This window comes from Holzapfeliella floricola DSM 23037 = JCM 16512 (assembly GCF_001436605.1).
Classification (GTDB): Bacteria; Bacillota; Bacilli; order Lactobacillales; family Lactobacillaceae; genus Holzapfeliella; species Holzapfeliella floricola.
This window is the reverse complement of the sequence record NZ_AYZL01000016.1, coordinates 173,015-213,391: the sequence shown is the minus strand read 5'-3', so window position 1 is coordinate 213,391 and position 40,377 is coordinate 173,015. Positions and strand designations below refer to the sequence as shown.

General features: G+C 34.6%; 37 protein-coding genes, 2 tRNA genes, 1 pseudogene and 1 riboswitch (1 of these 41 running past the window's edge). Of the genes and pseudogenes, 29 read left to right on the top strand and 11 right to left on the bottom strand.

Features of this window, described 5'->3' with window-relative positions:
• The 4 genes and pseudogenes from glnQ to FC86_RS03490 all read left to right on the top strand — a co-directional run.
• Positions 1–103: pseudogene (glnQ, locus tag FC86_RS06605) on the top strand (glutamine ABC transporter ATP-binding protein GlnQ); the annotation flags it as partial.
• Between the two features lie 207 nt (positions 104–310).
• Positions 311–1,711, top strand: coding sequence for an MFS transporter (locus FC86_RS03500; protein WP_056974681.1), 1,401 nt, complete (start codon positions 311–313; stop codon positions 1,709–1,711).
• An 83-nt stretch (positions 1,712–1,794) separates the two neighbouring features.
• Positions 1,795–2,481 carry a 2,3-diphosphoglycerate-dependent phosphoglycerate mutase gene (locus tag FC86_RS03495; protein ID WP_056974679.1) on the top strand — a complete coding sequence of 229 codons (687 nt, stop codon included), beginning with the start codon at positions 1,795–1,797 and terminating at the stop codon, positions 2,479–2,481.
• Positions 2,482–2,578: 97 nt separating this feature from the next.
• Positions 2,579–2,971 (top strand): DUF1093 domain-containing protein, encoded by a 393-nt coding sequence (locus tag FC86_RS03490; protein ID WP_056974678.1) that lies wholly within the window; start codon positions 2,579–2,581, stop codon positions 2,969–2,971.
• Positions 2,972–3,019: 48 nt separating this feature from the next.
• Here FC86_RS03490 and FC86_RS03485 read toward each other — a convergent pair whose 3' ends face one another.
• The 4 genes from FC86_RS03485 to FC86_RS03470 form a co-directional block, all read right to left on the bottom strand.
• On the bottom strand, positions 3,020–3,766 hold the full coding sequence (locus FC86_RS03485; RefSeq protein WP_056974676.1) for a WxL domain-containing protein: 747 nt from the start codon (positions 3,764–3,766) through the stop codon (positions 3,020–3,022).
• Positions 3,750–4,811, bottom strand: coding sequence for a WxLIP family cell surface protein (locus tag FC86_RS03480; RefSeq protein ID WP_056974674.1), 1,062 nt, complete (start codon positions 4,809–4,811; stop codon positions 3,750–3,752). Before FC86_RS03480 ends, FC86_RS03485 begins: the two co-directional genes overlap by 17 nt.
• Before the next feature lie 644 nt (positions 4,812–5,455).
• Positions 5,456–6,466: an NAD(P)-dependent oxidoreductase gene (locus tag FC86_RS03475; RefSeq protein ID WP_056974672.1), complete on the bottom strand. Its 1,011-nt coding sequence runs from the start codon at positions 6,464–6,466 to the stop codon at positions 5,456–5,458.
• Positions 6,467–6,483: 17 nt separating this feature from the next.
• The gene (locus tag FC86_RS03470; RefSeq protein ID WP_056974671.1) at positions 6,484–7,539 is read right to left on the bottom strand and encodes an AEC family transporter; all 1,056 of its coding nucleotides are present in this window, start codon (positions 7,537–7,539) and stop codon (positions 6,484–6,486) included.
• A 307-nt stretch (positions 7,540–7,846) separates the two neighbouring features.
• On the opposite strand from FC86_RS03470, the gene udk reads away from it, so the two are divergent.
• From udk to FC86_RS03450, 4 genes are all read left to right on the top strand, one after another.
• The gene (gene udk / locus FC86_RS03465) at positions 7,847–8,482 is read left to right on the top strand and encodes a uridine kinase (RefSeq protein ID WP_056974669.1); all 636 of its coding nucleotides are present in this window, start codon (positions 7,847–7,849) and stop codon (positions 8,480–8,482) included.
• 8 nt (positions 8,483–8,490) lie between these two features.
• The gene (pcp, locus tag FC86_RS03460; RefSeq protein WP_056974667.1) at positions 8,491–9,099 is read left to right on the top strand and encodes a pyroglutamyl-peptidase I; all 609 of its coding nucleotides are present in this window, start codon (positions 8,491–8,493) and stop codon (positions 9,097–9,099) included.
• Positions 9,100–9,173: 74 nt separating this feature from the next.
• Complete coding sequence (locus FC86_RS03455; RefSeq protein ID WP_056974664.1) at positions 9,174–10,307, top strand: LCP family protein; 1,134 nt, start codon at positions 9,174–9,176, stop codon at positions 10,305–10,307.
• 54 nt (positions 10,308–10,361) lie between these two features.
• Positions 10,362–11,003: a glycerol-3-phosphate acyltransferase gene (locus tag FC86_RS03450; RefSeq protein WP_056974662.1), complete on the top strand. Its 642-nt coding sequence runs from the start codon at positions 10,362–10,364 to the stop codon at positions 11,001–11,003.
• Between the two features lie 15 nt (positions 11,004–11,018).
• On the opposite strand, the gene FC86_RS03445 is transcribed toward FC86_RS03450, so the two are convergent.
• Positions 11,019–11,948, bottom strand: a complete 930-nt coding sequence (locus tag FC86_RS03445) for a glycosyltransferase family 2 protein (RefSeq protein WP_056974660.1) — start codon at positions 11,946–11,948, stop codon at positions 11,019–11,021.
• A 364-nt stretch (positions 11,949–12,312) separates the two neighbouring features.
• Here FC86_RS03445 and tyrS point away from each other — a divergent pair, with 364 nt between their 5' ends.
• The 3 genes from tyrS to FC86_RS03430 all read left to right on the top strand — a co-directional run bounded on the left by tyrS (position 12,313) and on the right by FC86_RS03430 (position 15,328).
• Entirely contained in the window at positions 12,313–13,575 is a 1,263-nt protein-coding gene (gene tyrS / locus FC86_RS03440) for a tyrosine--tRNA ligase (RefSeq protein ID WP_056974658.1), read from the top strand.
• Between the two features lie 13 nt (positions 13,576–13,588).
• A complete protein-coding gene (locus tag FC86_RS03435) occupies positions 13,589–14,422 on the top strand; it encodes a DUF975 family protein (RefSeq protein WP_056974656.1) in 834 nt (277 codons plus the stop codon).
• Between the two features lie 75 nt (positions 14,423–14,497).
• The gene (locus tag FC86_RS03430; protein WP_056974653.1) at positions 14,498–15,328 is read left to right on the top strand and encodes a DUF975 family protein; all 831 of its coding nucleotides are present in this window, start codon (positions 14,498–14,500) and stop codon (positions 15,326–15,328) included.
• Positions 15,329–15,358: 30 nt separating this feature from the next.
• Here FC86_RS03430 and FC86_RS03425 read toward each other — a convergent pair whose 3' ends face one another.
• From FC86_RS03425 to FC86_RS03415, 3 genes are all read right to left on the bottom strand, one after another.
• The gene (locus FC86_RS03425; RefSeq protein ID WP_056974651.1) at positions 15,359–16,216 is read right to left on the bottom strand and encodes a phytoene/squalene synthase family protein; all 858 of its coding nucleotides are present in this window, start codon (positions 16,214–16,216) and stop codon (positions 15,359–15,361) included.
• Positions 16,209–17,711 (bottom strand): phytoene desaturase family protein, encoded by a 1,503-nt coding sequence (locus FC86_RS03420; RefSeq protein ID WP_056974649.1) that lies wholly within the window; start codon positions 17,709–17,711, stop codon positions 16,209–16,211. The genes FC86_RS03425 and FC86_RS03420 overlap by 8 nt, the downstream gene beginning before the upstream one ends.
• Before the next feature lie 124 nt (positions 17,712–17,835).
• Positions 17,836–18,519: a metal-dependent transcriptional regulator gene (locus FC86_RS03415; RefSeq protein ID WP_236692282.1), complete on the bottom strand. Its 684-nt coding sequence runs from the start codon at positions 18,517–18,519 to the stop codon at positions 17,836–17,838.
• Positions 18,520–18,620: 101 nt separating this feature from the next.
• Here FC86_RS03415 and FC86_RS03410 point away from each other — a divergent pair.
• From FC86_RS03410 to FC86_RS03390, 5 genes are all read left to right on the top strand, one after another.
• Positions 18,621–18,692, top strand: a tRNA-Gly gene (locus tag FC86_RS03410).
• A 58-nt stretch (positions 18,693–18,750) separates the two neighbouring features.
• Positions 18,751–18,823 (top strand) — tRNA-Thr (locus FC86_RS03405).
• A 107-nt stretch (positions 18,824–18,930) separates the two neighbouring features.
• Positions 18,931–20,283, top strand: coding sequence for a glycoside hydrolase family 32 protein (locus FC86_RS03400; RefSeq protein ID WP_056974645.1), 1,353 nt, complete (start codon positions 18,931–18,933; stop codon positions 20,281–20,283).
• 68 nt (positions 20,284–20,351) lie between these two features.
• On the top strand, positions 20,352–20,876 hold the full coding sequence (locus tag FC86_RS03395) for a hypothetical protein (protein ID WP_056974643.1): 525 nt from the start codon (positions 20,352–20,354) through the stop codon (positions 20,874–20,876).
• 88 nt (positions 20,877–20,964) lie between these two features.
• Complete coding sequence (locus FC86_RS03390; RefSeq protein WP_056974641.1) at positions 20,965–21,627, top strand: CPBP family glutamic-type intramembrane protease; 663 nt, start codon at positions 20,965–20,967, stop codon at positions 21,625–21,627.
• 23 nt (positions 21,628–21,650) lie between these two features.
• Here the strand turns inward: FC86_RS03390 and helD are convergent, their stop codons facing one another.
• A complete protein-coding gene (helD, locus tag FC86_RS03385; protein WP_056974692.1) occupies positions 21,651–23,918 on the bottom strand; it encodes an RNA polymerase recycling motor HelD in 2,268 nt (755 codons plus the stop codon).
• A gap of 396 nt (positions 23,919–24,314) precedes the next feature.
• Between helD and trpS the strand changes: the two genes are divergently transcribed.
• The 13 genes from trpS to FC86_RS03320 all read left to right on the top strand — a co-directional run bounded on the left by trpS (position 24,315) and on the right by FC86_RS03320 (position 39,236).
• Complete coding sequence (trpS, locus tag FC86_RS03380) at positions 24,315–25,337, top strand: tryptophan--tRNA ligase (RefSeq protein WP_056974639.1); 1,023 nt, start codon at positions 24,315–24,317, stop codon at positions 25,335–25,337.
• A 157-nt stretch (positions 25,338–25,494) separates the two neighbouring features.
• Positions 25,495–26,142, top strand: a complete 648-nt coding sequence (locus FC86_RS03375) for a LemA family protein (RefSeq protein WP_056974638.1) — start codon at positions 25,495–25,497, stop codon at positions 26,140–26,142.
• A gap of 4 nt (positions 26,143–26,146) precedes the next feature.
• The gene (locus FC86_RS03370) at positions 26,147–26,971 is read left to right on the top strand and encodes a TPM domain-containing protein (RefSeq protein ID WP_156403333.1); all 825 of its coding nucleotides are present in this window, start codon (positions 26,147–26,149) and stop codon (positions 26,969–26,971) included.
• A 113-nt stretch (positions 26,972–27,084) separates the two neighbouring features.
• Positions 27,085–27,254: riboswitch (M-box (ykoK) riboswitch) on the top strand.
• A gap of 111 nt (positions 27,255–27,365) precedes the next feature.
• Entirely contained in the window at positions 27,366–30,041 is a 2,676-nt protein-coding gene (gene mgtA / locus FC86_RS03365) for a magnesium-translocating P-type ATPase (protein ID WP_082618836.1), read from the top strand.
• A 151-nt stretch (positions 30,042–30,192) separates the two neighbouring features.
• Positions 30,193–32,199, top strand: coding sequence for a methionine--tRNA ligase (metG, locus tag FC86_RS03360; protein ID WP_056974632.1), 2,007 nt, complete (start codon positions 30,193–30,195; stop codon positions 32,197–32,199).
• Positions 32,199–32,972, top strand: a complete 774-nt coding sequence (locus tag FC86_RS03355; protein ID WP_056974631.1) for a TatD family hydrolase — start codon at positions 32,199–32,201, stop codon at positions 32,970–32,972. The genes metG and FC86_RS03355 overlap by 1 nt, the downstream gene beginning before the upstream one ends.
• Positions 32,965–33,549 carry a ribonuclease M5 gene (gene rnmV, locus FC86_RS03350; protein WP_056974629.1) on the top strand — a complete coding sequence of 195 codons (585 nt, stop codon included), beginning with the start codon at positions 32,965–32,967 and terminating at the stop codon, positions 33,547–33,549. The genes FC86_RS03355 and rnmV overlap by 8 nt, the downstream gene beginning before the upstream one ends.
• Positions 33,527–34,405 (top strand): 16S rRNA (adenine(1518)-N(6)/adenine(1519)-N(6))-dimethyltransferase RsmA, encoded by an 879-nt coding sequence (rsmA, locus tag FC86_RS03345; protein ID WP_056974627.1) that lies wholly within the window; start codon positions 33,527–33,529, stop codon positions 34,403–34,405. Before rnmV ends, rsmA begins: the two co-directional genes overlap by 23 nt.
• Before the next feature lie 78 nt (positions 34,406–34,483).
• Complete coding sequence (locus FC86_RS03340) at positions 34,484–34,732, top strand: Veg family protein (protein WP_056974624.1); 249 nt, start codon at positions 34,484–34,486, stop codon at positions 34,730–34,732.
• Positions 34,733–34,829: 97 nt separating this feature from the next.
• Positions 34,830–35,657 carry a pur operon repressor gene (gene purR / locus FC86_RS03335; RefSeq protein ID WP_056974623.1) on the top strand — a complete coding sequence of 276 codons (828 nt, stop codon included), beginning with the start codon at positions 34,830–34,832 and terminating at the stop codon, positions 35,655–35,657.
• On the top strand, positions 35,658–36,794 hold the full coding sequence (locus tag FC86_RS03330) for a VanZ family protein (RefSeq protein ID WP_056974622.1): 1,137 nt from the start codon (positions 35,658–35,660) through the stop codon (positions 36,792–36,794).
• A 4-nt stretch (positions 36,795–36,798) separates the two neighbouring features.
• Complete coding sequence (gene glmU, locus FC86_RS03325; protein WP_056974620.1) at positions 36,799–38,187, top strand: bifunctional UDP-N-acetylglucosamine diphosphorylase/glucosamine-1-phosphate N-acetyltransferase GlmU; 1,389 nt, start codon at positions 36,799–36,801, stop codon at positions 38,185–38,187.
• 68 nt (positions 38,188–38,255) lie between these two features.
• Positions 38,256–39,236, top strand: a complete 981-nt coding sequence (locus FC86_RS03320; RefSeq protein WP_056974618.1) for a ribose-phosphate diphosphokinase — start codon at positions 38,256–38,258, stop codon at positions 39,234–39,236.
• A gap of 51 nt (positions 39,237–39,287) precedes the next feature.
• Here FC86_RS03320 and mscL read toward each other — a convergent pair whose 3' ends face one another.
• Both mscL and FC86_RS03310 read right to left on the bottom strand, forming a co-directional pair.
• Positions 39,288–39,668 (bottom strand): large-conductance mechanosensitive channel protein MscL, encoded by a 381-nt coding sequence (mscL, locus tag FC86_RS03315; protein ID WP_056974616.1) that lies wholly within the window; start codon positions 39,666–39,668, stop codon positions 39,288–39,290.
• Between the two features lie 2 nt (positions 39,669–39,670).
• Positions 39,671–40,377, bottom strand: partial view of an HD domain-containing protein gene (locus FC86_RS03310; protein WP_056974614.1) — the 3' portion only. Its footprint extends 652 nt past the window's final position; 707 of the gene's 1,359 nt are visible here — the last part of the coding sequence; the start codon falls outside the window, past its right edge — the gene reads right to left on this strand; it ends in the stop codon at positions 39,671–39,673.

Genomic DNA, 40,377 nt, shown 5'->3' with positions numbered 1-40,377 from the left:
ATTCTTTGATCAAGGACACATTATTGAACAGGGCACACCTGAACAAATCTTTGATCGTCCACAACATAAACGTACACAAGACTTTTTATCAAAAGTGCTATAAGCAAAAAAAGACAGTTGGAAAAATCAGCTGTCTTTTTTTATTTGAATCAATGTATTGCGAGGAATTTTAAATAATGTTAATCTTTTATTTATCTGAATCAATCGCGCTAAAACTAAATAAAAGGAGGGAATCTTGGCTGTAATGAACTGTCGTGAATGATTCTGTAAATAAATTAGATTTTTATAGGAGAAGAAATAATGATTATTAATGAATAAAAAATTATCTATTAATGTAATACTAGCTATTTTAGCTACAGGTGTAATGACGTTTAGTGGGGTAGTTGTGGAAACCTCGATGAGTATCACGTTTCCAACTTTAATCTCAGAATTTAATGTTGGAATTAGTACAGTACAGTGGATGACTACTATTTACTTACTAGTATTATCCAGTATTATCCCACTATCCAAATTTTTGAAAAACAAATTTAAAACACGCAATTTATTTGTGACTGCGAACGTGCTGTTCATTATTGGATTAGTACTTGATATTATTGCCCCAAACTTTTGGTTATTATTGATGGGACGATTTGTTCAAGGAATTGGAACAGGGGTCGCATTGCCCTTGATGTTTAACATTATTTTAGAAAATGTACCAAAAGAAAGACTAGGATTCATGATGGGAATCGGCTCATTAATTACCGCTTCAGCATCAGCTGTTGGTCCGACTTTTGGTGGTGTTGTTTTAAGTACGTTAGGTTGGCGTTATATTTTCGTCTTGCTAATTCCAGTTTTAGTGATTTCCCTTGTATTAGGGTTATCCACAATTGGCAAGTTGAACAATGTATCTGAACCTTCTGAAAGTTTTGATTTGCTAAGTTTTGTATTGATTGTACTGACCTTTGCGGGCTTAATTCTAGGAATTAGTGGCATTAGTCACAACAGTCTAGCAAGTTTGACCGTTATTTTACCTGTGGCAGTAGGTGTTGTCTCATTATTCTTTTTTGTTAGTCGACAAAACAGCCAAGTTTCGCCACTCTTAAACGTTAAAAGTTTAAAAAATACATCGTTTGCTAAGTATGTATTTAGCTTTTTTGTCACTCAATTCGTGACATTAGGGCTAGCTTTCATCGTTCCTAACTATGTTCAATTGGTTAATCATAGTAGTTCAACAGTAGCTGGATTGATTTTGCTACCGGGTGCTGTTTTAGGGGCAGTTATATCACCTATTTCAGGTATTTTACTTGATCGATTAGGTGCCAAAAAACCAATTATTACGGGTGTGATTTTGATAATCATACCGTTACTAGTTTTGAGTATTTTTACCTACAATTTAAGTGATAGGTTTATCACAATTTTATACACCATTATCATGCTAGGAGTAGGACTTTCATACGGCAACATTATGACTCAAGGATTAAGCTACTTACCTGGAGAAATGAAAGCCGATGGTAATGCTATTTTAACAACTGTGCAACAATTTTCTGGTGCTATTGCTACAGTTATTGTTTCAACTATTATTGATTCAACGATTCAAGCCAGTTCTAATAGTGAAACAGTTGCCACAACTCAAGGGTCAATGTATGCGCTAATGTTTTTATTAGTACTAACTCTAATCCAAGTTGTGATGATTTGGACAACTAATGCAAAAGTAAACGAACAATTAAATTAAAAACTGCCAGTAACTTTTGAAATCTAAGCGCTTTCAGTGTAAAATAAAGATGTAATAACACAAATGCGAAGGAGAAATCAATCATGGCAAAATTAGTATTTATCCGTCACGGACAAAGTGAATGGAACCTAAAAAACCTATTTACTGGTTGGGAAGATGTTAACCTATCAGAACAAGGTGTTGAAGAAGCTAAAGCAGCAGGACGTAAACTTAAAGAAGCAGGTATCGAATTCGATCAAGCTTATACATCAGTTTTAACTCGTGCTATCAAAACTTTACACTTTGCATTAGAAGAATCAGATCAACTTTGGGTACCAGAAGTTAAATCATGGCGCCTAAACGAACGTCACTATGGTGCGTTACAAGGTATGGACAAAAAAGAAACAGCTGACAAATACGGTGAAGACCAAGTTCACATCTGGCGTCGTTCATACGATACACTACCTCCACTATTGAGTGCAGATGATGAAGGTTCAGCAGCAAACGACCGTCGTTACGCTGACCTTGACCCACGTACTATCCCTGGTGGAGAAAACTTGAAAGTTACTTTAGAACGTGCAATTCCTTTCTGGGAAGACCACATTGCTAAAGACCTACGTGCAGGTAAAAACGTTATCGTTGCAGCTCACGGTAACTCACTACGTGCTTTAACAAAATACATTGAAAACATTTCAGATGAAGATATCATGGATGTTGAAATGGCTACAGGTCAACCAGTTGTTTATGACTTGGACCGTGATCTACAAATTACAAATAAAGTTAAACTTTAATTTTAATTATTTGTTAAAATCAATCAGTTTAGCTGACAAAAAACTCTTGATATCGTAAAATTATCAAGAGTTTTTTATTTGAAAGGAAAAAATAATAATGAAAAAAATCATTGGAATTATTATGTTGGTTGTTATTGTATTAGTTGGGGGATTTTCATTTAAGTATTACAGTGATACGTATAAGAGCCAAGATGCTTATGCTATCGTTAAACAAGCGCCAACAGTTGAAGCAGAAAAAGATAGTAACGGTCAATTAGTAGCCGATAGTAATAATAAACAAATTTATAGCTATAATTACAAAGAAACTTTTGTATTTGAAAATGGGACAAAACAAGATACTGAATTTTCAGTTAGAAGCATTAATAAAGATAATGTTCCATATGCTGTTGGTCAGTATGTGAAAGGTGAGCTATCAAAAACACGTGTGAATAACACAACGCTAGTCGAAAAATCACAAGTGCCACAGTCAGTTGTAAACCAATTAAAATAGTGTAATAAAAAAACCTTGAATTTATTTTCAAGGTTTTTTATTTTGCAATTAGTTTTGAGGACCATTAGCAATATTCCAACTGATAGTTGCATTGTAAGCTGTAGCATTAGCATTACCAGCTGGGATAAAGATTGTTGTTGCATCTGGATCGATTAAATCAAGCCAAGTACCTGCACCAGTACCAGAAGTAGCGCTCATAATACTTTGAGCTTGGTTAGTGTCAGAAAATTCGAAAGGTGTTTTGATAGTTGGCGCTGTATTTTTGTTTCCATATGCAGCAGTGGCTGTTGAAGCTTTAGAGCCAATAGTTAACTTAGCACCTTTTAAAGCTTGACTACTACCATCTGTGGCAACAAAATCAGTGATTTTAGCTGTCAGATTCCACCCAGTTTGTTTACCTCTATTATCAGTTACTTGAATAAAAGGTGTCTGCTCTACTTTGCCAGCTTTATCGGATAATTTATATGTTTCATCTTTATTTGAAATTGTTTTAGTACCAAAATCGAAGTTTGAAACATAGTCAATACTTAATGGCCCTGGAGCACCTGTACCTGGGTTTTTAGGATCATCAGGGTTTGCGGGTGTGTTCGGATCAACAGGTTTTGATGGATCTTTAGGGTTAACGATACTTGGTGTCTCTGTATTTTCATTGAATCCTACCGTAGCAGTTGAGTTAGCTCCAGTTTTTGCTGTAGGTGTTGCGGGTTCTTCTGCAGCATGTACGGTTGTTGTTAAAGCTAATCCAAGTAATGCGCTGGTGCTTAATAAAGTTAGAAGTTTAGTTGATTTTTTCATTATTTTTATCCTCTTTTTTTCTATTTTTAATAATTAAGAAAATAATTACGATAATCAATACGATAATCAGTAATAACAATAATAGTGACAAGTATAGCCAATAGTTAACTTTAGGCTTGATGATAGACTCATGATCAACGCTTTTGGAGTTGTCGTTTGTAACTTCAAATTCTTGATTCCAAGTCCACGATTGATTACCAGAAGTAGCAGTTCCAATTGCGTGATATTTTCCGGCGGGTAATGCGCCATTTGTAAGAGGAATTGCTAAATTGAAATCGCTATTTGGTGCAACTTGACCGTTGGTTGTTTTATAACTTTCAACAATTTTGCCAGAAGAATCTTGAATTGTGTTTTCAGTACTCATCTGTTTAATGATTGCTCTTGCAGAATTACTCAAGTTGACTTTTACGTAGGGATAAGCATTTGAAGTTGTCATTTCAGCTTTGTTTGCTATTAGTTTTGGGACAGCCGTTATTTCTTTAGATGTACGCAATTGAACGGCATTTGAATAAGTAAAGCGGTTGGTGATAGCAAAGCTACCATTATCTGATTGTTTATTTTGAGTATCTGAATCGTCTAAATAAACTGTGATACCTCCTAAAATAACGCCATCAAATTGTTGAGAGGGATATTTTAGGTTAAAAGTAACAGTTTGTGACGTATTAGCAGGTACTGTTATTTTTTGTTTACGATTGGCTATTAAATCACTAAACATAGGGCTCAAGAGGTTATTACGTTCGTGTTCATCATAAGTAACAGCAATACCATCTGATGTTGTTGCATTATTAGCTTCAACAACGAATGTACGAGCAGAATTATCAGAGTTTTGAACAACAAAAGATAAGTCTTGAGAAGTGTTAGGTGTAATCAGCAAATCATCATAGTCGTTAGCATTCAGCTGATTATCAGGGTGAATGGCTTGCAGTTGGAAAGGGATTTGGGATGTAGCAAAAACGGTCTGATTATTATGAGTAATACTAAGAAAGCTCATCAGAAATACCGCCACAAATAGTAAATAATAAAATTTAGCTTGAATAGTTTTCATAAAAAATACTTCTTTCTAAAAATTGAGTTAGGGACCAATGACGACAGACCACGTTGCTTGGCTAGAGTATTGTTCAGCATTCACCTGATTCAAATCAACATTTAAATTGAGTCCTTTTGAAGGTGTAAATGTAACTGAATATAGCTTATCTTCGATAGTTTGTTCATTATAAACTGTTATTGCATTAATAAGGTGTCCCCAAAAAAATATTGACTTGGTAATATTTCTTGGTTAGCTGTTTTTAGGGGGGATTTTGAAATTGAGTTGCCAAGGTGTGCGTCGAGTTTTTATTCCTTGTTTTTTTCAATTATTAGCTATAAAAGATTGAGTACAGAACAAACAAATAAAGCTTAATAAAATCGTAACAATTAGTAAGTTTAAGCAATGATGTCTTTTCAAATTAACTGCCTCCCTTTTCAAAGACAATTTTAAATCTAAAAGAAATTTTAAACAAAAAAAAGAACTTATTTTGAGCATGTTTTAGTCAGATATATCAATATTATGAAGTATCTGCATATTTAGTTTACTGTACCTCTCAATATTTAGCTTCAAAAAAATTATTTGCTTAATAGTTAATTAATTAATTAAAGTTAAATGAATAAAAAGAGCGGAAACTTATTAAAGTTTCCGCTCTTTTTATTCATTTATTTTTTCAGAACCTCATTTGGATAGCTATTTTCAGTTAAAGCTAAATGGAAATTTTCATAACTTGTTGTAATCATACCTTCAAGAGCAGGTTTTGTTAAAGACCCCATGTGAGGTGTGATAATAGCTTTAGGGTATAAATTAGTTAATTCTGTAATGGTTTCGTTAGGTAACTTCTCAGAAGGATCAAAGTTGTGACCAAATACTTGGCTTTCATCAACTAACACATCTGCAGCAAATCCGCCTAAACGATTTTCTTTCAAAGCATCAATCACAGCGCTGTGATCAACTAGTTCACCACGAGCAGTATTGATTAAGACACCATTTGGTTTCATTTGATTGATAATATCACGACTAATCATTTGCTCATTTTTACCTCGTACATAAGGCGCGTGAATAGAGATGATATCACACTCTTGTGCGAGTTCTTCAAGACTGACAAACTTTTCAACGGTATCAAGTGAGAATTCTTTGACGCTTAGGTCATAAGCTAAAACACGTGCACCCAGTGCTTTCCACATTTTAGCTTCAGCATATCCGATGTTACCCATGCCGATAATCCCAACCGTACTTTCGTGGATTTCAGGACTAAAAAATTCAGGTGTTACTTTGAATTGCTTTTGAGAAGTGCGAGTTGTTGCTAAAGCAGTATGGCGGAAAAGCATCATCGCTTGTGTAAAAGCAAGTTCAGCAACAGAGCGAGGTGAGTATCCTGGAACACGCGTTACTTTCATACCAAATTCTGCAGCAGCATCTAAGTCAATGTGATCAAATCCAACTGTTCTCGTGAATACTAATTTGATGCCATATTCTGCCATTTTACTTAGGTTTTGGCGGTCAGCAATACAGTTTCCTCGAAGCAACACAGCATCGCAATCTTCGATTAAATCAATATTATCGTGAGTTAAAAACTCCGGTAATAATTTTAAATCGTAATGATATTTATTTAAATTTTCAAAGTAAGGGGCTTCATAAGAATGAACGCCATAACAACCGATTCTAAAAGTCATCTCAAAAATCCTGCTTTCTAGTTAAAAATAGGGGTTTGGGCAATTAAATTCAAAATCACAATCCAAATTGGAATTGCAATTACGGCACTAAAGGTCGAAATAAGTGAGGCATTTGACGTTAGCAAAGCATCACGGTCAAAACCAATGGCATAAGCTGCAGCAACTGTAGCAGTTGGTGTTGCCATCATTACAATCACAGTAGCAAGTGCCACGTTATCCACAGGTAAGATGTGGGTAAGTGTTAGCAATGCTAGTAAAGCTAAGTTCAATAGGGGAACTAAAACAACTTTGTTGAATGAGTAGTACCAAGATAGCTTATCACTGGCAGCTTCTTTAAATGGAATTGAACCAAGTGTGATACCAATTGCTAACCATGCTAGTGGTGAAGCTAAGTTAGCTAGGTAAGTTAGTGGTTTGTAAATCCAAGGTGCAGTTAGATCAATTCGATAAAACGCAACATCAACGGTTTGTTTAGTTGAACTCTGTAAAACAGAGATGTGAGGAACTAAATCTTGAGCTAACCATAAGAAAAGTCCCAGGAATGTTGCAATTACAACCGGATTTAAAAACATTTGTTTAATATTTTTCATTTCTAGTTTTAAGCCAGATAATTTAATGTAGGCATAAGAGTATAGAAAGATACGATAACCAATGTTGAAAATCGAACTATACATGACACCTTTAGCACCCCAAACGGCTCCAACAATTGGGATACCGAAGAAAGTAGTTGAACCAAAAGTGGTTAAAACAGCTAAAACTTCTTCTTTGTCTTTAGGAAGTTTCTTATAAAGAAAAGGTGAAGCAAGGATTAATAATATGTAAATTAAAATTCCCCATATAAGTACATTCATACCTTGACTTAATGTTTTACCATCAATATTTTGCATAAATGAGTTGAACGCAAGCGCAGGTAAAGCAACAGTCAAAACGACTTTTGATAATGTTTTACCGACTTGGTCTGTTAGAATATTCTTTCGGCGCAAGAAGAATCCTAGCATAATGATAAATAGGGTTGATGAAACGGCACTGATAACGTTCATGTTAGTTAGTGTTTCAGATAAAGATTTCCACATTGTGAAAATAGCCTCCAATAATTTTTTTGTTAATGACAAGCGGTATTATAGCAACTAAAATCTGTAATTGTCGTTAATTATCTGTTAAAACAACTAAAAAAATGCGTTTTAAGGTTGTTTTTTAACTTAAATCACATTTTTGGTCTGCATTTCAAGGGTCCAATTATAAAAGTGGTTCCTACCACTTAGAAATTAAATTCTTAAAAATTTTATGTTATAATTATAAAAATAGTTTTTAACTTATGCTTATTGTCATAGCGTTGATAATAAGCGGTTAAAACGAAATTTAATTGAGAAGGTTGTCGAAATGAATAAAAAGCCCATACTTATTGGTGTTACCGGTGGATCAGGTAGCGGTAAAACAAGCGTTAGTCGTGCGATTTATGATAGTTTTTCAGATCATGCGATTACAATGTTAGAACAAGATTCTTATTATAAAGATCAAGGTCATTTGCCTTTTGACGAACGTATGGACATTAACTATGACCATCCATTAGCTTTTGATACGGATTTGTTAATTGATCATTTGAAGCGTTTAATGAATTATGAATCAGTTGAAAAACCTGTTTATGATTACGTATCTCATACACGAAGTAGCGAAACTATTCTTCAAGAACCTAAAGAAGTTATCATATTAGAGGGTATTTTAATTTTAGATGATCCAAGACTGCGCGATTTAATGGATATCAAAATTTATGTGGATACTGATGATGATATTCGTATTATTCGCCGTATTAAACGTGATATGCAAGAGCGTGGTCGAACACTTGATTCTGTAATTGATCAGTATTTATCAGCCGTGAAGCCAATGTATCATCAATTCATTGAGCCAACGAAGCGCTACTCAGATTTAATTGTGCCAGAAGGTGGCGAAAACTTTGTGGCTATTGATTTGATTAAAACAAAAGTTCGCAGTATTTTATCTCGTGAAGGAAAACTATAGGATAACTTATGAAAATTTTGGTTACAGCTTTTGAATCATTTGGTGAAAATACAATTAATGCATCAGCTGAAGCTTTAAAAAATTTACCTTCTCAAATTGGAAATAACAAAATCGAAAAGGTGACACTGCCAACCGTATTTAAAAAAGCTACTGATGTATTGGTAACTTTTTTAAATCGATATCAACCAGATGTTGTTGTTTCGATTGGAGAAGCTGGTGGACGTTCTGAAATAACTGTTGAACGTGTTGCAATTAATATTGATGATGCGCGTTTGCCAGATAACGATAATCAAGTACCGATTCAAAAATTAATTCGAGAAGATGGTGATGATGGTTATTTTTCAACCCTACCACTTAAGGATATTGTCGAAGCAGTACGGATGACTAAAATCCCCGCAAGTATTTCAAACACAGCAGGGACTTATGTTTGTAATCATGTTATGTATGAAGCCCTGTACTGGTCAAAACGCCAATCTAAAAATGTCCAGTCAGGTTTTATTCACGTTCCTTATTTACCTTTAGAAGTCGTTCAAAGTGGCCGAAATTTACCATCATTATCTCTTGATTTAATAACCTGTGCAATTGAAACGGCTATTAAAACAATAATAAAGAATTAAAATAATTACTTACAGTTTACTTATTTTGTTACTATGTTATATTATTTTCAAAAAGATTTGAGGTTTTTGCCCATATGAATGACCATAATAATGAACTCCTAACACGTTCACAATCGAATCATTTACGTAAAACAAATCAAAAAAAGCGTCGACGTAAGCGAATTCGCCGCTTTATTTTGTTGGTATTTACGTTAGCGATTGTGCTGTCTGGATTATACGTGTGGTACTTAGTTGCACAGTCTAAATCAGCCATTGATCAGTCTTATCAACCAACTAGTAAAGATATTCAAAATCCTAAAACAACAGATGATTTTAATGGTGAAAAATCATTTTCAATGTTGCTACTAGGGACAGATACAGGTGCTGAAGGTCGAGAAGAGTTGAATGGAAACAGTGATACGATTATGGTTGCAACTGTTAATCCTAAAACACAAAAGACGACTTTAACTAGTATTCCACGAGATACAATGGCAGAAATGGTTTCAAGCAAGAACTTTAATATTCAAAAAATTAATGCTGCTTACAATATTGGTGGTGCAGATATGGCTCTGTCAAGTGCTTCAGAGTTATTAAATATACCAATTAATTATTATATGACCATTAATATGGGCGGACTTGAACAAGTGATTGATGCCGTTGGTGGTGTTGATGTTGATGTGCCATTTGATTTTAGTTATGGTTGGACCAATTTCAAAAAAGGCAAAATGCACTTAACTGGACATGGTGCACTCGACTATACTAGAATGAGATATGATGATCCAGAGGGTGACTATGGTAGGCAAAAACGCCAAAGACAGGTTATTGAAGCTATCTTGAAAAACGCAATATCATTTAATTCACTGCAAAACTTTCAGTCAATATTAAATTCTGTTTCCAAAAATATCCGAACTAATGTCACATTTGATGATATGATTTCGATTTTTATGCATTATCGTTCTTCTGCTAATCAAATTGAGTCTGATTATCTACACGGTATGAGCGCTTATATAGGAGGAGCCTCTTATCAAGTGATGTCAACGGATGAATTGCAGCGAGTTTCTGATAAGTTAAGATCTGAAGTAAGCTTACCTACTGAAAAAATCAAAAATAATGAAACACGTCAAAATCAGTTAAATACATCATTTTCATTTGAAGATTATACAACTGATCAGACTTATTACCTTTATTCTAAAAATAATGATAATCTACTTTGGGATGGCGCAAATTAGCAGGGTTTCCTGCTTTTTTGATTTAAAGAATGAAAATTAATTAAGGGGATTTAAATGTTTAGTCACATGGATTTAAAGTTAACAATTTTATTTATTGGATTTGTATTTGGGAATTTTGTTACAGCGTTTTTTGTTTCAAAATTATATACCGATAAAAAGCCAACTGAATTTGGTTCTAAAAATGCAGGAACAGCTAACGTGGGCGCTGTACTAGGGAAGAAAGCCGGTTTTTTAGTCTCCTTGGGAGATGTATTGAAAACAGTTATAGCTATTGTACTGACATGGTATCTTTTTCCTGAAATTCCTCAACCTTTGATAACATTGTATGCTGGTATTGGACTAGTAGTTGCACACAATTTTCCGTTTTGGCAAAATTTCAAGGGTGGAAAAGGGGTTGCTGTAACCGGTATTGTGGCAATCTTATATAATTGGCAGGTTGCTATCCCAGTGTTATTGGTTGCATTGATAATTATGATTATAACCAAGAACTTAACAATTCCACCATTGTTTGCAATTACAGCAATTACAATTATTGCATTTATTATTAATCACGACTTTGAGGCCTTTATCTTGATGGCAATTCTATCTGCTTTGATGTATAACCGTTTTTGGTTAGATATCCAAGATATTATTCATGGGCGTGCAAAAGAGGTTGACGTTTTGAAGTCAGTTAAACAAAAATATCAAAAAAAATAAGCGTATGAATTACGCTTATTTTTTTTCTTTAATAATATAAATAGGTCTGTTTTTAACTTCTAAAAAGATTTTACCCACATATTTACCTATGATTCCTAATGACAACGTCAAAATGCTTCCGATTAGTAAAAGTACTACAATCATGGAAGGCCATCCAGGTGTTGGATTGCCAAAAAATACTGCACGGAAAATAATAACAAGTAGTGCAATACTTGAGGCAATAAAGGACAAGCCGCCAATCCAACTTAATAGTGTTAGTGGAAACTCAGAAAATGAAATAATACCATCCATTGAGTATTTTAAAAGTTGACTAAAAGACCAACTAGTTGTTCCAGCCATGCGGTCTCTATTTTTGTAAGGTAAATACTTCGTTTTGAACCCGACCCAACTAAACATTCCTTTTGAAAAACGATTGTATTCACTTAATTCAAGTAGTGCATCGACCATTTGTCTAGTCATAATTCTAAAGTCACGTGCGCCATCAACAATTTCAGTTTCTGAAATCTTATTGATGATTTTATAGAACAATCGTGCAAAGAAACTACGTAACTTAGGCTCACCATCACGTGATGTTCGGCGAGCACCTACCATATCATAGCCTTCTTCTTTAATTGCTTGCATCATTGTGGGAATCATTTCTGGAGGGTCTTGAAAGTCAACATCCATCAACCCAACATAATCACCAGTAGCGCTTTGCAGTCCGGCGTAGATCGCGGCTTCTTTACCAAAGTTACGAGAAAAGTTAACAAAATGAACATGTTTAGGATCTTTTTGATAAACTTTATCTATTTCTTGTTGAGTCTGATCACTAGAACCATCATTAATATAAAGTAATTCATAGTCATAAGGTAAAGTTTCAAGTAACTGACTCAATGCATCGTAAATCAGAGGGACATTTTCTTGCTCGTTGTAACAGGGCAAGATAAGTGATAATTTCTCGTTCATTATAATATCTCCTTTTTGCAATTTTAATAATATCATAAATTAGAATAAATTCTTACCGAAATTTTTAATGTTGACAAAATTTAAAACCTTGTCTATTCTATATATAAGTTATTCATAGCAATAAGTAGCAACTTAGTTCAGCGTTACAGAGAACCGGTGGTTGGTGGAAACCGGACAGGCTAAGACTTGGCAAAATACCCGTTAATGATTAATAACTTCGGATGATGTCCGTTATCAATCAACAAAGGGAGCATTTTGTGTGCTCTGAATTTTGGGTGGTACCACGATTAAATTGTTAATTATCGTCCCTAGCTTTTTAGCTAGGGGCTTTTTTTATTGAAAAAATTAGGAGGAAGTTCAACTTATGACAAACTTTAATATTATTGAGGACTTAGAATGGCGTGGCGCTGTTAATCAACAAACTGATGAAGAAGGTCTTGCTAAATTAACAGAAGAAAAGAAGATTAAAGTTTACTGTGGGGTTGATCCAACAGGAGATTCACTTCACATTGGTCACTTGATTCCATTTATGATTTTGAAACGTTTTCAAGAAGCTGGCCACAAGCCTGTTATTCTAATTGGTGGGGGAACAGGTTCAATTGGTGACCCATCAGGTCGTAATTCAGAACGTCAATTACAAACACAAGAACAAGTTAAACACAATGAACAAGCTTTAACTCAACAAATGGTCGATTTATTTGGGACAGAAAATTTCCAAATTGTGAATAACTATGACTGGCTATCAGAAATTTCATTGCTTGGATTTTTAAGAGATTACGGTAAATTATTTAATGTTAAAACAATGTTGAATAAAGAAGTGGTGGCTAGTCGTTTAGAAGTGGGTATTTCATACACTGAATTTACCTACCAAATTTTACAATCAATTGACTTTTTAAAACTTTATCAAGATCATGACGTTCAACTTCAAATTGGTGGAGCTGATCAATGGGGAAACATAACTAGTGGGACAGATTTAATTCGTCGTGTTGAAAGTAGTGAAGCAAAAGCTTATGGCTTAACAATTCCTTTGATGTTAAAAGCTGATGGTACTAAATTTGGTAAAACAGCTGGTGGAGCGGTTTGGTTAGATCCTGAAAAGACAACACCTTATGAATTCTACCAATTTTGGTTAAACCAAGACGACCGTGATGTTGTGAAATACTTGAAATACTTTACCTTCTTAAGTCACGAGGAAATTGATGAATTAGCAGAAAAAATCAAAACAGCCCCTGAAAAACGTGAAGCTCAACGTCGCTTAGCTCAAGAAGTCACAGCGTTTGTTCATAGTGAAGAAGCTGTTAAAGAAGCAGAAAATATCTCACAAGCACTGTTTTCAGGTGATATCCAACAACTAACAGTTTCAGAAATTGAACAAGGATTCAAAAATATGCCAGAAGCCAAAGTTTCAAAAGAAAAGCGCAATATTCTAGACTTTTTGGTTAATGATACAAAAATTGAACCTTCACGTCGTCAAGCTCGTGAAGATGTTAAAAATGGTGCGATTTATATCAATGGCGAGCGTCAACAAGATCTAGACTTTGAAGTTGATCCAACATCGCATTTTGATGGCAAGTTTGTTATTGTACGTAAAGGTAAGAAAAAATATACATTAGTTCACGTTCAATAAGGAAGTCAGTTTAATGGATAGTCACTATTATACAATTAAAGCAAGAGCAAAAGAGCTTTTATCTCATCAACAACCCTACTATGTCAGCCTAACCGCTCTTCACAATCTAGCCTTTATCATTATTCGGTTTGTTTCAACAATATTCGTAATGATGATGTGTGTTCAAATTATTCAAATGAATACATATTATTATTATGTAGGCAATAGTTATACATCTTCAAATGTATTTATGTCGATGATTTTATTGACATTGTTAGGATCACCATGGCTATTTTTTGCGGGATGTTTGAGTAAAGGCATAGATATTAAGTTTTTAGAGTGGTATCGCACACAAAAAGTTACTAGGAATGCTTCGGGAATTAAAGATAGTTTTGCATTGTTTAGTCATAATCGATTTTTTCCGTATACAGTATTAGGCTTTTTTGTATTCCTGATTAAGATAATTTTTATTATGCTTGCTGGGTTGATTGCTTCTTGGGTAACGCTCTTTATTGCTTTATTTAATAGTTTAGATTCAACCTATAATTTATTAGCGGTTTTTATTGGTGGCTTAATTTTTTTATTAATTAAAAATACATTCATGTTATTTTTGAGCCAAGTTTATTATGTTTATTACGATATGATGCAAGTTCAAAAAGCAAGCTTTATCAAAGCAGTATTAATCAGCTTTCGACTAATTGGCAAAAATTTTATGCACTATATGTGGTTAAATTTATCTTTTGTAGGTTGGAATATAGTAGATTTTTGTTGTTTTGGTATGTTGCGTTTAGCATGGTTAGATGCGTACATGAGAATGACATATGCGGGATTTTATGATTATATGAAAGAAAGAGAAAGTGTCGGGTAGTGCCGATGCTTTTTTATTTGAATCAAAATGATGATTATGACATAATCAAATTTATTAAATGGAGGAAACAACATTATGAATCGTATTGACATGAAGCACAAAGCAAAAGCTTTGATTAAAGAAAATAGGGGCTACTATTTTGCTTTGACATTGGTTTCATCATTATTAATTATTTTTCAATCAGTTGGGACCGTTAGACAAGTTGTACAACTTATACAAATGATCAGTCGTGAAATGTTGAATAACACATTAACAATAGAAACCGCAATGCGGTTTGTTGAATCTGATGACGGTGATGTGATGGGGAATTTGTTGTTTACGACAATTTTCACGTTGCTAATAATGAGTGTTCGAATGGTACTTTTGAATCATTATCGTAACAATCATTGGGAGAAACATTCAGGTATTAAAGATACTTTTTATATTTTTAGTCAAAATAGATGGGTTCCGGCAATTTTTATTATGATTTTAAATGCACTTTACCTAACAATACTTCAAACAATAGTAATGCTAGGTTACATTTTGATAGCGGGGTTTATCTTTTTACCCCTGCTCATTGCTGCTAATCATAATATGATTGTTGTGCTTATAATAGCAATTTTATTGCTGGTTTTTTCATTATTGATTTTCATTATAGCAATCATCTGTCGAAACTTTACGAGTCAACTTACTTATTTATTGCTAGATAGCTATAATAAGGGAGATAGTTTTGTTTCTGCTTTTACAAAAAGTTTTAGACTAATGACAATTAAAGAAAATATTAGCCAATACTTAATGCTTCAAGCATCATTTATTGGCTGGAGTCTACTTAATGCAGTAACTTTAGGTATTTCTGGATTAGTTTTTTCAAATGCCTATATTGAGATGAGTTATGCTGGATTTTATGAGACAATCAAGACTAAATAAAAAAACTTACTGATTAATCAGTAAGTTTTTTTATTTAGTTAGTTTTGTGAGCAAAGCGACTTTTTTAACATCAGAGACATAAATTCTAGATTTTAGAACCTGGTAGTCTTTCTTGACTATTTCTAATAAAATACCTTTGTATACCTCAACGGCTAATTTTAAAGATAAACGACTTTTGGTATCAGAAATACTAGGAAGCAGTAGACCAACTTGTCGATAGTAATTTAAAGCCTCTGTTGTTTTTGCTTCAATGAGTTTGACCAGGTTATCAGATGCGGTAATTGCTTTTAATTCAGTAACTTCAATTTGATAATTAGATAAAAGTTGTTGAGGAAGATAAAATTTATCAGCTAAAGCATCCTCTTTAATATCGCGCAAAATATTTGTCAATTGCATGGCCTTACCAACATTAATAGCAGCTTGATGGTTGAAAGTACTATTATCATTTAAAATAGGCATCAGCATTAGTCCAACAGTACCTGCAACGTCATAGCAATAGTCATCTAAATCTTGCTCCGTAATTATGGCTAATTTATTGAAGTCTTTAGTTTGTCCATCAATCATGTCATCTATCCATTGATAGTCAATATCAAAATTGTGAAAAACTAATTCTAAAGCAGGCCATGGATTTTTATTTGTGGATAATGTCCCAGCTTTAAATTGTTCCCATTCTGATTTTAATTGATAAAACTCGTCTGCCTCACAATTATCTACACTGTCATCTAGTAAACGCAAGAAGTGATAGAGCGCATAAATACTGTTACGTTTGGCAATAGATAAGGGCTTAAATGCAAAGTAAAAGGACGAGGAGTGTTTTTTTGTCATTTTGATAGAATCTTTAAATAGATTTTGTTGTTGTTTAAAAATAGTAGTTAAATCTTTAGTCATTAGGTTCAATATCTTTCTTTAGTTCATTTGCGGCTAATTGACCACTAGTAATTACGATAGGAACGCCAGCTCCAGGATGAACACTTGAACCAGCAAAGTATAAATGTTCAGCATAAGGATATTTATTGTGGGGTCTAAAGTAGTTACTTTGTAGCAATGTCGGTTTTAAACCAAAAGTAGCACCGTTAGCAGCATTAAATTTGTTTTTGAAATCGTCAGGGGTATAAATTGTTTCACTTACAATATGAGATTGTAAGTCTGCCATACCAGGTAGTTCGGAAACCTTATTTAAAATTTGTTCTCTAAATTGGGCGATGGTACTATCATTCCAATTGTCATAAAGTTTGAGATTAGGAACAGGTACTAAAATATAAATGGATTCACTTTTATCATTTGGTGTAAAGTTGCGGTCTAATTTAGAAGGCATGTATAAGTAATAAGAAGGATCTGTAGGCAAACCAGACTGTTCTAGCTCTTTAATATTTTTTGTAAAGTCATTGGCCATTTTTAAATTATGTAGGTTGAGATTGCTATCATATCGTTTATCTGTACCCAGATACAATAAGAAACAAGAAGTACCGTATTCTAATTTATCAATTTTTTCTTGTTGGTATTTCCGCTTTTTAAGTGTTGAGTCTTGAATCAAGTGATTCATAGCATAGGGAAAGTCAGCATTCACAATTACACCGTCAGCTGGAATTTGTTTACCAGCAATTTTGATACCTGAGGCAGTCTTGCCATTAAAAGTGACTTGATCAACGTGAGTATTAAGGTGGATTTTACCACCTAATTCTGTAAACCGTTTTTCTAGTGCTCGTGCATATTGATACATGCCACCATCAATGAACCAAACGCCATAAATTAGTTCTATCATGGGAATAATGTTATAGATAGATGGACCATTGTAAGGTGAAACCCCAATGTATAAAGTTTGAAATGCCATTAGCTTAACCAGGTCTTCATTCTTGAGGTGTTTTTTTAGTGAACCGTAAGAAGAACCGAAAGTTTTAAGCTTTAAGGCATTGTAAAGCGTTTTGGGATTCCAAAAATCAAGAGGCTTACGAAATGAACGTTGAATAAAGTGATCTTTTGCAACTAAATATCGTTTATAAATATCATTAAGATAGCTCAAAAAACCCGAAAATTCACTTGGTGAAACACTTTCATATTGAGATGCTAGTTTAGTCAAATCAGAAGTTAGATAGGTTTTGTCATGGTCATTAACGAAAACATCCATAAAAGGTTCAAGACGTGACATTGTGAAGTAATCATCAGGATTAACACCTGTATCGTGGAAAACTTGTTGGTAAATATGGGGCATCATGACAATAGTTGGGCCGACATCAAATTTGAAACCTTCTTTTTCAAATCGTCCCATTTTGCCTCCAATTTGATCATTTTTTTCATAAATTTCTACTTGATAACCTGCATTTTGTAAATAGATAGCAGCGGATAATCCGCCAATTCCACTACCGACGATAATAACTTTTTTCATAAAAGTCCTCCTAAATTTAAGTAGAATACGTTGAATTAATTATAAATAATTTTTCAATAAATACCAAAAGAAAGCTATTAAAAAAGCATAATCTAATCTCTAAGATTATGCTTTTTGGCTGGTATTAGTCAGTTATTTTGACAAAGATATAATCAGCTGATTTGGGGCTGATATTTAAAAAACGTCCATGGGTATCACTAACGTTAATGGTACCATCAAAGGGTTGATGACCTAATATTGTTAGTTTATCACCAATTTTTAAATTTAAGCTATCAAAATACATTAAGAAGTCGTGATTATCAATGACCCGGGTAATTGTGACGGTCATATTTTCTTTGATTTCACGTAAAATTTTTTCATCTTCATCAAATGCTAGTGGTGAGTTGTCCGGAATAATACCACCGTGAGGGCAACGCTCAGGCTCACCTAAAAATTCATTGAGTCGTGAAATTAGCAAGTCATCCGTTGCATGTTCAAGCGTATCGGCAGCATTGTGCAGTTCTTCAATACCGTAACCTAATTTTTGACTTAAAAAAGATTCCCAAATACGATGCCTTCTCACCATTTTAGTTGCAAGTTGTTGACCACTTTCAGTTAAAGCAATTTGGTTGTAGGGAGTGTGTGTTACAAGACCGTCATTTTGCAGTGAACGCATCATTTCGGTAACAGAAGGTGCACTAACTTGCAAGACATCGGCAATATTTTTGTTTGTTATTTTTTTTCTATCGTAGCTTAAATCAAAAATTGTTTTTAAATAATTTTCTTTGTTGGCTGATAAGCTCATGTTTTTCACCAATCCTTTGACCATAGTATAACAGAAATTAAATTAAGTCATTAACTTCAAATGTTGAGTTGTTACAAGTTGAAATTGTACCAAAAAAGGCGTATAAAGAGAATAGTAATATTTATGCGGTCATAGCTCAACGGTAGAGCATCTGCTTCCCAAGCAGAAGGTTGCGGATTCGATCTCCGTTGACCGCTTATAAAAGCTGTTGACAATATCTAGGTATATTGTGTATATTATTTGGTGTAGTTATTTGCCACTTTAGCTCAGCAGGTAGAGCATCACCATGGTAAGGTGGGGGTCGCCGGTTCAAATCCGGCAAGTGGCTTCATTAAAGGTTATCTTCAAAAGAAGGTAGCCTTTTTTATTTTGCATATCAGGGTCATTCAGGTAAAATAATAGATAATTACGACTAAACAATCGGAGGCAGTCATTTTGAATTTATTTGAGAATGAAACGCATCAAAATTATTTAAGATACCATATTTATCCCAAACAAGGATTACTAAATGACCCCAATGGTCTTTGCTATTTTAATGGGGAGTATCATGTTTTTTATCAATTAAATGAAGAAAAAACAGACCATTCAGTTAAGGCTTGGGGACATGCGACCTCTAAGGACTTAGTTCACTTCGAAAGACAAGAAGTGGCATTGCGTCCTGGAAAAAACGATTACGATAGTGGCGGTATTTTTTCAGGTTCAGCCGTGGTACATCATAATCAACTCTATTTATTTTACACAGGAGTTATTATAGAAAACGGTGAAGAACTTGAGGCTTATCAATGCTTGGCAACCTCAAAAGATGGTCGCAATTTCAAAAAACACGGGCCTTTATTTGAAAATCCTAAGGATTATCATATTTTCCATGTGAGGGACCCTAAGGTTTGGTTAGGAAAAGATCAAAAGTGGCATATGGTGATTGGCGCTCAGCTTGAAAAAATCGCGCAGGGTGATATTATTCATTATCAATCAGACGATTTATTGAATTGGGAATTTACAGGTTCTATTTTTGAAGATAACCACGAAAATCTAGGATTTATGTATGAGTGTCCAGATTTAATTCCGTTTGATGATCAAGATGTCTTAGTCTTTTCACCTCAGGGAATCACAAATGAACGCTATCGTTTTCAAAATAATTATCATAGTGGTTACTTTGTGGGTCAGTTCAATTACAACTCTTCAAAATTTGAAGTTCACTCAGATTTTGAAGAGCTCGATTATGGGTTTGAATATTATGCACCACAAAGTTTTAGTCATGATGGAAATATTATCCAATATGGTTGGATGGGGATGATGCCAACTGAAAAAGAACAACAAATCCCATCAATTCAAGATAATTGGGTTCATAATTTAACATTACCAAGAAAGTTGACACTAAAAGGTCAACACCTTTATCAAACACCATTAAAAGTACTTGATGCTCAGTTTGAAAAACAAGAAACTTTCTCAAAAACACAAACAGTCACTTCAAAAGCAATGAAACTAGCTTTTGAACCTAGTTCTGAATTTGAGCTAAATGTATTTAATCACTTGAACATATCTTACGAGTCAGGAATCTTAACTTTAACCAGAGATGGCTGGACTGAAGCAACAAAAAATGAAGTGAGACGATTAAAAGTTAGTGACATTGACAATGTTGATATTTATTTAGATTATTCGACGGTCGAAATTTTCATCAATAAGGGTGAATATACGATGTCAGGCCACTACTTCGGCCAACAAAGTGATATAATAACCGTAACAAAAGGAGATTTTGAGGTAGCTTGTTGCTACTATACAAATTCTTAGGATTTTCTAAATATAGTTGCATTTCAAAGTCTATTAACTCACAATTATACCCTATAGGAGGCTATTTTATGTTAAAAAGAAATATTAAAGTTGCTGGATTCTTAACTTTAGTAGCATTGCTACTGACAGGTTGTTCAGGTAACAACTCAGGTTCTGAGGCAACGCCAGCACCGTCTCAATCTAGTTCAAGTTCACAAAGTGAACAACAAAGTTCACAATCTGTAACTTCTACAAGCTCAAGTAGTGAAAGTCAATCAAGTCAATCAGAAAAGCAAAATCAAGCTTCAAGTTCAAGCTTAAAAGAAATCGACAAACAAATTTATAACTTGATTTTACAAGATATGAAGAATCGCCATATTGCGCAGTCAAACTACACAATCGACGATTACATTTACCAGCCTTCTGCTGGATCTAACGAGATTACGACTTATCAGGTGCTTGAAAATCATCAATCTGCTAATATGAAAGCAATCGGAGCAGATCCAAATACTGCCCCTGTTGTCGGGAAATACCAAATGCGTGCCAATGGACATCTTTATTACTATGATCCAATCGAAAATCAAAATATTGATACTGGCTATGTAGCTGGATAAAAGCTAGATTTTTTCTAGCTTTTTTTTTATAGGGTAGCCGATGAAATTTTGATATAATAGCGGTAGTTTTTTCGAAAGGTTGCTAAAAATGAACACCCCAAATTCAAAAATCGGAAACTTAACTCGTTATTTCATCTATTTAATTACATATTTTATTTATTTATTTTTTCAGTCTCAAGCAATTGAACATGGAACGAATCAAATAGTTTGGCTTATAGGTCTTGTCTTGGTATTTGGTTTGTCATGCTACTTTTATCTCAGACAATTCGTTTTAGAAGAGCGTCGCTTTTTTAAACGTGAATATGATCCTTGGTCGGTTCACCTCAAGCTGTTAGTACTAGCTATGGCTATTATTGCCTTGATTCGGTTGTATATATCGTTTCAACAATATAGTGGTCATCTCGCCTTAACAACACCACAAAGCTTTTATTTGGCTAATGCAAAGCCAGCTTTATTTTGGTCGAGTATTATAATTAAGGGGATTTTGATGTCGATTCTACAAGCGTTCATTATAAACGGGTTTTTCTTTAATTACTTCTTTAAGCGTAATACATTGGTTGATACTATTTTAGGTCTGGTGATATCGGGATTAATCTTTTCTGTTTTAAACTTCTCACAGTCATTTGCTTTATTTATGTTTCAGTGGTTGATAGGAATAATTATTTCTTTCGTTTATTTAAGAACATACCGTATGAGCATATCTGTTTATTTACTCGCAGTAAATGCAATTATGACAATTATTTTGTTTTAAATAAAAAAGCTTAGCAAATTTTGCTAAGCTTTTTGTGTGTTCAAAAATGTTGGGAGTTGTGTCTGTACGACTAAATTTAACTCGTGCATAGCACGACTAGCAATCGTATATAAAATATCACGATCGCTTTGTTGTGGATAATTTTCTTTTGAAACGTTATCCACAATGACACTGTCAAACTCGAGTCCTTTAGCCAGATAAATAGGTAAAATACATACCCCTTTTTTGAGGCTACGGCTTTCTTGAGTTAATAAGTTCACATCAATTCTAGCTTTTAACTTATGATAAAGTCTTTCAGCTTGTTGTTGGGTTTTTGTAATTACGGCGACCATTGGATATTGATCAAGTTGATGGTTAATTAACTTAACATAGTGGGTCATATCGTGCGCACTTTGTGTTAAAAAGTGAGTTTTTGGTTGTGGTCCTTGCCTACTAAATGATTCAATATGATCATTTTTATCAAGTAATTTTTTAGCGAAATCTGTAATTTGCTTTGAACAACGATAACTTGTATTGAGTTCAATATAGGTTTTAGATTCATTTTTGAAAATATCTGGAATTTGATTATACGTGTTGGTATCTTGTTCATAAGAAGAAAAGATATTTTGCTTATAATCGCCTAAAAGAGTTAATTTAGCTTTTGGGAAACAATGACGAATATAAGCCATAAATAATGGAGAATAATCTTGCATTTCATCAATAAACAAATGCTTAATAGCAAAGTTTTGACCAGAACCCGTTAATAAATCACGCAAATACAAGATGGCAATGGCATCATCTACTCTTAAAAAGTGGTTTTCGATATCTTGATCAACTGAAATAATCATTTCGTCGAATGCTTCTTTTGAAACAGAAGACAAGTTAACTTGTTTTAAAAACTGTAAGTAGGTTTGGTAATTGTCAATGAATAAGTCGTTGTAAATTGCGTCGTATAAAGATTGGTAATCTTCTTTAGCGAGTTGATAATTCAAAATATCACGCTCTTCATCAACCGTTTTATCATCACTAATAAAGTGTTCGTGATAGTAGTGGAAATCAGAGTCAGATAAGTTTTCAACTTGTTCTTCAACAGCAGCACTTTTTGCATGATCAGCTACGCGTTTTTTAAGGAGTTCAATCAAGTTGTTTTTTGTTTGTCTAAACCGCTCGCTCAAAACTAGTTTTTGGGGAGTTTGCTGATAAATTTTGAGAATTTCTTCCCGGCTAATGACAATTTCACCATTCAAGATTAAATCATTGAAAGCTAAAGTATCACTAGGCGTGCGTTTAAGATAATCCTGAAGTTCTTCATAAAGGTTGAGACTTTCTTTGAATTGTCTGATTTCTTTAGCGGCTTTTGGAAAGTTATGTTGATCACGTTCGAAACGATCAAATAATGATTCAATTCGAAAACCTTCATGACGTTTCATCAAAAAATCAAATAAGGTAACTTGTCGCATATTTTTTTCACCTAAACTGGGTAGTACTTCAGAAATATAATGACTAAATAAATGATTAGGTGAAAATAAAATAATTTGATCAGCATTAATTTCACTTCGTGAATGATAAAGTAAATAAGCGATACGTTGCAAAATAGCAGAAGTTTTCCCACTGCCGGCAACTCCTTGTACGACTAAAATATCAGAAGACGTATCTCTAATAATCTTATTTTGTTGATGCTGAACGGAAGCTACAATATTTTTAAGGTGTGTGTCACTATTTTCACTTAAAACATCTTGCAACATTTCATCACCAACGGTTTCATTAGTATCAAACATTTTAGTGATTTCGCCATTTTCAATTTTGAATTGACGTTTTTTTAATAGGTCAACGGTGGCTAAGTGGCCAGTGGGTGTGCGGTAGCTTGCATGACCTAAAGTACCTTTATAATAAAGAGATGAGATTGGCGCACGCCAATCATAAACCAAGAAATCACCATCATCACCAATTAATGAAGAGGTTCCAATATAAAGTGATTCTTTTTCGCCATCCTCATTAATATCAATTCGGCCAAAGTAAGGTGTATTTTTAAGTAGATTTAAACTTTTTTCTTTGTTTTCAAGAATTGTTTCACTTTCAACGGTTAATGCAACAAGTTGTTTTTGTTGTTGAATGGCAGCATTAGTTTCCATTTGGTCATCAACTTCAAAAGTATTAACTTTAGCTGTATCACCGTAAGATGACTCAACTTTCCGCCGTTCTTTAAAGGCAATATCTAGTTGTTCTTTTGTATCTTTCAATTGCGTGTTAACTTCATTAATCACAAAATCAACACGTTTTTGTTCTTGCTGTTTTTCATTATTTTGTGTCAAAAAATCACCCATTTCTTAAAAACTTGTACAAATAAAATGACTATAACATTGTAGACCCATTTGGTAATTAAATAAATAGTAAGTTAGGGAATCTTTAAATAGATTTTGACAAATTAAAAAGATGTGGCTACAATATTAACAACTTAATAAATAAATATCTAATGTTTAGAGTAGTACGATAATTGATTTTTTTCAAAGCGAGCAGTGAGGGTGAGAGGCTGCAAAATAGATTATCTGAATGGACTAAAGTTGTTCATTAGAGAAGTGTCGTTAACTTTACTAACGAGAGTGAAAGTTACAAGGTAACTTTAAAACTGGTGGCACCGCGTATAAATTCGTCCCGTTATATATTATTTCTAATATATAGCGGTTTTTTTATTATCAGGAGGAAATTTTATGACTAAAAAAGAAATTTTATTAACAGGAGATCGTCCCACAGGCAAAATGCATTTAGGACATTATATTGGTTCATTTAAAAACCGTGTCAGAATGCAAAATAGTGGTGAATATGAGCCATATATTATGATTGCCGATACCCAAGCATTAACAGATAATGCCCGTAATCCACAAAAAATAAAAGATAGTTTGATTGAGGTTGCGTTAGACTATTTAGCTGTTGGATTAGATCCAGAAAAATCAACAATTTTTGTCCAATCACAAATTCCAGCGTTGCATGAATTAACCGCGTATTACTTAGATTTAGTTTCAGTAGCACGTCTTGAACGTAACCCAACGGTTAAAGCTGAAATCAAACAAAAAGGATTTGGTGATAGTCTACCTGCTGGATTTTTAATCTACCCTATTTCACAAGCAGCTGATATCACAGCTTTTAAAGCCACAACGGTTCCTGTTGGTGATGATCAAGCGCCAATGCTTGAACAAACACGTGAAATTGTCCGTACATTTAATCATACTTACGGTGTTGATACTTTAGTTGAACCTGAAGCAGTTCTACCTCCAAAAGGCCAAGGTCGTCTGCCAGGTCTTGATGGTAATGCCAAAATGAGTAAGTCATTGGGTAATGCGATTTACTTATCAGATTCAAAAGAAGAATTAACTAAAAAAGTAATGTCAATGTATACTGATCCAACTCACGTTCGAGTAGAAGATCCAGGACATGTGGAAGGTAACATGGTCTTTACTTACTTAGATATTTTTGATTCAGATAAAGAAAAAGTAGCACAATTAAAAGCTGACTACCAAAAAGGTGGCTTAGGTGATGTTAAAATAAAGCGCTACTTAAATGAAGTGTTAGAAAAAGAACTAGCGCCAATTCGTGAACGCCGTGCAGAATTTGCAAAAGATAAACAAGCAGTTTACGATATGCTTGAAGCGGGTTCTAAAAAAGCCAATGCGATTGCTGAACAAACGGCTAAAGAAGTTAGAGAAGCAATTGGATTCAATTATTTTTCTAAATAATATAAAATTGTTTGTCAATAATTACCAAAGTTGTGGCCAGGTATTTTTAAATATTTAGCTAAATTAAGTTGAAATAATTGCATCAATTGCGTACTAACGTATAATTAAGTACCATAGTTTAGTAATTTATATTTGAAAGAATGGAGTTTATTCTATTATGAATCAAAACAAACGTCGTGTTAGTCCTTGGGTATGGGGTATCTTAGCGGTAATTGCTGTCGTTGTTATTTTCTTTATTTCAACTTACAACAGCCTAGCTAAAAGTAGTCAAGATGTTGACTCTCAATGGGCACAAGTTGAAAACCAAATGCAACGCCGTTATGATTTAATCCCTAACTTAGTTAATTCTGTAAAAGGAAGTATGGGACAAGAACAAAAAGTTTTTGGTGATATTGCTAAAGCTCGTACAAGCTACGGCAATGCCAAATCAAATCAAGAAAAAATGGATGCTAATGGTCAATTGGACCAATCTGTTGGAACATTGATCAATGTGATTGGTGAAAATTATCCAACATTAGGTTCAAATGCTAACGTTCAAACCTTGATGACACAGCTTGAAGGAACAGAAAACCGCATTGCAACTGAACGTAAACGTTATAATGATGCTGTTTCAACATATAACAAAACTGTTGTTGGTTTCCCTAAAAACATCGTGGCTAATATGATGGGATTAGGTTCGAAAACATACTTTAAGGCAGTTGATGAGGCTAAAACAGCACCAACAGTTGACTTTGGTAATACAACAAACACAACGTCATCGTCTTCAGCAGCCTTGATTCTTCCACAGTCAATGAGAGTAATCTAAGTAAGTGAAACGACTTAATTTTAGTCTTTTAAGTGGATTATTGGTGGCTTTAATCGCGATTATTTTGAGTAGTAATCAGCAAACAACGACTGTGGATGCGATGATTAATATCCCCAATACACCTTATTATGATGAACTGAATATTTTATCAGATAAGACTAAAGAAAATATTGAAGATCAAAATCAACTTTATTCAACTAGCAAAGAAAAACCTCAAATAGCAGTTGCCGTCGTTGATTCAACAGATGGCGATTTGAACACCTATGCCACCGATTTATTTCAAAAGTGGCGGTTAGGGAATAAAAGTGATAACAACGGTATTTTGATTCTTTTTGGCTATAACGAAGGTAGCCAAAATGTTCGAATCGAAGTCGGCTACGGTCTTGAAGGTGCTTTGCCTGATTCATTAAGTAAGCAAATTCTGCTTAATGAAAAAGATAAGCTTAAATCAAAAGACAAAACGATAATTGACCAAGGTTTGAATAACGTATTCAGTGCAGTTAGTGTAGTTGTTGACCAAGAATATCAGCTTACCTCATTGCAAGATAGTGGTGTTCAAAATAAGGTCAATAAGTACCGAGAAAATGCTAAAAAAGCTAGTTCAGATGAGTCTGGACCAGGTATTTTTGCAATTATTGTGATGATTATTATTTTTATTATTTTTATTTCCCGAGGAGGTGGCTCTGGCGGATCCGGTGGAACCGGCTTCTTGCTAGGGATGCTACTTGGTGGTTCTTCAGGAAATTCATCTGGCGGTGGATTTTCTGGAGGAGGTGGCGGCTTTTCTGGTGGCGGTGGTTCATCAGGCGGCGGCGGCGCAAGTATTTAAACACTCATTTTAGATGAGTGTTTTTTTATTTCAATAATTGAAGTAATTATAGTTGACTTCGTCTTGTCTTGTGCTATATATTGAACGTAAGTTATAAACTGTAACTAATTTAATAACTGAACAGTTAGGTGAGGCTCCTATATTGGATATACGCTATTGCCCAGAACATCGACAGATGCCAATGGGTCAAACAGAAACAGTCGGAGTAAGGCTTTTTCCAGATAGCTTTGTATTTTTTTTGCAAAACGCCATATAGTGTTAAAACTGAGCGAGTGTTCAATGTACAATGTGTCACATTTTACCCCCTTATTTAATTTTGTATCATGGCAGAATTTAAGGGTTTACTTAAATAGCTGAGTACTTGCCTTTTGTTTTTGAAAGGAAGTTGACAAACATGTTAGAAAAAAAGAGAAATGGTGTTATGCAACAACAGATTGAAAAAATCAAACTGTATGCGCACCAAAGTAACGAAGAAGTTCTAAGTGCATTACAAACGAGTTCATCAGGATTATCAGATGAACAAGTGGCTAGTCATCAAGAACAATATGGTGAAAATAAGGTTTCTCATGGAAACGGCGATACGAAGCTTCAACAATTTATCGAAGCTTTTGTGACACCTTTTACCGTGGTATTAATTATTTTGGCGATTGCTTCGTTTATGACAGATTGGGTATTTTCAGCACCGCAAGACCGATCAGTAGCAACAACAGTAATCATGCTATTAATGGTTATTATTAGCGGTTCGATGAGCTTTTTTCAAAGTCGCCGATCAAGCAACGCAGTTGATAGCTTGATGAAAATGATCCAAGTAACGACCAATGTTATTCGCCAAGGAAAGTCATTTGAAATTGCAACAGAAAAAGTGGCAGTAGGGGATATTATTTCACTATCTGCTGGAGATATGGTACCTGCAGATATGCGTTTGCTACAAACAAAAGACTTATTTGCTAGTACGAGTTCGCTAAATGGGGAATCTGCCCCAGTTGAAAAAATTGCAACTGCCAAACCTAAAGATGATGAAGATTATCTTAGCTACCAAAACATGGCTTACTCTGGCACTAACATTGTAAGTGGAAGTGCCTTAGGCGTTGTTGTAGGTGTTGGTTCAAAAACTGTTTTTGGTCAAATTGCAGGCGAATTATCTACCAAAACAAAACAAGTTACGGCCTTTGATAAAGGCATTCAATCAACTTCATGGCTATTAATCAGATTTATGTTGGTTGTTGCACCGCTCGTTTTTTTGATTAATGGCTTGTTGAAGGGAAGCTGGCTTGATGCATTGGTATTTGCGATTGCGACTGCAGTTGGCTTAACACCTGAAATGTTGCCTGTCATTGTGACTTCTAATCTGGTTAAAGGATCAGTTGAAATGTCAAAACATGGGACTATCATGAAGAACATCGATGCGATTCAAAATCTAGGTTCTGCAACAGTTTTAACAACCGATAAGACAGGAACATTGACGCAAGATAAAGTTGTTTTAGAGTATCATTATGATTTGAATCATACTGAAAAGCCTAAAGTTTTAACTTATGCTTATTTAAATAGTTATTATCAAACAGGATTGAAAAATCTGATGGATAAAGCCATTATGTCAGAAGCAACTAAAGAGTTGGATACTGATCAGATTAAGTCAGATTACCGCAAAATCGATGAAATTCCATTCGATTTTAAACGTCGTCGAATGAGTGTCGTAGTTGAAAACAGTGATGATGAACGATTATTGGTAACTAAAGGTGCGGCTGAAGAAATGCTAGAAGTCAGTCGCTATTATGAGCTTGATGGTGAAGTTAAAGAGCTTGATGATGCAATGCGTCAACGTATTCTAAAACAAATTGAATCATTAAATGAAGATGGTCTTCGTGTGATTTTGCTAGCTTACCAAAAAAATCCTCGTCCAGCCGGCGCTTTTTCTGTTGCAGATGAGCGTGACTTGATTATTCTGGGGAATTTATCATTTTTAGACCCACCTAAAGAATCTACTAAACAAGCATTAGAACAGCTAAAAGTTGATGGCATCGACGTTAAAATTTTAACAGGTGATAATGAATTAATTACACGAGCTGTTGCTAAACAAGTTGGTTTAAATGTTGATAAAATTTACTCAGGTCAAGAATTAGAAGATAAGTCGTCAGACGAGTTAGCTAAGATTGTTGAGTCTCATAACATTTTTGTTAAGTTAACACCGGCACACAAAAGTATGATTATTCGTCAACTTCGGACTAATGGTCATACGGTTGCATTTATGGGTGATGGTATTAACGATGCTCCTGCAATGAAAGAAGCAGATGTGGGAATTTCAGTTGACACAGCGGTTGATATTGCCAAAGAGTCAGCAGATGTTATTCTACTGAAAAAAGATTTAAAAGTGCTAGATACAGGAGTTCGATTAGGACGTAAAGTATTTGGTAATACGATGAAGTATATTAAAATGACCTCTAGTTCAAACTTCGGGAATATTTTTTCAGTGGTTTTTGCCAGTCTTCTCTTACCATTTTTGCCTATGCAACCGCTACAATTATTGTTATTGAATATGATTTATGATATCTCGTGTCTAGCTATTCCATTTGATGTGATGAGTGAAAAATATCTAGAAACACCACGTAGTTGGTCAACTAAGGGACTTAAGAAGTTTATGTTTTACTTTGGTCCAACGAGTTCAGTCTTTGATATTTTAACCTTTGCGTTCTTGTTCTTTATTTTAGGACCTGCAATGTTAGGTCATACTTATTTTGATTTGAATCAGGCACAACAATTACAATTTATGATGATGTTTAATACTGGCTGGTTTATTGAATCATTGTGGACACAAGAAATGGTGATTCATGCACTTCGTGATAAACGTATTCCGTTTATTCAAACCAAGGCTTCATTCCCACTAATGGTGTCGACTATCGGCGCTGGGATTATTGGAACAGTTATTCCTTACTTGGATTTTGGGAAAGACTTAGGATTTGAAGTGTTACCTCTTAGTTATTTATTCTTTGTATTACTAATGTTGGTATTTTACTTTGTTTTAGTGACAATTGTGAAAAAACGTTACTTACAACATGAAGATGAACTCATTTAAAAAAGATTGGCGAATTTCGCCAATCTTTTTTGTTGTCCTTGCCATTGTGAAATAAAAATCGCTATAATTGAGAGTATACCTAAAAAGAGCAGTATTAAGAGGAATTATGATTGTGATATACTGTAAACGATTATAAATAAGGAGTTTAACTATGTCTGATAAAACATTTTACGTCACAACCCCCATTTATTACCCATCTGGAAAACTAACAATTGGAAATGCTTATACAACAGTTGTTGCCGATGTTTTGGCACGTTACAAACGCCAAAAAGGCTACGATGTCTTTTTCCTAACAGGTACAGATGAGCATGGGCAAAAAATCGAAGAAAAAGCAGAACAAGAAAACACAAACCCAAAGGCTTATGTTGATAAGATGGCTGCTAGCTACAAAGAACTTTGGGAAATGTTGGATATTACTTACGACCGTTTTATTCGTACGACTGATGAAGATCATCAAAAAGGTGTACAACAAATTTTTGAAAAGTTGCTTGAACAAGGCGATATTTACTTAGGTGAATATGAAGGTTGGTATTCAGTTAGTGATGAAGAATACTTTACAGAATCACAATTGGATGAAGTTTACCGTGATGAAAAAGGTAAAGTAATTGGTGGTAAAGCACCTTCAGGACATGAAGTTGAACTAGTGAAAGAGCCAAGTTACTTCTTCAAAATGAGTAAATACGCTGACCGTTTAGTTGAATACTACAACAATCACCCAGAATTTATTCAACCTGAATCTCGTCGTAACGAAATGATTAATAACTTCATTAAGCCGGGTCTTGAAGATCTTTCAGTTACACGTACAACAATTGACTGGGGAATTAAAGTCCCTTCTGATCCAAAACACGTTGTTTACGTTTGGATTGATGCGTTGGCAAACTATATCACAGCGCTTGGTTACGGTTCAGATGATCACAAATTATATGACAAATTCTGGCCCGCTGATGTGCATTTAGTTGGAAAAGAAATTGTTCGTTTCCACACAATTTACTGGCCAATTATGTTGATGGCACTAGACTTACCACTACCAAAACAAATTTTTGGTCACGGTTGGGTCTTGATGAAAGACGGTAAAATGTCTAAATCAAAAGGAAATGCTGTTTACCCTGAAATGATTGTTAACCGTTTTGGTTTAGATGCTCTACGTTACTACTTAATGCGTGAAATCCCATTTGGAAATGATGGTATCTTTACACCTGAAGATTTCGTTGAACGCGTGAACTACGATTTAGCTAATGACTTAGGGAACTTATTAAACCGTACTGTTTCAATGATTAACAAATATCATCAAGGACACGTACAATCTCTTGGTGAGCATTTAACTGATTTTGACGCTTCGATTGAAGAAAAGGCAGCAGAAACAATTGCAAAATATGATGAGTTAATGAATAGTTTTCATTTCTCAAAAGCGTTGGACACTGTTTTTGAATTTGTTCGTCGTGCTAACAAATATATTGATGAAACACAACCTTGGGTATTGGCTAAAGACGAAACTAAAGCAGCTGAATTACAAGATGTCATGTCACACTTAGCTGAGAGTTTACGTTTGATTGCCTTGTTAATTAAACCAATCATGACACAAACACCTCACAAGATTTTTGAACAACTAGGTCTTTCAGAAGATTCAAAATCAGCTCATGAACTAGCATTTGGTGCTTATGACTGGGGTCACGTTGTGGCAACTAAAGCAACACCTATTTTCCCAAGACTTGAAAAAGAAGTTGAAATTAAATACATCAAAGACCAAATGGCTAACTCTAAAGATAAAAAACAAAGTCGTTCACAAAAGAAACAAGCCTCTGCAAAAAACGATGAAAAAGCAACCGACAACGAAATTCAATTTGATGATTTTGTTAAAGTTGAAATGAGAGTTGGACAGGTACTAGAAGTTGAAAAAGTAGAAGGTTCTGACAAATTACTTAAATTCCAACTTGATTTTGGCGAAGAAAAACCACGTCAAATCCTATCTGGAATTGCTAACTTCTATCCTGAAGAACAAGAATTAAAAGGCAAAAAAGTAATTGGTGTTATTAACTTGAAACCACGTAAGATTTTTGGTCAAATGAGCCAAGGAATGTTACTTTCTAGTGAAAAAGGCAAAAAAGTGCAATTAGCAATTGTGGATGATTCACACGAAAACGGAGCTGAAATCGGATAATGAAATTATTTGATGCACATACGCATTTAAACGATACGCCTTTTTTAGGTAAAGAGGCAGAGTATATTCAACGTGCAAAAGATTTAACGGTTACGGACATGGCCATTATTGGGTCAAATCCGGACATGAATCAACGTGCAGTTGAGCTGAGTGAAGAGTTTGACCCGCTTTATGCAGTAGTTGGTTTTCACCCAGATGATGCAAAACTATACAATGAACAAGAAGAAGCAGTTTTAAAAGAGTTGCTTCAAAAAGAAAAAACAGTTGCAGTTGGCGAAATTGGATTGGATTATCACTGGGATGCTTCAAAACGTTCAACACAACATGAAGTTTTTGAACGTCAATTGCAGTTGGCTTATGATATGAAGTTACCTGTTTCCATTCATACGAGGGATGCATTTGAAGATACTTATGCGATTTTGAAAAACTTCGGTAAAGTGGATACTTATGGTGGGGTTATTCACAGTTTCAACGGAAACCCAGATCAATTACAACGTTATTTAGATCTTGGGTTGAACGTTTCTTATAGTGGTGTGGCTTCTTTTAAAAACGCTAAAGAAGTTCATGAATCAGTGATACAAACACCGCTCGATAGAATGATGGTCGAAACAGATGCGCCATATCTAACGCCAACACCTTATCGTGGTAAGCAAAACGAACCAGGCTATACTTATTATGTAACTAAAGCCATTAGTGAATTGAAAGGAATCGACGTAGAAGAGGTTGCTGATGCGACTTATCGTAATACGTTGAAATTTTATAATCTTGACTGAATTTAAAATTGAAGAAGTGGTTGTTGTGGAAGGAAAAGATGATATCAAACGGTTAAATCTTTATTTTCCAGGTATCAAAACCATTCAAACGCAAGGATCTGCAATTTCAGAACCAATTTTAGACCAGATTGAGACGGCTTATCATAAAACGGGGGTCATTGTTTTAACTGATCCTGATTTTAATGGTGAAAAAATTCGAAAAAAAATTTTAGAACGCCTGCCCAAAGCTAAGCAGGCGTTTTTGCCGCGTGATAAAGCTGTTCCCCAAAAATCTGGCGGGAGCTTAGGGATTGAACACGCATCAAAAGTGGACTTGCTTGAAGCGTTAAAAGGCGCACGTTTAACGCAACAACTTTATGAACCAGAAGTAACTCGCCACGATTTAATTGAACACGGTTTAGTTTTTGGGCCTAATGCACGATTTTTAAGAGAGCAATTAGGTAATCAGTTAAAAATTGGTTATGGTAATGCAAAACAATTAGAGAAAAAATGTGCAACATTTCAAATTACCAAAGTAGAATTTGAAGTTGCCATGAAACAAGTGAAGGAGAATTATGAAGAGTTTACCCATCGGTGATCCAATAAAAACATCACAAATTATTCATGACTACGGTCTAAGAGCAAAGAAAAGTTTAGGACAAAACTTTCTAACTGACTTAAATGTGTTGGAAAATATTGTTGAGAGTGCTGAAATAACACCTGAAGATCAAGTGCTTGAAGTAGGGCCAGGAATTGGTTCTATTACACAACAGCTTGCTGAAACGGGTTGTAAAGTCGTTAGTTTTGAAATTGATCAACGTTTTATTACTGTTTTAGATGATGTATTGAGTGAGTATGATAACGTTGCTATTATTAATCAAGATGTATTGAAAGCAGATTTAGATAAAGAATTGTCTGTATATTTTGATTTAGATAAACCCATAAAAATTGTCGCCAATTTACCTTACTACATTACAACACCTATTATGTTTAAACTATTAGAAAGCCGACTTAAGTTGACTTCTATGACTGTATTGATGCAAAAAGAAGTAGCAGATCGTATTGTTGCTAACCATGGCTCAAAAAACTGGGGGCCATTATCAATTGCAGTTCAAATGGTTGGTGATCCGGAAATCAGCTTCGCCGTACCACCCAAATCATTTAATCCTGCACCAAAAGTAACTTCAGCGATTCTAAATTTAAGATTGACAGGTAATAAATATCAAGATGTGATTTTTGATCATCAATTATTTGATCAGGTTGTCAATGCTGGATTTAAACAAAGAAGAAAGACAATCTATAATAATCTGAAGCAAGCTTTCGGAGCAAAAGGAAAGTCGCCAGAGGATATTAAATTAATATTAAAAAATGCGAACATTCCTGAAAACTATCGTGCAGAACAATTAACAATTAATGACTTTATTCGGTTGACTAACTGTGTTCAACTCAGGTAAAATTATATAGTTTAAGACTAAAAATTTGCTATCCCTTGACAAATTCGTTATAATAGTGTTGCAGGGGAGAGTGAACATATGCTAATGACATTACAAAAGATTAAGCAACAACTTGAAGACCATATTGGTGAAGATATTACAGTTGTGGCGCAAGCCGGTCGTAAAAAGATTACTCGACGTAAAGGAACACTAACTAAAACTTACCCATCAGTGTTTTTGGTTGATTTAGACCAAGAAGAAAATCACTTTGAAAGAGCTTCTTATAGCTATACAGATTTATTAACTGAAAATATAAAATTGGAATTTGAAGTTGTTCAAGACGCTTAAATTTTCCCGAACAATCATTAGTAATTTTATAGAATTACTAGTGGTTTTTTTTATTTTGCGGTATCCTTGAAACAGAAATATAAACGGAGGCACAATTATGAAACGATCAGAACGTCTTATTGATATGACGCAATATCTTTTATCAAAACCACATACATTGATTTCGCTACCATTTTTTGCGAGTAAGTATGATTCTGCCAAATCATCAATCAGTGAAGACCTTTCTATTCTAAGAAAAACTTTAGCGACCAACCAAAATGGCTATTTGCAAACCATTGCAGGAGCGGCAGGCGGTGTGCGTTATATCCCGTTCATGGGAAGAGTAGATGCGATTAATTTGGTTGAAGAATTAATCAAAAATGTTGATGATGAGGATCGAATTTTACCTGGTGGGTTCTTATATCTATCAGACATTATTGGCAATCCTCAGCTTTTACAAGCAATTGGTAAATTAACAGCTACACATTTTGCTTTTAGTGATATCGATGTCGTGATGACTGTCGAAACAAAAGGAGCTCCAATAGCAGCCGCTGTTGCCCGCTTCTTAAATGTTCCGTTTGTCATTGTTAGAAGAAAGCCAAAAATTACTGAAGGACCAACAATTAGTGTGAACTATATTTCAAGTTCTGGTACACGCTTTGAAAAGATGGAACTAGCTAAGCGTAGTCTAAAACCGCATTCAAATGTTTTGATTGTTGATGATTTTATGAAAGGTGGCGGTACTATTAATGGTATGGTCAATCTTGTTAATGAGTTTGATGCGAACGTGAGTGGTATTTCTGTCTTATGTGAGGCCAAAACTTCTGAAAAATCTGTAGCAGACTATGTTTCGCTACTAAATTTAGAAGAAGTTGATCCTGTCAGCAAACAAATCAAAGTAAATCCAGGAAATGTTATCGAAAGAACTAATTTCGAGGTGTTCTAATTGGGCTACGTACAAGTTATTAAAACAGCTGTTTTATTGTTTCCAATTTTAGCACTAATCATTTCATTACCCGTTTTTATCAGGCAGTATCATAAGTATCAGGCGTTTGTTTTTTGGCGAGGCATTATGATTTATTCTTTTGTCTTTTATATGCTAGTGGCTTATTGTTTGATTATTTTGCCACTTCCTGATATCCAGGCGGTTGCAAACCTCAAAACGCCAACGTATAACTTACACTTATTTCAATTTATAACAGAATTTAAAAATGAAACGCCTTTGATAGTAAGTAAACCACAGACGTATCTGCAAACATTGAAAAGTGCCAGTTTCGTCCAACCTTTATTCAATCTGTTTTTAACTATTCCATTTGGTGTTTATCTCAGGTATTACTTCAAACGAAGTTTCAAACAAGTACTAGTACTTGGGGTTTTACTATCGTTATTCTTTGAATTAACACAGTTAACAGGGCTTTATGGTATTTATCCAAGGTCTTATCGGTTGTTTGACGTTGACGATTTATTGTTGAATACTTTGGGAGCTGTTTTTGGATTTTTGTTAACACCAGCGATGACATTCTTATTTCCCACTCAGGATAAATTGTCACAAAAAGCAGGATCTTTAAAGAGTCAAGTTTCGCTTATTCGACGTTCAGTTGCTCTTGTGACCGATATGCTAGCTCTTGGGATTATAGATTCCATCATTTCAGGTGCATTAAAAACGGCGCAAGTTAACGGTAGTGAGCTTATATCTAAAGTGATTACAATTGTTATTTTGTTTGTCGTAGTTCCCTTGTTCAAAGGACAGACTATAGGAAAATGGGCCGTTAAAATAAAAATGGTTGATGCCAGAGATGGGACAAAACCCGGATTTTGGCAATTAATTTTCCGTCAATTTGAATTATATGGTGTTATTATCCCATTCATGACAGTCGCAACACCTTATGTATTGGCACTGTCTGGGAGAATTGCTGAAGACAAGCTGACACAACTTTATTTCCTATCAATTTTTATGTTGTTTCTGAATTTATTATTTGTCGGCTATTTGGTTTGGCAAGCATTTAAGCCATCGCCCATTTTATTTTATGAAAGATGGTCTAAAACCAAACAAGTGAGTCAGATAACAGAAGAGGAGAGCTAATCCAATGGATCAAAAAAATATTATTATCTTGGCTGCTGGTCAAGGAACCAGAATGAAGTCAAAACGTTACAAAGTCTTACACGAAATTTTAGGTCGTAGTATGGTCGACCATGTCTTGACACAAGTTGAAAAACTCGACCCACAAAACATTGTAACGGTTGTTGGTCATGGTGCTGATGAAGTTAAAAAGGCGTTAGGTGACCGCACACAATACGTTTTACAAGCAGAGCAATTGGGAACGGGTCATGCGGTAATGCAAGCTGCAGAACTACTCAAAGATAAAACGGGTAGCACTATTGTGGCTAATGGTGATACGCCGTTATTAACAGCTGAAACTTTTGAAAAATTATTTGATTCTCATCAACAACTTCACGCAAAAGCGACAGTTTTAACAGCAAAAGCCCCTAACCCTTCAGGCTATGGTCGTGTTATTCGTAATGAAGATAATGAAGTGATTAAGATTGTTGAACAAAAAGATGCTTCCGAAGCTGAAAAGAGGATTGATGAAATTAACACAGGTGTTTACTGTTTTGATAATCAAGCGCTATTTGATGCTTTAAGTCAAGTAACCAACGATAATGCACAAAATGAATATTACATCACTGATGTGATTGAAATTTTGAAATCTCAAGATGAGGTGATTTCAGCTTATCAAATGCCAGATTTTGACGAGTCAATGGGGGTTAATGATCGCTTAGCCTTAAGTCAAGCAACTAAAGTAATGCGTAACCGTGTTAACAAGAAACATTTATTAAATGGTGTTACCATTATTGATCCTGAGAATACATATATTGATGTTGATGTTGAAATTGGGTCTGATACAGTTATTGAACCAGGTGTTTATTTACAAGGTCAAACCAAGATAGGTGAATCTTGTATGATTACGACAGGTTCAAAAGTTGTAGATAGTCAAATTGATGCTAATGTAACCATTCATTCTTCAACCATAGAAAATTCTGTGATGGAAAGCCATACAGACGCTGGCCCATATGCGCACTTACGTCCTCAATCTCATATTAAAAAATATGCCCATATTGGAAACTTTGTAGAAATCAAAAAAGCCGTAATTGGTGAACATACTAAAGTTGGCCACTTGACTTATGTTGGGGATGCAACTTTAGAAGATCATATTAATATTGGCTGTGGAGTTACTTTTGTTAATTATGATGGTGTCCAAAAATTCCATACAACAGTCGGGTCTCATAGTTTCATTGGAAGTAGTTCAAATATTATAGCTCCTGTGAACATTGCGGACCATGCGTTTGTTGCAGCGGGATCAACAATTACAAAAGATGTTCCAAAACATGCCATGGGTATTGCACGACAAAAACAAACTAACAAAGAAGACTTTTGGAAACGATTACCGTTGGCACAAAATCCAGATTGGAACTAGAATTGGTTTATTTTTTAGTCTAATTTTGGTATTATGTTTTTTGGATTGTAAGAAAAGTGGAGGAAAAAATGACAGATCAGTATTCAGATAAAAAGATGAAACTTTTTGCATTAAATTCAAATCAACCTTTAGCACAAAAAATTGCAGATACAGTTGGTTTAGAACTAGGAAAATCTAGTGTAAGACGCTTTAGCGATGGTGAAATTCAAATCAATATTGATGAATCCGTTCGTGGTTCAGAAGTCTTTATCGTGCAGTCAACAAGCGCCCCTGTAAATGATAATTTGATGGAGCTATTGATTATGATTGATGCACTACGTCGTGCTTCAGCTAACAGTATTAATCTAGTAATTCCTTACTATGGTTATGCTCGTCAAGACCGTAAATCACGTTCAAGAGAACCTATTACAGCTAAATTAGTGGCTAATATGATTCAAAAAGCAGGTGCAGATCGTGTGCTAGCACTAGATTTACACGCTGCTCAAATTCAAGGATTCTTTGATTTACCTGTCGATCACTTAATGGGTGCCCCATTACTTGCTGATTACTTCTTAAATCAACATTTAGACGAAAACACAGTTGTTGTGTCTCCTGATCACGGTGGTGTTCCTCGTGCTCGCCGTCTAGCAGAATTCTTAAAAGCCCCAATCGCAATTATCGATAAACGTCGTCCGAAAGCCAACGTTGCTGAAGTGATGAATATTATTGGTGATGTTAAAGGTAAAAGAGCTATCATTATTGATGATATGATTGATACTGCAGGTACAATTACGCTAGCTGCTCAAGCATTGAAAGATGCTGGTGCAACTGAAGTTTATGCAAGTTGTACTCACCCTGTTTTATCAGGTCCAGCAATTGATCGCATTGCAAACTCTGCAATTAAACAACTTGTTGTGACAGATTCAATTAACCTACCACAAGAAAAAATGATTGATAAAATGGTTCAAGTTTCTGTAGGTCCGCTAATTGGAGAAGCGATTAAACGTATTTACGAAGATGAACCCGTAAGTCCATTATTTCAAACACGTTTTCAATCAAAGAAAAAATAAACCAAATTAAAAAAGCTTACTGAGTTTTCTCAGTAAGCTTTTTTGTTAATATTATTTGTTTTGTTGTTTCAACAAGTCGCGAATTTCTTGTAAGTAAACTTCTTCTTGACTTGGTTTTGGAGCAGCTTTTGGTTTTTCTTCTTCTTTTTTGCGAAGACTGTTGAAGAACTTAGCGATTAAGAAGACCACAAATGCTGTGATCAAGAAGGCAATGACATCATTTAAGAATTGCCCTACTAAGAAGTTTGCACCTGCAATTGAAAATTGAATATTTGATAAGTCAACCTTGCCCAGAAACAATCCAATAAATGGATTTAAAAGATTCTTAGTTAATGAGGTCACAATACTTGAAAAGGCACTACCAATTAAAACCCCAATGGCTAAGTCTAAAACATTCCCACGAGAAATAAATTGTTTAAATTCTTTAAGCATAATTATGCTTCCTCCCTTTGTGAAAGTAGTTCACCATTTTTTATGTAACTTTGAAACTCGGCGTAAAGTTCTTGAAGCTCTGGGTCCTGTGAGTTACCTTTTATCATAACTCGAGGAAAGTAGAAGCGTTCATCTCCTTCTTGTTTACCAGAAATGGCTTCAACAATTTTACTTAATTTAGAAAGCTCCATCCAATTTGAATCGCTAATCATAATTTCAATCTGAGTTTTAGGTTTCTTTTGATCAGGATGGTAAGCATCATATGGCAAGTCAAAGCTGTCATTTAATGCCGTATAATAATCAGAATCGAACCCGACTTTTTCAACAAGAGTTTTCAAATACTGAATTTGAGGTTTGCTTTCGTCGGTTATTTGCACAGATTTAAATGGTTTGCGATCGAGGAATTTGCCTGCTAAATCACTTAATATTTTATCATGATGGTAACGTAAAAGCGAAAAATTAGCATTCAATACGCCGTCATCTAAATTTAAATAATCTTCAAGTGTGAAATTATGCTCTAAAAATGGCGCAAGTAAATTAGACATACTGTTTTTAGGGAGTTCCCCTTGTTCATAAACATATTTAGCACGTTCAAGTAAATGAGTTAAGACCACTTCCATCCCACGTGAAGCAGGGTGGAAATAAACTTGTTGATACATTTGAAATCTGGATAGAATGTAATCCTCAACAGCGTGCATCCCATTTTTTT

Excerpts from the sequence above, each read along its gene's own strand:
- FC86_RS03480 (WP_056974674.1), bottom strand. The coding sequence starts at position 4,811 with ATGAAAACTATTCAAGCTAAATTTTATTATTTACTATTTGTGGCGGTA.
- mgtA (WP_082618836.1), top strand. The coding sequence starts at position 27,366 with ATGTTAGAAAAAAAGAGAAATGGTGTTATGCAACAACAGATTGAAAAA.
- FC86_RS03395 (WP_056974643.1), top strand. The coding sequence starts at position 20,352 with ATGTTAAAAAGAAATATTAAAGTTGCTGGATTCTTAACTTTAGTAGCA.
- mscL (WP_056974616.1), bottom strand. The coding sequence starts at position 39,668 with ATGCTTAAAGAATTTAAACAATTTATTTCTCGTGGGAATGTTTTAGAC.
- FC86_RS03475 (WP_056974672.1), bottom strand. The coding sequence starts at position 6,466 with ATGACTTTTAGAATCGGTTGTTATGGCGTTCATTCTTATGAAGCCCCT.
- FC86_RS03425 (WP_056974651.1), bottom strand. The coding sequence starts at position 16,216 with ATGACTAAAGATTTAACTACTATTTTTAAACAACAACAAAATCTATTT.
- metG (WP_056974632.1), top strand. The coding sequence starts at position 30,193 with ATGTCTGATAAAACATTTTACGTCACAACCCCCATTTATTACCCATCT.
- FC86_RS03375 (WP_056974638.1), top strand. The coding sequence starts at position 25,495 with ATGAATCAAAACAAACGTCGTGTTAGTCCTTGGGTATGGGGTATCTTA.
- FC86_RS03430 (WP_056974653.1), top strand. The coding sequence starts at position 14,498 with ATGAATCGTATTGACATGAAGCACAAAGCAAAAGCTTTGATTAAAGAA.
- FC86_RS03450 (WP_056974662.1), top strand. The coding sequence starts at position 10,362 with ATGTTTAGTCACATGGATTTAAAGTTAACAATTTTATTTATTGGATTT.
- FC86_RS03415 (WP_236692282.1), bottom strand. The coding sequence starts at position 18,519 with ATGGTCAAAGGATTGGTGAAAAACATGAGCTTATCAGCCAACAAAGAA.
- FC86_RS03420 (WP_056974649.1), bottom strand. The coding sequence starts at position 17,711 with ATGAAAAAAGTTATTATCGTCGGTAGTGGAATTGGCGGATTATCCGCT.
- udk (WP_056974669.1), top strand. The coding sequence starts at position 7,847 with ATGAATAAAAAGCCCATACTTATTGGTGTTACCGGTGGATCAGGTAGC.
- FC86_RS03495 (WP_056974679.1), top strand. The coding sequence starts at position 1,795 with ATGGCAAAATTAGTATTTATCCGTCACGGACAAAGTGAATGGAACCTA.
- trpS (WP_056974639.1), top strand. The coding sequence starts at position 24,315 with ATGACTAAAAAAGAAATTTTATTAACAGGAGATCGTCCCACAGGCAAA.
- FC86_RS03485 (WP_056974676.1), bottom strand. The coding sequence starts at position 3,766 with ATGAAAAAATCAACTAAACTTCTAACTTTATTAAGCACCAGCGCATTA.
- FC86_RS03355 (WP_056974631.1), top strand. The coding sequence starts at position 32,199 with ATGAAATTATTTGATGCACATACGCATTTAAACGATACGCCTTTTTTA.
- FC86_RS03390 (WP_056974641.1), top strand. The coding sequence starts at position 20,965 with ATGAACACCCCAAATTCAAAAATCGGAAACTTAACTCGTTATTTCATC.
- purR (WP_056974623.1), top strand. The coding sequence starts at position 34,830 with ATGAAACGATCAGAACGTCTTATTGATATGACGCAATATCTTTTATCA.
- FC86_RS03455 (WP_056974664.1), top strand. The coding sequence starts at position 9,174 with ATGAATGACCATAATAATGAACTCCTAACACGTTCACAATCGAATCAT.
- tyrS (WP_056974658.1), top strand. The coding sequence starts at position 12,313 with ATGACAAACTTTAATATTATTGAGGACTTAGAATGGCGTGGCGCTGTT.
- pcp (WP_056974667.1), top strand. The coding sequence starts at position 8,491 with ATGAAAATTTTGGTTACAGCTTTTGAATCATTTGGTGAAAATACAATT.
- FC86_RS03500 (WP_056974681.1), top strand. The coding sequence starts at position 311 with ATGAATAAAAAATTATCTATTAATGTAATACTAGCTATTTTAGCTACA.
- FC86_RS03435 (WP_056974656.1), top strand. The coding sequence starts at position 13,589 with ATGGATAGTCACTATTATACAATTAAAGCAAGAGCAAAAGAGCTTTTA.
- glmU (WP_056974620.1), top strand. The coding sequence starts at position 36,799 with ATGGATCAAAAAAATATTATTATCTTGGCTGCTGGTCAAGGAACCAGA.
- FC86_RS03340 (WP_056974624.1), top strand. The coding sequence starts at position 34,484 with ATGCTAATGACATTACAAAAGATTAAGCAACAACTTGAAGACCATATT.
- FC86_RS03490 (WP_056974678.1), top strand. The coding sequence starts at position 2,579 with ATGAAAAAAATCATTGGAATTATTATGTTGGTTGTTATTGTATTAGTT.
- FC86_RS03320 (WP_056974618.1), top strand. The coding sequence starts at position 38,256 with ATGACAGATCAGTATTCAGATAAAAAGATGAAACTTTTTGCATTAAAT.
- FC86_RS03470 (WP_056974671.1), bottom strand. The coding sequence starts at position 7,539 with ATGTGGAAATCTTTATCTGAAACACTAACTAACATGAACGTTATCAGT.
- rsmA (WP_056974627.1), top strand. The coding sequence starts at position 33,527 with ATGAAGAGTTTACCCATCGGTGATCCAATAAAAACATCACAAATTATT.
- FC86_RS03445 (WP_056974660.1), bottom strand. The coding sequence starts at position 11,948 with ATGAACGAGAAATTATCACTTATCTTGCCCTGTTACAACGAGCAAGAA.